This window comes from Enterobacter bugandensis (assembly GCF_900324475.1).
Lineage (GTDB): Bacteria > Pseudomonadota > Gammaproteobacteria > Enterobacterales > Enterobacteriaceae > Enterobacter > Enterobacter bugandensis.
Genome location: NZ_LT992502.1, coordinates 56,388 through 111,858 on the forward strand (window position 1 = coordinate 56,388; position 55,471 = coordinate 111,858).

Genomic DNA, 55,471 nt, shown 5'->3' on the forward strand with positions numbered 1-55,471 from the left:
CCCCGCCGTTACCTTCGTTACCCAGACGACCAATCGCGGACGCGCCGTTGTAGGAGCCGTCCACCGCCACGTATTTCTGATCGGCGGCCTGGAAGTGCGCGCCGTAGCGGGCGTAGCCGGTAAATTTAATGCCGAACGGGATCGCCATATCCGGGGATTGCGCCGCGCTTTGCGGCTCGGTTACCACGTCCGCTTTTTTCGCAACCGCCGCATCCATTTTGGCCTGACGCTCGGCCAGAGCTTTATCTACAGCTTTCGCCACAATGGCGTCGATTTGCTCCTGGGTAAATTCTTGTGCGAGTACGGAAATTGGGCAAAGCGCGGCGATAACCGCCATGGTTAATGGAAGTTTTTTAATCGTATTCATGGTTATCTCAATATAGTTTAATTTTATTCAGACAATAACCATCCCGCTCCGATCTGACAGAGTATGTCGCTATCATCAGAACAAGTGGATCTCTATTTAGGGTACAGAGGTATTACATTAACTTTATTTCGCCATAGACTATCTCTTATATAAATGAATTATTTCTTCAGACAGTTCACGCGCTAATAAGGAATTCATTAAATGATCCTGCGCGTGCACCATAATTAACGTCATCGGCTGGCGGCCTTCGCCTGCATCCTGCTCGATCAGTTTGGTCTGCATCTTGTGCGCCTGGCGCGCGTAGCCGTCGGCTTCGTGCAGCAGGCTTTTGGCCTCGTCAAAGTTGCCCTGACGCGCTGCGTGCAGCGCTTCAAAGCACAGACTGCGGGACTGTCCGGCGTTGACGATAATTTCCATTACGGCTTCTTCTAGTGCGATCATCATTATTACTCTTTTTCAAAACTATTATTTAAGGCGGTGGCGGCAAACCACTCTCCGCTTTTCTTAATGGTGCGCTGCTGCGTTTTTAAATCGAGCTGGATAAATCCGTAGCGGTTTTTATAGGCATTACACCACGACCAGTTATCAATAAACGTCCACATATGGTAGCCAAGACAATTGCACCCTTCGCTAATACCTTTGTGCAGCCACGTTAAATGCTCAGAAATAAACTCGATGCGGTATTGATCGTTAATCTGGCCATTTTCAATAAAGCGCTGTTCATTTTCGACGCCCATGCCGTTTTCAGAAATAAAGCAGCGAGGGTTGCCGTAATTGTCGCGCAGGTTAACCAGAATATCGTAAATACCCGGCTCGTAGATTTCCCAGCCGCGGTACGGATTCATCTTGCGGCCCGGCATTTCGTAGTTATCAAAGAACCACTCCGGCATAAACGGCGCCTGCGGGTTCACCGCGCTGTCGCGACACTTCACGCGGCGCGGCTGATAGTAGTTCACGCCGAGCAGGTCGATTTTTCCTTCCGCAATCAGCGCGCTGTCTTCCGGCTTGCAGGCGGGCAACTGATCGTAGGATTTCAGCAACGCCACCAGGTCGGCCGGATACTCCCCGCGCAGTACCGGGTCAAGGAAGCTGCGGTTAAACATCAGGTCCGCGATGTGCGCCGCCTTCACGTCCGCCGGGTTCTGCGAGCGCGGGTAGGACGGCGTCAGGTTCAGCACGATGCCGATCTCACCCGCGTAATGTCCGGCGCGGTAAGCCTGAACGGCCTTCGCGTGGGCCAATACGGTGTGATGCGCCACGGTGGCGGCCCGGCGGAAATCCACCACGTTGGGATAGTGGAAGTCGTACAGATAACCGCCCTCCACCGGGACGATGGGCTCGTTGAAGGTAAACCAGTGCAGCACGCGGTCGCCAAACAGTTCGAAGCAGATCTGCGCATAACGGGCGTAAGCGTCCACCACGTCACGGTTTTCCCAGCCGCCGATCTCCTGCATCGCCATCGGCATGTCGAAGTGGAACAGGGTGATAAACGGCGTGATGCCCTGTTCATTCAGCTCATCAATGACCTGATTGTAAAAATCGACCGCTTCCGGGTTCACTTCACCGATACCGTCGGGGATCAGGCGCGCCCAGCTAATCGAGGTACGAAAGCTGTTGTGGTTCAGCTGCTTTAACAGCTGAATGTCCGTTTTCCAGTTTTGATAAAACGTGGAGGTCTGCTGCGGCCCCACGCCGTTGTGAAAACGGTTCGGCTCGCGGGCAAACCAGTAATCCCATGTGGTTTCCCCCTCTCTTGCCCCTTCGGTCTGGAGAGCGGAGCTTGCGCTGCCCCACCAGAAGTTATCGGGAAATGCGTATTTCATGTCCTTTCCTCTTTGACTTAATTGCTTGCGGCTTCAGCGGTACCGACGGTTGCCTGGGCTTTCTGCTCTTCGTTTTTCATCAGCGTACGCTCATAGGCGCGCAGGAACGGCAGGTACATCAGCGCGGACATCACCATACAGACCAGGCACATTATCACCGGACTTAGCGCCCAGTTTGCCGCCCATGAGGCACCAATCGGGGCGGGGGTGGTCCACGGGGTTAATGACACCACCTGAGCCAGCCAGCCGAGCTTCGTTGCGCCGTACGCCAGGCAGGCATTGACCAGCGGAACAAACACGAACGGGATAAACAGCATCGGGTTCATGATGATCGGCGCGCCGAACAGAATCGGCTCATTGATGTTAAAGAAGCTCGGCACAATGCCCATTTTGCCGATGGTGCGCAGGTGCGTGGCGCGGCTGCGCAGCAGCAGGAACGCCAGCGGCAGCGTGGAGCCTACGCCACCAATCAACAGGTAGTGATCCCAGAAGCCCTGCAGGTAAACGTGCGGCAGCGCCGCGCCTGCGGCGAGCGCCGCCTGGTTTGCGGAGAGGTTCGCCATCCAGAACGGGTTCATGATGCCGGTGACAATCAGCGAGCCGTGAATACCGGCAAACCAGAAGATCTGGCACAGCAGCACGGAGAGCAGTATCGCGGGCAGGGAGTCGGATGCGGATACCAGCGGCTCCAGCAGGTGCATGATCGCCTGCGGGATGATCATTCCGGTCTGCGCTTCAATGAACAGGTTCAGCGGGTGCAGCGTACCGATCACCACCATCACCGGGATCAGGATCTCAAACGAACGCGCCACGCCGGTGGGCACTTCCTTCGGCAGGCGGATGGTCACGTTGTTCTGCTTCAGCCACGCATAGACGCGGGTGGCGTAAATCGCAGTGATAAGCGCGGTAAAGATGCCCTGACCGGAGAGATACTGGGTCGAGATTTTACCGTCGGCATACGGCGCGGCGACCAGCAGGAAGGCCATAAAGGCCAGCAGGCCGGACATCACCGGGTCGAGGTTAAACTGACGCCCCAGGCTCGCTCCAATCCCCACCGAAATGAAGAAGGTCATCACGCCCATGCTGAGGTTAAACGGCAGCATCAGCTGCTCGCGGTAGGTCTGGGATAAATCCAGCCAGCCGCGGGCGAAGCTGTTGGTGGTATCCGCCGAGAACGGCGGGAAGATGAACACCAGCATAAACGAGCCGATGATCATAAACGGCAGCGCGGCGGTAAAGCCGTCGCGGATGGCAATCACATACTTTTGCTGACCCAGCTTTGCGGCCAGCGGGGTAATTGACTGCTCAATCACCGCGACCATGGATTGATATAACGAACTCATGTGAACACCTTTTAGTGTGCCGCTTCGATGAGCGACAGAGCATAGTCCAGTACTTTATCGCCACGTTGCATGCCGTAGTCCATCATGTCGATGGGCTGCACCGGAATGCCTTTCGTAGCCGCCTTGTCTGAGAGTGTCTGTAACATGTATTTCACTTGCGGTCCGAGAAGTACCACCTGGTATTGCGGAAACTGCGTATCAAATTCGGAAACACCGTACGCATCAATCTTCACCGGCAAACCACGTTCTTTCGCGACATCGACCATTTTGCTGACCAGCAGGCTGGTGGACATCCCGGCAGAGCAACACAGCATAATCTTGAACATCGACAACCATCCTCTAAATGTAAATAGTTATTGCGAGGATGATTGGACATGATACGGAAACCGGTTTCCATTTATAAAAAGCAGAACTGTGATAACCATCAAGATCCAATACTTATGAGGCTAATTAACCGGATGTGTGTCACATAATTTGGCTGTTTTGACATCATTTTGAGTGGAAACGGAAAATCGGTTTCCATGAAAAACGGAAACGGATATACTCCGTTCTGGCTATAATGTGAGCCGTAGCGGTTATGGAATTTGCAGGCGCGAGGTAAGCCTGCCAGGGGAAAGAGATGTCGACAATCAATGATGTATCACGTCTGGCCGGGGTGTCTAAAGCCACGGTATCGCGAGTGTTGAGTGGGTCACGTGGCGTTAAGGAAGCCAGCCGTCAGGCCGTGCTGAAGGCGGTGGATGAGCTGAACTACCGGCCTAACGTGATTGCCCAGTCGCTGCTGAGCCAGTCGACGGGCTGCATTGGGGTGATTTGCGCGCAGGAAAACATTAACCAGACCACCGGTTATCTTTACGCGCTGGAAAAACAGCTCAGCCAGCATCAAAAACACCTGCTGCTGCGCTTCGCCCATAGCAAAGCGGAAGTGATGAATGCTCTTGAAGAACTCTCCTGCGGCCTGTGTGACGACATTCTGGTGATTGGCGCCCGTTTCCCGCTGGACGTGGATATGGAAAACGTCATTCTGGTGGACTGCATGGAGGCTGATAACTCCAACAGCATTCAGTTCGATCACGCCTTTGCCGCCGAAACCGCCTGTAACTATCTGACCAGCCAGGGGCGTCGCCAGATTGCGCTGATCCACCCGCACGGCAGCGGGTTTGCCGACCAGGTGCTGCTCGGCTATAAGCACGCGCTGGAGAAAAACTTCCTGCCTTTTAATCGCAACCTCGTCTTTATGGACGCGACCTCCTCGTCCGTTGCGCTTCAGGAATTACTCAACAACGCGTCCACGCTGAACTTCAACGCGTTACTGGTGGCGGACGAGCAGGAAGCCCAGCGGGTGATCCCGCAGCTGCAGGCGTTTAATAAATCCGTACCGGACGACATTATGGTCTTTAGCCTGGCCGGATCGCTGCACCTGCCGGGTATTCCGGTGATCCCGGCGATTGAATATTCAATGGATGCCATGGCGGCGCGTATCGTAAGCTGGCTGACGGAGAAAACGCAGATGCTCGGGTCCTATGTTCTGCGCGGGGATCTCATCATTCCGGACGTGCGGAAGCGTTAAAACATTTTCCAGGCCGGGTAAGCGCAGCGCCACCCGGCGAGAACTCAATAATCTTCCAGACAATCCACCTGACCAACCGCAGCCCAGTAGGCGTCCAGGTTGTCGCGCTTCACGGCGGTGATGGCGTTTTTGATCAGCAGCTGATTGGCCTCGGACGACAAAATCATCTCCTGCCAGGCCTTATCGCTCTGCTTTTTCTGTGGCGTACAAGTTTTCTTAATATCTTTCAGGACCTGTTGCTTAATCTGCGCCTCTTTCGCCGGATCGTCCTTTTCCTGAGCATGGACAAACGCGGCGAAGAGCAGACAAACCAGCAGGCAGACCAGGTGCGCAGCTTTCATCAACAACCCCCTTTAGACGTCACAGGCTTCCCATGAAATATATCGTTACATTCAGTGTAGCGATTCCAGTCGAAAGTATGATTTTCTCTTTTCTGCGCATGAGAATCGCCCACCGATAAGGTTACTGGATCCCCCCGCCCAGCGACTGCCACAGCGTGATGCGGTTCTCCAGGTCGGTTTGCTGCAGCGCAATCAGCGATTCCTGCGCCGACCACAGCGACCGCTGCGCGGTCAGTACCGTCAGATAACCCCCCGCGCCCGCCTTATAGCTGCGCGTTGCCACATCCAGCGTTTTTTGCTCGGCCGCCACGTATTCTCGCTGGGCATCAAGCTGCTCGCTGAGCGTTTCACGGCGCGCCAGCGCGTCGGCCACGTCTTTAAACGCGCTCTGGATGGCTTTTTCGTAGGTCGCAATTAACCCTTTTTTCTCGGCTTCTGCATAACGCAGCTGCGCCAGATTGTTGCCACCGCTGAACAGCGGCAGGGTGATGGACGGCGCGAATGACCAGACCTTCATCCCGTGGCTGAACAGGGAGGAGAGCGAGTTGCTGCCGACGCCCGCGCTGGCGGTCAGTGAAATGGTCGGGAAGAAGTTGGCGCGCGCCGCGCCGATATTGGCGTTGGCGCTCAGCAGGTTATGTTCCGCTTCCTGAATGTCCGGGCGGCGCAGCAGCGCGCTGGAGCTGACGCCCGCAGGGATCAGCGTGATGGCGTTGTTGCTCAGGCTCTCCAGCGTACCGGGCAGCAGGTTCTCCGGCACCGTATCGCCCGCCAGCAGATTGAGGGCGTTTTTGTCCTGCATTACCTGCGTCTGGTAGCTCGCCACGCTGGCGCGCGCCTGCTGGTAAACCGCCATCGCTTCACTGACGTCCGTAGCCGCCGCGACGCCCACTTCCTGCTGGCGTTTCACAATCTTCAGCGAGTTTGCCGCGCTCTCCATTGTGGATTTCGCCAGCGCCAGGTTGCTGTTATCCGCCGCCAGCGTCACCCAGGCCGTGGTCAGCTCGCTAACCATCGTCAGGCGCGTGTTCTGCGCGGTGAACTCGCTGGCAAGCCAGGTTTCACGCGCGGCGCGGGAGAGGCTCTGGTTGCGACCAAACAGATCCAGCTCGAAGCTGGAGACCGCGCCGTTGGCTTCGTCGCTTGTCGCAACACCGCTTGCCAGCGTGCGGCTGCGGGTGTGGCTCAGCTCGGCGTCCACCGTCGGAAACAGGGACGAGCGCGTTTCACCGTACTGTGCGCGGGCGGCGTCGATATCCGCGATCGCTTTTTGCACGTCGCGGTTGCTGTTCAGCGCCATCGTCACCACGCTTTTCAGCCTCGCGTCGTTCATCACCTGCTGCCACTGGCTCACCACGGCGGTGGCTTCGCCGTGCGCGCCGGGCAAGGTCGCCGGGACGGGAGCGTCCGGGCGTTGATAGGTAGGGTCTAACGACACACACCCTGTGCTCAGCAGGGCTAACGCTAAAACAGTGACACGAAACATTATGACCTCCGGTTCGCGTGTTTACCGGAGAACAGACGTTTCACCAGTACAAAGAATAAAGGGACGAAGAAGATCGCCAGCAGCGTCGCGGCCAGCGTTCCGCCGATAATGCCGGTACCAATTGCCACGCGGCTGTTGGCACCGGCACCAGTTGCAACGGCCAGCGGCGTCACCCCTGCGATAAACGCCAGCGACGTCATGATGATGGGACGCAGACGCGTCTGGGCGGCACGCAGGGCGGCGCGCGTCAGGGAGTAACCTTCTGCGACTTTGGCTTCGGCAAACTCGACAATCAGGATGGCGTTCTTCGACGACAGGCCGATAGTGGTGAGCAGCGCCACCTGGAAGTAGACGTCATTACTCAGGCCGCGCAGGGAGGCGGCAAGCGCCGCACCCAGCACCCCAAGCGGGATCACCAGGATGACCGAAATCGGCACCGACCAGCTTTCATACAGCGCCGCCAGACACAGGAACACTACCAGGATCGAGAGGGCATAAAGGCTCATCGCCTGACCGCTCGCCAGTTTTTCCTGTAAGGACAAACCGCTCCACGCCCAGGTGCTGCCGGATGGCAGGCTGTTTGCCAGCTGCTCCATTTTGCTCATCGCCGTGCCTGAGCTCGCGCCGCTGGCGTTTTCGCCCTGTATCTCATACGCCGCCGAGCCGTTGTAGCGCACCAGGCTTTCCGGGCCATACTCCCAGCGAGTGGTGGCGAAGGCGGAGAACGGGGTCATGGTGCTGTCGCTGCCGCGCACATACCATTTGTTGAGATCGGACGGCACGGCGCGATAGTCGCTGTCGCCCTGGATGTAGACCTTTTTCACACGGCCGCGATCGATAAAGTCGTTCACGTAGGTCCCGCCCCAAGCGCTGGAGAGGGTGTTGGTGACGTCGCTCAGGGACAGCCCCAGTGACACGGCTTTGTTGTTATCGATATCGACCTGAAGCTGCGGCATCTGCGGCAGATCGTTGGCGCGCACGGCGTGCAGCGAGCTGTCCTGGTTGGCTTCGCCAATCAGCTGGTTACGCAGTTTCAGCAGCGCATCGCGGTCGGTGCCGCCGCTGGCCATCAGCTCAAAGGTAAAACCGTTGCTCTGGCCCAGGCCGTCCACCGCAGGCGGCGTCATCGCAAAGATGGTCGCATCGCGGATGGTGCTCAGTTCCTGCGTGGCACGCAGGGCGATGGCCTGAGCCGTGTTTGCATCGCCTTTACGCTCTGACCAGTTCTTCAGGGAGACAAACGCCATCCCGGCGTTCTGGCCGCTGCCGCTGAAGCTGAAGCCTTCAATGGTGAAGATCACGTTGGTGTTGGCTTTCTCTTTGGTGAGGAACCACTCGCGCACCTGGCGGCTGACTTCGGCGGTACGTACCGTCGTCGCGCCGGCTGGCAGGGTGTACTGCACCATGATTTCGCCCTGGTCTTCCGTCGGCAGGAAGCTGCCCGGCAGCTTAAGCATGGCGAAGCCCATCGCGCCGCAGAGCAGGACGTAGATGACCAGCATGCCGCCGGAACGGCGCAGAGCGCGCAGCACCTTGTTCTGATAACCGCGCTCGGTCCTGCTGTAGAAGCGGTTAAACGCGCCGAAGAAGCCCTTTTTGTGCGGCGTCGTGTGGCTCAGAATCGAGCCGCAGAGCGCGGGCGTCAGGGTCAGCGCCACCACCACGGAGAGGAACATCGCCGAAATAATGGTGACCGAAAACTGACGGTAAATCACCCCGGTGGAACCGCCGAAGAAGGCCATCGGCAGGAATACCGCAGAGAGCACCAGCGCAATGGCGACCAGCGCGCCGGAGATTTCGCCCATCGATTTCTCGGTGGCTTCCCGGGCGGGCAGCCCCTCGTCGCGCATAATACGCTCGACGTTTTCCACCACCACGATGGCGTCATCCACCAAAAGCCCAATCGCCAGCACCATCGCAAACAGCGTCAGGGTATTGATGGAGTAGCCGAACAGCGCCAGCACGCCGAAGGTACCCAGCAGAACGACAGGTACCGCCAACGCGGGGATCAGCGTCGCGCGGATGTTTTGCAGGAACAGGTACATCACCACCACTACGAGGACAATGGCTTCGAACAGGGTCTGAATCACGTCCTCAACGGAGATCTTGATGAACTCGGTGCTGTCCTTCGGGTAGGCCACGTCGTAGCCTTCCGGCATCGACTTTTTGAACTCGGCAATCTTGTCTTTCACCGCCGTCGCAGTGTTGAGCGCGTTCGCACCCGGTGAAAGCATGACTGCCATACCCGCCGCCGGGTGGCCGTTGAGCTTCGCGGTGGCGGTATAATCTTCGCTGCCCATCTCCACGCGGGCGACATCGCTGATGCGCACCACCGCGCCGTTGGACTGGCTCTTCACAATGATGTTTTTAAACTGATCCACCGTCTGCAGGCGCGACTGGGCGCGGACGGTGGCGGTCAGCTGCTGGGCGTTCGACGAGGGTAGCGCGCCGATTTTACCGGCGGAGACCTGCACGTTCTGCGCTTCAATCGCGCTCTGCACGTCGGACGGCATCAGCGAGTAGGATGCCAGCTTCGCCGGGTCGAGCCAGATGCGCATCGCGTATTCCGCCCCGAACACCTGCAGGCTCCCGACGCCTTCCACGCGCGCCAGCGGATCCTGCATATTACTCACCAGCCAGTCGGCAATATCCGAGCTGCTGGCGGTGTCGGTTTTATCGTACACGCCCATGATCAGCAGGAAGTTGCTCTGGGATTTTTCGACGGTGATCCCGGACTGCTGCACCTCGGTGGGCAGGCGCGATTCCGCCTGCTGGACTTTGTTCTGCACCTGCACCTGAGCGGTGTCCGGGTCAGTGCCCTGCTCGAAGGTGACGGTAATGCTCACCGATCCGTCCGAGCTGCTGGTGGAGGTGAAGTAGAGCAGGTTATCCAGCCCGGTCAGCTGCTGCTCGATCACCTGCGTTACGCTGTTTTCCAGCGTCTGCGCGGAGGCACCGGTATAGGTGGCGGAGATTTTGATCGACGGCGGCGCGACGTCCGGGTACTGCGCGACCGGCAGCGTGCGGATGGCCAGCATTCCGGCGAGCATGATAAGAATAGCGATAACCCAGGCAAAGACCGGGCGACGCACGAAGAAACGGGAAAACATCAGGCGTTTCCTCCGTTGGCTTTCATCTCTTCGGCCTTCACTTCCTGCCCGGCGGTGACTTTGTCAGTACCTTCCACAATCAGCCTGTCGCCCGCCTTCAGCCCGCTCAGCACCAGCCATTTGTCGCCGTAGGTGTCACCCGTTTCCAGCTGACGCTGCTCGACCTTGTTGCTGGCATTGACCACCAGAGCGGTGGCGGTGCCTTTGGCGTCACGGGTGATGCCCTGCTGCGGCGCGAGGATCGCGTCGCTCATGACGCCTTCATCCACCCTGGCGCGGACAAACATGCCTGGCAGGAGCTGATGCTGCGGGTTCGGGAAGACGGCGCGCAGCGTGACCGAGCCGGTTGATTCATCCACCGCCACTTCGGTTAACGCCAGGCGGCCTTTCTCGCTGTAGGTGCTGCCGTCTTCGAGGATTAACGACACGCTTAGCGTATCGCTATTGGTGGCAAGGGTTTGCTTGCGTAAACGCAGCAGATCGGCGCTGGAACGGGTTAAGTCGACGTACATGCTGTCCAGCCCGCGAATGGTGGCGAGCGCGGTATCCTGCTGGGCGGTGACCAGCGCGCCGGGGGTGACGGAGGAGATGCCGATGCGTCCGGCAATCGGCGCGGTGACGGTGGTCCAGTTGAGGTTAATGCGCGCGCTCTCCTGCGCGGCCTTCTTTGATTCAATGCTGGCCTTGTCCTGCGCGCAGGTGGACTTCGCGTCTTCTGCGTCCTGACGCGACACGCCGTCGTCTTTCACCAGTTGCGCATAGCGCTGGGCTTTCTGGCAGTCGGCCTGCACCAGCGCCTGGGCCTGTTTCAGCGCCGCGGCGGCTTCATCAAACGCCGCGCGGTAGCTGGAAGGGTCAATGATACAGCGCCTGTCCGGCCTTCACGGTATCGCCTTCGCTGAACAACCTCTTCTGAATAATGCCGCCCACCTGCGGGCGCACTTCGGCGCTCATGGCGGCGGTGGTACGGCCCGTGAGCTCGCTGACGACGGAGACCGGCTGGCTCATGAGGGTGACAATCCCCACATCCGGAAGAGGATGCTGGGGAGCAGATGTTTGCGCATTATCGCACCCGGTCAGGAGGAGTAATGCCGCGATGGAGGTTGTTATGGTTTTCATAATCTTTTTCCAGGGTGAACGATGCCTGCCCTGTTAAAGGCTCAACAGGGAGGGGGGCTATTTAAAGGCACAGCGATACCGCATCTCCGGCATGGCCGGAAATGTTAATTTGGGAAATTACTTATTCCCGCTAATTATTCACATGCGATTACTTCGCAGAGAAAAGCATATTTAAAATATTCTGATAGATAGGCTCTAATTGTTCCGACGGTACTTTTAAAGGCGCGAGTCGACGGTAAATCGTGCCTTCGATCATCACCGCGGTAATTTCCACGCAGCAGCGAATATGTTCATCGCTCAGATGGGGAAATTGTTTTTTCAGGTGCGCACAGGCGTTGGTAAACATCCGGGCATCGGCTGCGATCAGCATGGCCGCCACCTGCGGGTTACGGGTTGCCTCGGCAGACATTTCGAGCATCAACGCATCGTCGTCTTCGTTGAGCGTCTGACGCCAGGCGAGCGCCTGCGGCATCCCTTCCACCACCGTTTTGTCCTGCATCCCTTCGATGCGTGAGTCGATAATGCGGCGGATCATCTCTTCAATAATTGCGTCTTTGTTACTGAAATAACGGTAAATTTGCCCGACGCTAAGCTTCGCCTCACTGGCAATTTGTGACATGCTGGCGGCGTGAAATCCGCTGGCGCGAAAGCAGCGACGCGCGGCGGTGATGATTTCGTCCTGACGTTGTTTTTGTCGTTCTTCCAGCTTTGTGCTCATCGTCGTCTACCGTGTAAAAGTGAGAATGATCGTTCTCAGTATACGTTTTGGGTGCGTATTGGAAAGGCTTTTTTTATTTAGTTATTGAGTGAATGTTTCTGTATTAAAAAAATGGAGGAAATTAGGAGTTTTTATGAAGGTTAAGCTGTGAGATATTCAAATTGCGCGGAAAATAAGGAGAGGAATATGCACCTGAGCATTACTTATAATGTAACACCCGCAGAAAAAGAAGAGCTATTTGTGGGGTTAAGAGCCTATAACGGACAGTTTATCGATCTGACAAACTTTAGCGGCGACATTGGCGTTTATGTACGAGACGATAAAGGCGTCATGCTCGGCGGGCTCATTGGGGTGCGTAAAGGTAACTGGCTGAATATCGATTTTCTCTGGGTCAGCGACACCGTGCGGGGTACCGGCGTGGGCAGCCAGCTTATCAAAACGGCGGAAGATGAAGCCAGACGCAAAGGCTGCAAGCATGCGCTGGTGGATACCGTCAGCTTCCAGGCGCGTCCGTTCTATGAAAAACAGGGGTACCAGCTGCAGATGTCTTTGCAGGATTATCCGTACCCGGGCATGCAGCGACATTACCTGGCGAAAGTCCTTTAAGCTCTGAATCCGTAGGCCGGGTAAGCGCAGCATCACCCGGCCATACCCGCATATAACTTATCCTTCTTATTGATTCTTTTTCGTTTTTTATTTCACCGCCTCGTTGTCGATATAGTCACTACAACATTCAGCAAAAGGAACTTTCTCGTGAAACGTCGATTGGGTGCTCTGGTTCTCGCTGGCCTGCTGCTGGCAGGGTGCGATCAAAGTGGCAGCGATGCCAAACACATAAAAGTGGGCGTCATCAACGGCGCTGAACAGGACGTGGCGGAAGTCGCCAAAAAGGTGGCAAAAGAAAAATATGGCCTGGACGTGGAGCTGGTGGGCTTCAGCGGCTCGCTGTTGCCTAACGATGCCACTAACCAGGGAGAGCTGGATGCCAACGTCTTCCAGCATCGCCCGTTCCTTGCAGAAGATAACAAGGCGCATGGCTACAAGCTGGTGGCCGTGGCCAATACTTTTGTTTTCCCGATGGCCGGCTATTCCCGCAAGATCAAATCCGTCTCTGACCTGAAGGACGGGGCGACTATCGCCATTCCAAACGATCCGACCAACCTTGGCCGCGCGCTGCTGCTGCTGCAAAAAGAGAAGCTCATCACCCTGAAGCCGGACACCGGGCTGCTGCCGACGGCGCTGGATATTACCGCCAACCCTAAGCAGCTGAAAATCATGGAACTGGAAGGGGCACAGCTGCCGCGCGTGCTGGATGACCCGAAAGTGGATGTCGCCATCATCAGCACTACCTATATTCAGCAAACCGGGCTATCGCCGGTGCATGACAGCGTCTTTATTGAAGACAAAAACTCGCCGTACGTGAACATCGTGGTGACGCGCGAAGACAACAAAGACGCGGAGAACGTGAAGGCGTTTATCCAGTCCTATCAGTCACCGGAAGTGGCGAAAGCGGCAGAGACGATCTTCAACGGCGGGGCGGTGCCAGGCTGGTAAAGGTGCCGGCAGAAAACGCGGTGATGAAAATGGCCCGATTCCATCGGTAATCGCCCTTTAGCCCACAGCACCAATTGTGACGGCTGGCTATCCTCCTTATCACACCAACCGGAGGATAGCCCATGAACATTACCCAAATTCGCAATGCCACCCTGCTGATTACCTACGCCGGAAAACGCCTTTTAATCGACCCGATGCTGGCCCCGAAAGGCGCTTATCCGGGCTTTCCCGGTACGGCGCATGCCGAACGCCGTAACCCGACGGTCGAACTTCCCGTCGACGTCAATACGCTGCTGGACGCTGACGCGGTGATCGTCACCCATACCCATGACGATCACTGGGATCGCACCGCGGCAGAGCTGATCGCCAAAGACAAACCGATCTACGTGCAAAACGATCGTGATGCCGCTCTGCTGCGCAGCCAGGGATTTACCAACCTGACGATCATGACCGACGAGACCACCTTCGGGGAGGTTCGGATTGCGAAAACGTACGGCGGCCAGCACGGGACCGACCGCGCTTACGCCGTGCCAGAACTGGCGGAGCGGCTGGGCGAGGCCTGTGGCGTGGTGCTGCGTCATCCTGATGAGAAGACGCTCTATCTTGCCGGGGATACCATCTGGCGCGAAGAGGTGGCAGCCGATCTGCAAAAACACCAGCCGGATGTGGTGGTACTGAACGCCGGTTATGCCCACGTCATCGGCTTTGGGCCCATTATTATGGGACAGGAAGATGTGCTTAACGTCCATTTCCTGCTGCCGCAGGCTAAAATCGTCGCGAGCCACATGGAGGCGATTAACCACTGCCTGTTGACCCGCAGCGCGCTGCGTGAGTACGTCGAAGCCAACCAGGTGAGCGATGTGGTGAGCATTCCCCAGGATGGCGAAACCGTTATATTCTGAGTGCGTTAACGGGAAAGGAGAGACAGATGTCGCTAATCAACGTCGCGATTGTCGCGGTAGACGGGTTCAGCCCGTTCCACTACTCCGTTCCCTGCATTCTGTTTGGTGATTCGGTCTCCGGCGAAAAGCGCTTTAACGTGACGATCTGCGCCGAAACGCCGGGGTTGCTTACCTCAAAAGACGGGTTTGCCCTCAACGCCACGCAGGATTACACCGCCATCGGGCAGGCAGACATTGTTGTCGTTCCCTACTGGCAGCACGTCCTTGAACGGCCGCCTCAGGCGCTGCTCGACAGCCTGGTGTTGGCGAGAGACAACGGCGCGGAAATTGTCGGCCTGTGTCTGGGGTCGTTTGTGCTGGCCTGGGCGGGGATCCTCGACGGTAAACGGGCCGCCACCCACTGGGAGTTTGAACATCATTTCCAGTCGCTCTTTCCGAACGTCCAGCTGGATATCAATGCCCTCTACGTGGATGACGGCAATATCATCACCTCTGCCGGTACCGCGGCTGCGCTGGACTGCTGCCTGTACATCATTCGCCAGCGTTTTGGCAGCGTCGTCGCCAACCAGATTGCCCGTCGGATGATTGTCCCGCCCCATCGCGAGGGCGGGCAGGCGCAGTTCATCGCCCAGCCGGTTCCGAAAGATACCCGTGACGCACGTATTAACTGCCTGATCGACTACCTGCAGCAGCACATCACCGAACCGCATAGTCTGGACTCGCTGGTGCTGCGGGAGCTGCGGGGGCCGCGTCAGGGGAGCTGGCTGCGCATGCTATAGCCAGCGTGCTCTATCCGGAAGTGAAAGACCTGTCGAAACTGAGCGAAGATCAAATGCAGACGGTCATTACGCTGGCTTCAGTATCGGCGGGGATGGCGGGTGGATTGGCGGGAGGGAGTACGGCTTCGGCAGCTGCTGGGGCGCAAGGTGGGAAGAACGCGGCAGAGAATAATGCTACCTCAAACTGGGGTGGATTAGTGCCTCCAGCAACACAACAGGATGCTTCACTGGCTTTCGATCTCGGCGGTAAAGGTGTATCTCCCGACAAAATTAACAAGGCTATTAAAGACTCTCATATTGGTCCATCAGTAGGGGATACGGCAAAAATCCATGGTGATGTAAAAGGTCAGGTGGCTGTTGGTTATGTCGGCGGGGGCTATCTGGAGGGGGCCTTTCAGAAGATAAATTCGCAATTAATGGCGGGATAACAAAGGTGTTTGGCTGGCGCGCGGATGCGTCGGCTGGATTAACTTTCGGGCCTTATCCAATTAAGGATTTCAATCCGGCTTATGATTATTCCGGTTCCATATCCGCTGGTATTTTTTCAATTGAAGGATCTGTAGGTAAAGATGGCGTTGGTGGTGCTTTCAGAATTGGCGGAGGTATTGGTGCTAGTATCCGACAAAGTGAAAATCATAACAACCTGCCGGAGATCGACGGCGCTGGCAGTACCGAACTCGTATCCTGGCCCTTCAAAAAGGATTAATTAAATGATTTATCTGCTCTTAGGAATTGCGCTGTTCGCATTTTTCGTTGGAACGGTCGTGTTTTTTCGTTTTAGTAAAGTGACAGGAAGAAGCGTCCAGTCACCGTTTACCCCGATGTTTTTCTTTGACGCGCTATTTTTTGGTCTGGGTAGTAAGCGAGACATGAACATCGCGGCATGTTCATTTATCGTCTTTCTAGTCAGTATCTGGGGATTAACTTATTTAAAATTAAGCACTCATTTTTGGGGCAGTCGCGAAAGTTATTTTGGTTTTGCGATCGCCGGGATTTTATTTCTGATTATGCATTGTCGCTATTGTGCAAAAAATGTCGTTATCAGAAATGATGGCCTGGCTCCCATGAGAGAGTTGATTAATCTCCGGCGGTCCGGCCTCATCAGCCCTTTTTTATGGTTAAGCCGGGCCGGATATCTGGGGTTCTTTATTGGCATGATTCGCTGAAGCGAGATGCGGAAAAACAGTCTCCGTACTCCTGGAGACTACCCCAGCCTCTCCACCCTCGTCTCCCCCTCCGCCATCGATAGCTGATACAGCGAAAACGATCTGTGCTTCTCAATCAACGTCGCCAGCTCCGGCGAGTGGCTGGTGAGCCAGATCTGCGAGTAGCGACTGGCCTCGGCGATTAAGCTCGCCAGGGCGGGCAGCATCTGTGGGTGCAGGCTGTTTTCCGGTTCGTTCAATGCGATAAATGCTGGCGGGCGCGGGCTTAACAGCGCCACCGCCAGGCACAGAAAGCGCAGGGTGCCGTCGGAGAACTCCGCCGGTTCCAGCGGCCTGCTCAGCCCCTCGCGCTGCATCATCATGCGAAAACGTCCACCGCTGTTGTCGCTGTAAAACACGCAGCCGGGGAAGGCCTGGTCAAGGATGCGCATCAGCAGCAGCTCGTCGCCAATCTCCACGATAGTCTGAAACGCCGCAGCCAGGTTGGCACCGTCGCTGGCCAGCACCGGGGAGCGGAAACCGACCTGCGGAGCGCGCATCGCCGAGCCGATTGATACAGAAAACTCATGATAAAAGCGCCAGTTACGCAGGGACTCGCGCATCTGCGACACTTCCGGGTAAAGGTGCGGTTCGCCAAGCTGCCCGAATACCGATTCGTTCTCGTACAGCGTGCCGCTGTGGGTCACCTTCTCGTGATGCACGTTGTTCAGAAACACGGCCTGATTCCTGCGCTTCATCAGCTGTGACGACGGTCGACGGTGCTGGCCGCTCAGCCAGATGGACTCCTCTTTGATCACCGGGTCGAGCTGAAACTGTGAGGGATACGGCAGCTTCTCCACAAACCCGACCTGCAGCTCGTATTCGTAGGTCTCAGTTTCTACCGCCAGATTCATCCGCCGCAGCTGGTCGCTGCGGGTTTTGCCTGCCCAGAACACCTTCAGAATGCCGCCCTCGTTCGCCAGCGCCTGGGAAAACTGCCCTTGCGCGGCGCTGTGCATCAGGTATATCGCCTTGTAAATATTGGATTTACCGGTACCGTTCGGCCCGAAGACTATATTGAGCTGCTCCAGCTCCAGCGACATCTCGCGGATGGAGCGGTAGTTTTGAATGTGCAGGGTGTTAATCATTTTTGTTCCCACGCAAAATTTCCCTGAAATGCGTGACCAGTGGACGCTGGTTGGCCTTATGCCACGCCGCCCACAGTTGAGTTGAGTAAGGCATCCACGTTAGTTCGCGCAGTATCACCCCTTCCGGTGCGTTATGACGCAGGCTGTGCTGGATGAGCGCCAGTCCAAGCCCGGCGGCCACAAGCCCCAGTGCCGTTAGCGGTTCACCCGCCTCCAGACGAATGGTCGGGTTAAATCCAGCCTTCACGCAGGCGGCAACAAACTCGTCGCGGGAGTGAGCATCATCGTTGTGAATGACGGCAATCCACTCCTGATCCGCCAGTTGCGCGGGCAAAAGGACTTCTTCCTGAGCCAGAGGGTGATGTTGCGGCAATGCCAGCAGCATTTTGTCATCCAGCACCTGAATATATTCCAGGTCTTGCTCGCTTTCCGCAGGTGGCGTGTCGACCAGTGAAAAGTCGAGGCTGCGCTGACGCAACCCTTCGATCTGCGTGGCGGGTGGTTGGCTGTAAAGGGCTATATGAACGTCCGGGCGGGACTGGCGCAGTGTGCGTAAGGCGGTAGAGAGCACACCGGAGTGCATCGCGTTTTCAATATAGCCGATACACAACCCCCCATCCTCACCGCGGCCTAAGCGCTTTCCGAGGGACTCCAGACGGTTCGCGTGGGTCAGCAGGGAGCGGGTCTCAGCGAGGAAAGTTTGCCCGTCGGCGGTTAAACGTATGCGCTGCTGGTTGCGTTCAAAAAGCATCAAACCGAGGCGTTCTTCAAGCTGGGCAATCTGGCGGCTCAGCGGAGACTGAGAGATATGCAAACGCTCGGCGGCACGGCCAACGTGCTCCTCTTCTGCCACCACCACGAAATATTTCAGCTGTCGTAAATCAATCATGTCAGACCTCAAAGGACTCAAGTTAGACGAATTATGTCCTATCAAGTCATAACCTCGCAAGGTATTGTGATCAGCGTCACAGGGCGACAGCGAAATCGCCCGACCTGAACCCAAAAACTGAGGACATCTTATGAGTATCAAAAATCTGTTACCTGCAAACATCGGCCTGGGCGGCGCACCGCTGGGCAACATGTTCCGCAACATTCCTGAGGATGAAGCATTGGCCACCGTACACGACGCCTGGAAACTGGGCGTGCGTTACTTCGACACCGCACCGCTTTATGGCTCTGGCCTTTCCGAACTGCGCATGGGTGAAGCGCTGTCTCAGTATCCTCGCGACGAGTATGTGCTGAGCACCAAAGTAGGCCGCATCATGCTCGACGAGATGGAAGATCCCGCGACCCGTGATTTTGGTGAGAAAGGCGGTCTGTTTGAACACGGTCTGAAAAACAAAATTCTCAATGATTACTCCGCTGATGCCACGCTGCGCTCTATTGAGGATAGCCTGAAACGACTGAAAACTGACCGTCTGGATATCGTCTGGATCCACGATCCAGCGCAGGATTTCTACGGTGACAGCTGGCTGGAACAGTTTAATGTGGCGCGTACCGGTGCGTTCCGTGCCCTGACTCGCCTGCGAGAAGAGGGCGTCATTAAAGCATGGGGTCTGGGCGTAAACCGCGTCGAGCCGTGCGAGCTGACGCTGGCGCTGGATGAGCCTAAGCCCGATGCCTTCCTTCTGGCGGGCCGTTACTCTCTGCTCGACCATAAACGCGCCTTACAGCGTCTGATGCCAGAGGCGCTGGAGCACAATGTCGATATCGTGATCGGCGGTCCCTACAGCTCAGGCGTGCTGGCCGGAGGGGAGCACTTCGAATATCAAAAAGCCTCTCCGGCTATTCATGAGCAGGTGGCACGTATTCAGGCTGTTGCCGCGCAGTTCAACGTGGATGTAAAAGCTGCGGCACTGCAGTTTGCGCTGGCGAATCCGGCCGTCGCCGCCGTGATCCCTGGCTCCAGCCGCCCTGGCCGTATGGCTGAGGATTTGGCTGCGCTAAAAACCACCATTCCAGTGGCATTCTGGGAAGAGATGCGCCGTCAGGGTCTGGTTGCTGAGAATGCACCGCTGCCCGTTCGTTAATCACCGCGGGGTCGTCAGGCCCCCAATACTTACATGAGAAATATGATGAAACTGGATCTTACCGACAAAATTGCGGTGGTGAGCGGCTCTACGTCCGGCATCGGGCTCGGCATTGCCGACGGGCTGGCACAAGCGGGAGCCACCGTCGTGGTGGTTGGCCGTCAGGAAACCAGCGTGGCCACAGCGATTGCCAGCATTAAAGCAAAAAATCCAGCCGCGCTGCTGCGTGGTGTGGTGGCTGACCTTAGCACCGAACAGGGTGTTGCCGCACTGATCGCCGCCGTGCCTGTCGCCGATGTGCTGGTAAATAACCTTGGCATATTTAACGACAAAGACTTCTTCACCGTGCCGGACGACGAGTGGAAGCATTTCTACAACGTCAACGTTCTGTCCGGCGTCCGCCTGGCGCGGCACTATGCGACAGCCATGGCAGAGCAGGGATGGGGACGCATTATTTTCGTGTCGTCCGAATCTGGCGTGGCCATTCCCGGTGACATGATCAACTACGGCGTCACCAAAGCCGCTAACCTGGCGGTTTCGCATGGACTGGCAAAACGGCTGGCGGGCACAGGCGTCACCGTGAATGCGATTCTGCCCGGTCCGACATTTACTGATGGCCTGAAAACGATGCTGGCCGAGGCTGCCGAAAAATCAGGCCGTAACGCACGTGAACAGGCCGATGAGTTTGTCCGCAGCGCGCGCCCCAGCTCGATTATTCAGCGCGCCGCGGATGTGGAAGAGGTGGCAAACCTCGCCGTTTATCTGGCATCACCGCTCTCTTCCGCGACCACGGGTGCTGCCCTGCGTGTGGATGGCGGTGTTGTCGACACCCTCGCAATGTAATCCTACATTACTGATATTAAGAGAGAATAATCATGGCTAATACAACAGTATCTATTGAAATTCCGGCATCTGCCGAAACGGTGTGGCAACTGATGGGGGGCTTTGATGCCCTGCCAGACTGGCTACCGTTCATCCCAGAAAGCGTCTCCTCTGAAGGCGGGCGCGTACGTTCGCTGACCACGGCTGATGGTGGCACCGTGATTGAACGTCTGGAAGCGTTTGATAACCGCCAGCGCAGCTACAGCTACTCGATTATGAAAGCGCCCTTCCCGGTGGTGGATTATCTTTCCACCATTACGGTACATGAAACGGCCGACAGCAACGTCTCACGTGTAGAGTGGTACGGTGAATTCACGCCGGTAAATGTTTCTGACGCAGAGGCCCAGGCCCTGTTCAGCGGGATTTACCAGGATGGGCTGGAAGCGTTGAAAAAGAATTTTGTCGCATAATCCTCAGAGCGCCGTTTTACGGCGCTTTTTTTTGCCGATCGTATGGGTTAAGCGCAAAAAAGAGACGACAGTGAGGATGTCGTCTAAACGGGGTACTGCTTTGGGCCTCTATGGGTCAATGGGGCCTTCGCATTTTTTTCATCACTTGACTGCCAGACGCAGACCCAAATCATCAGGATAGGGATCAAAGTAGTTTTGCGTCATCAGATACCGGTCGGGGTATTCGGCCAGGTAGTGCTTCAGCAGCGTGATCGGGGCGAGGATAGGCAACTGTCCGTTGCGATAGTGCAGGATCACATCGCGCAGCTCGCCGCGCTGGCGGGTGTTGAGTTGGTTACGGAAATAGCCCTGAATATGCATCAGCACGTTGGTGTGATTCTTCCGCGAGGCGGGTTTTTTCAGGATGGTCATCAGCTTTTCCCGGTACGCCACGAAGAAGGCGTCCAGGTCTTCCCACTCGTGCAGCGAGGCAACGAACGGGCCAATCTCACGGTAGCCCGCCTGGTGGTGCGCCAGCAGCTGAAGCTTGTAGCGGCTGTGGAAGTCCAGCAGCGCGCGGCGCGTGAGGCCATTTTTACGTAGCGTGTTGAGTTCGTGCAGCGCAAAAACGCGCTCGACGAAGTTTTCCCGCAGCACCGGGTCGTGCAGGCGTCCGTCTTCTTCAACGGGCAGCCACGGCAAGGTTTCAAGGAGGGCGGCGGTGAACAGCCCGACCCCCTCCTTGCGGCCCCGGTTGCCGTTTTCATCATACAGCCGCACGCGTTCCATGCCGCAGCTTGGAGATTTTGCACAGACAACAAAGCCTGCGAGATCGCCGATTTTCGGCAAATAATCTGCCGCAAATTCAGCCATTTTCTGCGTAACGTCTTCGTGAGGCGCGTGGCTGAAGCGCATCTGCGTTTCTCCGTCTGTCGTGACGATCAGACGCAGCGCCGGGCGAGGCGTCGGCAGGCCGATGGCCATCTCCGGGCAGACGGGCCTGAAATTCACCCACTGGGCCAGCTCATCCATGATGAAGCCCATGCGCTTATGTCCGCCGTCAAAGCGAACGGCGGATCCGGTCAAACATCCGCTAATACCGAGCACAGGTTTCGTTGTCATGGTGTAGTCCTCCCGTTCATATAACTAAAACTTACACAACATGACTAATTTGTCCAAGTATTCGCGGAACTATTTTTTATAATCCTTTAAAATCAATGCCTCTTAACTGCCCTTGTAGGTCGAGTAGCCGTACTGGCTAAGCAGAAGTGGGATGTGCAGCTTCTCGTTGGTGCGGGTCACGGTAAACAGCACCGGGATCTCCGGGAAGAAGGTGTCCAGCTTTTTGCCGTGGAAGTACTCTGCGGTTTTGAAGGTTACTTTGTACACGCCAGGCTGCATGTCCTGATCCTGCGGATAGAGCGATTTGATACGGCCATCGTGGTCGGTTTTGCCGCTGGCAATCGGGGTCCATTTGTCCTGCTGCTGCTTCTCCAGCGTAACGGTAACGTCTGATGGCGGCATTCCGGTTTGCTGGTCAAGAATGTGGACGCTTAGCGTGCCGGCAGGGGCGCTAAAGGCTGCAGGGGCAAAGGCCATCGAGGCCAGGATCAGCAGAGGGGCAGTTTTTTTCATGGTGTTTTCCTGTTGAGTTATTCGTCACAGGAAAACGTTAGCATCTGCGGCGCGGGAAAATATTCAACTTTTCGTGAAGATTCCCGCAGGAGAAAATTATCAGAGGATAATCACTTCAAGCGATACCTGCTGCTGCCACTGCTCCACCTGCTTTTTCCGCCCGGCGGTGAGCTTGCCGCTGGTGACCAGCAGCCATTTCCGCTCCGGGAAAATCTCCGGTGCCAGCGCGTCTGGCGGAACTGGCAGAATGTCGATGCGGTGGCCCTGCCCGGTGCGCGTTAGGGCTTCGAGCCAGATCTCGCACGGGTCATTCAGGTGCCAGCCGCTGAGCAGAATATTGTCGCCCGGCGCTTTTTTATCGCCTTCGAGGCAAAACGAGGTGTAGGCGATGATGATGCCGTCGAGGATTGCGCGCAGGGTCATGGCGGCGGCGACGTTAGCCGAGACCTGGCTGCGCAGCGGACGCAGTACGTTCGCGACCAGTTCCGGCCTTGGGTACTCGCGCCCGGCGTCGTAAATCATCTGGCGCAGGGACTCGACTTTGCCGTCCTGCAGGCGTTGCAGCATGCTCTGCTGCAGCGTTTGCCAGTTGTTGGTCCGCCCCGGCGTCGGGCGTTCCAGCAGCGGTTTGACCTGGCCGATCGGGACGCCTTTTTTTACCCAGTCGAGGATTTTGAGCGCCTGCTGTACGTCCTCATCGCTGTACTGGCGGTGGCCGCCTTCCGTGCGCTGTGGCTTGAGTAAACCGTAGCGACGCTGCCACGCCCGCAGGGTGGTGGCGGTGATGCCGCTGAGTCTGGCGAATTCGCCGATGGAGTAAGCCATGTCCGTGTCCAGGGTGGAGGAATACTCTCAATATACTACGAATTTTCCCGAACGGGATGAAGCGCCGAAACGGTGCACTACACTTAACTTCCAACCGTGCAAATGAAAGGAATTCTCATGAAGCTATGGCCTGTTGTGACCGGTGTTGCGATTGCCCTGACGCTGGTCGCCTGTAAATCCCCCACGCCGCCGAAAGGCGTGCAGCCTATTACCCACTTTGACGCCAGCCGCTATCTCGGCAAATGGTACGAAGTCGCCCGTCTGGAAAACCGCTTTGAACGCGGTCTGGAACAGGTGACGGCGACCTACGGCGAGCGCAGCGACGGCGGCATCAGCGTGCTTAACCGGGGTTTTGATCCGGTGAAGAACAAGTGGAGCGAGAGCGAGGGCAAAGCCTACTTTACCGGCGAGCCGACCACCGCCGCGCTGAAGGTATCGTTCTTCGGCCCGTTCTACGGCGGGTATAACGTGATCAGGCTGGACGATAAGTACCAGTACGCGCTGGTGAGCGGCCCGAACCGCGACTATCTGTGGATCCTGTCACGCACGCCGACCATCCCGGATGCGGTAAAGCAGGATTACCTGAACACCGCGCGCAGTCTGGGCTTCCGGGTTGATCAGCTGGTATGGGTGAAGCAGTAAAAATCGTGCTTTCTTCCAGGGGGCATTACTGGCTAGCCTGGATAGACTTCCGTTAAAAGCCCAACGGAGAAAGACGGCATGAACCGGCGAGCGGAGCTGCCATCCCGGTGGGGAGCGTTACAGCAGCTACAGGATATTCACCTTGCGGCAGGCGTGCCGATGGAAAACGTCACCGTGGTGGTACCGAGGGATGGGGGGGATGGTGAAAATATCGCGAAGAGTGGATTGAAATAGTTCGGTTTTCTAATCATGATCCCCCCATGAAAATAGAAACCGCACTCCCAAGACACTTTGAACGTCTGGTCGCGATCTGGGAATCTTCCGTTCGCGCCACCCATCACTTTTTACAAGAAAGCGATATTGCGGCGCTGCGCCCGTTATTGCTTAACGCCTATCTGCCTAACCTCAAGGTCGTGATAGCTCGCGATGACGCAGGCGTTATTCACGGCTTTTTGGGCGTGGATGAAAACCGCATTGAAATGCTTTTTGTGGATGACGCGAGCCGAGGGAAGGGCGTCGGGAAATTGCTGCTAAAACACGCCATCGCCGAGTTTGGCGTAAACGAAGTGGACGTGAATGAGCAGAACCCGCAGGGCGTCGCGTTTTATCGCCATATGGGGTTTGAGCAGGTCGGACGCTCGGAGCTGGACGGGCAGGGGAATCCGTTTCCGTTGCTGCATATGCGGTTGAATCGGGATTAGCGCTTAGCCTGCTTATCCCATTTTAATAAGCCGACGATATCTTTCTCAACTTCGGCTTCTTTCTTGCTGATTTTGCCTGCTCCTTTTAAAACGCCCCGATCGTTAAATTGAAGGAACTGATCGAGTTTGGTTCGCCAGTCTCGTAAAAATACCTACTCCATCGCTGGCAGTTGTTCGGTAAAACCGAACAACTGAATTTTCGACCAGCTCACTCTCATCAAAAATATTCTTGATATGCCCACTGATCATGGCTTTGACTTTGCCGTATAACTCACAGATTGTGGCCTGTGAGAGACACAACGTATCGCTTTCGAAGCGGCATTCAATGCGAACTTTTCCATCCTTGCTGGCAAACATGACAAACTCACCGACTGGTGAATTTATTAATTCCTCATATGTCACGCTGCCTCCGCGTCACAAGATAGATGCCTGGAAGCTCGTAGTACGCCAGAAACAGCCGCTAAGCCAGGTGGTTTGTATTTGATCTTGCGAGACGCTTTCCATGATGCGGAGTTTGGATCGCCGCAAGTGCGTTCTCTATCTCAATAAGCTTTGCTTTCGTCCGTTTATAATCGTCCTGCAACCTCTGCTTCTGCTCGTTATACGCCACCAAAACGATGCATCCTTTCATGACTTTTATCGTGACCTGCTGCCCGGTATCAAAACCCGCCGCGCGCAGCCACTTGCCGGAAAGGATGATTTTCGGCGTGGATTTTTCGAAAACATTCGGACGGTATCCCATAATTAGCGAAAGCTCGGTTCCGGATTGGTCAGTGTCTGGGGAGAATGAGAATCTAATCAACCCTTAATAGCTCCTGAGGTTAGACGCTCCGGTTGTGTTCCCTCACATCGAGGCGTTGTTAGAAGAGGAGGTTAAAGTTGCCTCCTATATGTGTCGGAGTGGATAGGTGGCCTCATTTTAATCATGTCGCGCGAAAAAAAACGAAAGACGGGGGCAGTCTCCGCATTTAAAGATGCATATTGATCCGGCATTGAAGGAGCAGTTGGATGCAGTGGCGGCTGCGGAAGGGGTGAGTCTCGCCAGTTGGTTGAAAGAACAGGCGAGAGAGGAGTTACGAGCTAAATGTATTTCACCGAAAGCATGAACATATCAGTGTGATTCTTTATTGAAATCAGTTGTATTTTCAGAAACGACCTCATCATCCTGATTGGCCCTATTCAAGGGTGCATTAGTTATGAACATCGGTAAGGCTGTATCGCCAGAGAAAACTCTTTCTAAACCCTTTAAAATATTTGCTTGTGTTGTTTCTAAATCGCCATGAGCAATTGGCCTATAACAGTCTCTTTGCAATTGTACTTTATCAAAATCGTAATTCATTGCTTGAGAAAGAGCGTACAGTAAGTCTGTAAAGAGATCATCGGATTTAGATATCCAAATGTTAATGTCAAGGTAGTCTTGTATTTTATTTAGATGACTGTTATAACTTTTCCAAGCATGAGTAACAGTTTGTTCTTTCTTGGTTTGATATCTGACTTTAATTATTGGTATTTTTCTACCATAAAACTCTATATCGATCATATTCAAAGCTTGAACATGTTCTCTATGTAATCTTTGAGCTCTAGTAGACATTAGTGTTCTGAAAATAGAAAAGCGGCTTTGTTTTCTTTCTCTAAATTGCTCTAATGTTTTTTGTATTTGAACAGCAAGAACAGGACCTACTATAACTGCTGCTGTCATAATTATATCTTTTGATTCCATGCCAAATAATATGTTCATATAACGCTTCCCGATTGATAGTTATAGAAATATTATATGCTTTAAGAATGGATAGTTTAAAACGTAGTTATAATAATTTTGGCGGAAGATCACAGGAGTCGAACCTGCCCGGGAACGCTGGCGCCCCCAACTGGATTTGAAGTCCAGCCACCTCACCGGAGATGACGATCTTCCGCGCCTGCATTGCTACATGGAGGCGGGGCGCATTATAGCTACTTTCAGGCATTTACCACATACCCCACACCACTTTTTTCACCTCTCTTTTGACCTGTACACCCCTGTTTCAGCTAATTCCTAAGAAAATCCTCAGGTTAGCCTTTTGTGCTCTCCAACATTTATCGCGATCACAAAAAACAAGAAACGTAATCTGCTAACCAGAAAACGCAATACCCGCCGTTGAAACAATGGTTTAAAACCAATGCAACCGGTCTCAGCGCCCCCTACAGCGTGAAGGATAAAAAAGATGAGCGAAGTATTGTCAGTAAAAGAGAAGATTGGCTACGGCATGGGTGACGCCGCCAGCCACATCATTTTTGATAACGTCATGCTTTATATGATGTTTTTCTACACCGATATTTTCGGCATTCCCGCCGGGTTTGTCGGCACCATGTTCCTGCTGGCCCGTGCGTTGGATGCAATCTCCGACCCGTGTATGGGGCTGATCGCCGACCGCACCCGCAGCCGCTGGGGCAAGTTCCGTCCGTGGATTTTGTTCGGCGCCATCCCGTTCGGCATCGTCTGCGTGCTGGCCTACACCACACCGGACCTCAGCCTCAACGGCAAAATGATTTACGCGGCAATTACCTACACGCTGCTGACCCTGCTCTATACCGTGGTCAACATCCCGTACTGCGCGCTGGGCGGGGTAATCACCAGCGACCCGACGCAGCGTATCTCCCTTCAGTCCTGGCGCTTCGTGCTGGCGACGGCGGGTGGCATGCTCTCCACGGTGCTGATGATGCCGCTGGTGAAGCTGATTGGCGGCGACGATAAGGCGTTCGGCTTCCAGGGCGGGATCGCTGTGCTGTCGGTGGTCGCGTTCCTGATGCTGGCGTTCTGCTTTTTCACCACCAAAGAGCGCATCCAGGTGCCGCCGAGCACCACCTCCATGCGGGAAGACCTGCGCGATATCTGGCAAAACGACCAGTGGCGCATTGTCGGCGTGCTCACCATCCTCAACATCCTCGCCGTCTGCGTGCGCGGCGGCGCGATGATGTACTACTGCACCTGGATCATGGGATCGCCGGAGGTGTTCGTCGCGTTCCTCACCACCTACTGCGTCGGCAATCTGATCGGCTCCGCGCTGGCGAAACCGCTCACCGACTGGAAGTGCAAGGTCAGCATCTTCTGGTGGACCAACGCCGCGCTGGCGGTGGTCAGCGTGGCGATGTTCTTCGTACCGATGCATGCCACCGTGCTGATGTTCGCCTTCATCTTCGTTATCGGCGTGCTGCACCAGCTGGTGACGCCAATCCAGTGGGTAATGATGTCCGATACCGTCGACTACGGCGAATGGACCAACGGCAAACGCCTGACCGGCATCAGCTTTGCGGGCACGCTGTTCGTGCTGAAGCTCGGCCTGGCGCTGGGCGGGGCGATGATCGGCTGGATGCTGGCAGGCGGCGGCTACGACGCGGCGGCCAAAACCCAGAACAGCGCGACCATCAGTATCATTATCGGCCTGTTTACGCTGGCGCCGGCGATCTGCTACGTGCTGAGCGCCATTATCGCCAAACGCTACTACACGCTGAAAACCCCCTTCCTGACCAAAATTCTGGGTGAGCTGGCGCAGGGCGCGCGCCGCAATCAGCAGGATTTTGAAAACCTGCCGGTCAGTAAAGAATTGCAGAACTAAGAGGATGAAAGCATGAAAATCAGTGATGGAAACTGGCTTATTCAACCGGGCCTGAACGTGACCTGTCCGGTTCAGGTGTTCGACGTGGAGCAGCAGGGCAATGACCTGGTGGTGTATGTTGCGCCGCGCGACGTGCGTGAGCGCACCTGGCAGCTCGACACGTTGATGTTCACGGTGCGCCTGTTTTCCCCGCAGGAAGGGATTGTCGGGGTGCGCATCGAGCACTTCCAGGGCGCGCTGAACAACGGCCCGCACTATCCGCTGAACGTTCTGAAGGACGTGAAGGTCGAGATTGAAAACAACGCCGAATTTGCCGAGCTGAAAAGCGGCAGCGTCAGCGTGCGCGTCACCAAAGGCGAGTTCTGGGCGCTGGATTTCCTGCGCAACGGCCAGCGCATTACCGGCAGCCAGCTGAAAAACAACGGCTACGTGCAGGACAGTAACACCGACCGTAATTACGTGTTCGAGCGTCTGGATCTGGGCGTGGGGGAAACAGTCTACGGCCTGGGCGAGCGCTTTACCGCGCTGGTGCGCAACGGCCAGACGGTCGAAACCTGGAACCGCGACGGCGGCACCAGCACCGAGCAGTCCTACAAAAATATCCCGTTCTACCTGACCAACCGCGGCTACGGCGTGCTGGTGAATCACCCGGAAAACGTCTCGTTTGAAGTCGGCTCCGAGAAGGTCTCTAAAGTGCAGTTCAGCGTCGAAGGGGAATATCTCGAGTATTTCGTGATCGACGGCCCGACGCCAAAAGAGGTGCTGAACCGCTATACGCAGTTCACCGGGCGTCCGGCGCTGCCGCCTGCGTGGTCGTTCGGCCTGTGGCTGACCACGTCGTTCACCACCAACTACGATGAAGCGACGGTGAACAGCTTTATCGACGGCATGGCCGAGCGCGACCTGCCGCTGCACGTGTTCCACTTCGACTGCTTCTGGATGAAGGCCTTCCAGTGGTGCGACTTCGAGTGGGACCCGGTGACCTTCCCGGATCCGGAAGGGATGATCCGCCGCCTGAAAGAGAAAGGGCTGAAGGTCTGCGTGTGGATCAACCCGTATATCGGCCAGAAATCCCCGATTTTCCGCGAGCTGAAAGAGAAGGGCTATCTGCTCAAGCGTCCGGACGGCTCCCTGTGGCAGTGGGACAAATGGCAGCCGGGGCTGGCGATTTACGACTTCACCAATCCGGACGCGTGCCGGTGGTATGCCGACAAGCTGAAAGGCCTGGTGGATATCGGCGTCGACTGCTTCAAGACCGACTTCGGCGAGCGTATCCCGACCGACGTGCAGTGGTTCGACGGGTCCGATCCGCAGAAGATGCACAACCACTACGCCTACATTTATAACGAACTGGTGTGGAACGTGCTGAAAGAGACCGTCGGCGAAGAGGAGGCGGTGCTGTTTGCCCGCTCGGCGTCCGTTGGGGCGCAGCAGTTCCCGGTACACTGGGGCGGCGACTGCTACGCCAACTACGAATCGATGGCGGAAAGCCTTCGCGGTGGGCTGTCGATTGGCCTGTCCGGCTTCGGGTTCTGGAGCCACGATATCGGCGGGTTCGAAAACACCGCTCCGGCGCACGTCTATAAACGCTGGTGCGCGTTCGGGCTGTTCTCCAGCCACAGCCGCCTGCACGGCAGCAAATCCTACCGCGTGCCGTGGGCGTACGATAACGAGTCCTGCGACGTGGTGCGTCACTTCACGCAGCTGAAGTGCAGGCTGATGCCGTACCTGTACCGTCAGGCGGCGCTGGCCCGCGAGTTCGGCACGCCGATGCTGCGCGCGATGATGCTGGAGTTCCCGGACGATCCGGCGTGTGATTACCTCGACCGTCAGTACATGCTGGGGGATTCCATGATGGTGGCGCCGGTGTTCTCCGAGGCGGGGGACGTGCAGTTCTACCTGCCGGAAGGCCGCTGGACCCACCTGTGGCACAACGACGAAGTCCATGGCAGCCGCTGGCATAAGCAGCAGCACGATTTTATGAGTCTGCCGGTCTACGTGCGCGACAACACGCTGCTGGCGCTGGGTAACAATAACCAGAAGCCGGACTACGCGTGGAACGAGGGGACGGCCTTCCAGCTGTTTAACCTGGAGGATGGCGCAGCGGCGGTGAGCGAAGTGCCTGCGGCGGACGGTTCCGTGGCATTTACGCTGAAGGCATCGCGTCGGGGCGACATTGTGACCTTTACCGGCGCGGGTGACGCGAAAAACTGGTCGGTGTGCTTGCGCAACGTGCAGAAGGTGAGTGGCGTGAAAGGCGGCTCGTACGCGGGCAGCGAGTGGGGTGTGGTGGTGAAAGCGGAGGGGGATGAGGTGGTGGTTCAGCTCTGAGGTGGAAAATGCCCGGTGGCGCTTCGCTTACCGGGCCTAAGGTAATTATGCGCTCTGATGCCCTCACCCTGACCCTCTCCCTGTGGGAGAGGGAACAAACATCAAAAACTTTATTGCACAGGCGTTGAAACCACGCCGCCCGTCATCGTCTGCTCAACCTGCTGCTTATCCATATTCACCGCGCTCAGCTTCCCATTCACCGTCGGCTTCAGTGGGGCATTCGCCTGCACGCTGCCGCTGGCGGTCATCTGAATATTGCCGTCGCCCGTAATCGGTAACGCAGGCCAGCCCCACTGCTGCAGCACGTTGAGCGGTACGCCGCGCCCGTTCAGGCTCACCTTGGTCTGCCGCTGCGGGAGCTGTGAAACCGTCGCCGTGGCTTCCAGAATACCTTTCTCGGTAAAGGCGCTCAGGTCACTAATGTTCACCGTGGCGGCGTTGGCATTCAGCGCCAGCGACGGACGGCGCACGTCGACGCGGTTAAAGGTCGCCGCCGCGCCGTTTAATGTTGCGCTGCCGCCCCAGACGCCCCACTGGCGATCTTTCGCCAGCTGCAGGTTTGCGCCGTAGCCGTCCAGGGAGGTGATCTGCCACGGGAAGGAGGGATCGATGTCGATCACCAGGTTGCGGCTCAGGCCAAATTTTTGCAGCGTGACGCTGTTCAGCCATTCCGGCAGCGGCTCCATCCACAGCGTTTTCCAGTTTTCAGGAAGGGTGTACTCCAGCCCGGCGATGGCAACATCGTCCAGAACCAGCGCTTTACCGTCGCGCAGCCAGTTGCCGGACGTGCGCACCATTCCGCCTTCCCAGCGCGAGGTGAACTGACGCAGCGCTATGCCCTGCGGGGAAAACTCCGCATTCAGGATCGGGTCAAACAGATGCAGCGAGCCGAAGATAAACTCGCTGGCGTTCATGGACAGGCGACCTTCCTGGCTCTGCCAGTCGCCTTTGCTGAGAGTCAGGTTGCGCAGGCTTAAGTCGAGATCGGTCACCGCCCAGTCCGGACCCTGCAGGCGGGCATCGGTGACCTCCAGACGGCCAATTTGCAGGGAGGGAATGGTAGCCAGCGGCGCGAAGAACGCTTTCAGCGTTTTGTCGCTCTGCAGGCGGATCTCGTTCAGGCGCATGGTGTCGATTATCCAGCTTCCGTCAGCGTTACGCAGGGCGGAGCCGGTGAGCGAGCCACGGGCCATATCGGCACCAATGGTGTTCAGCACCACCTCCTTGCCGTTCAACTGGCCGTCAATTAGCACGTTGGTGGCCGGTACGCCGTTCAGGGTCAGCGAGCCGGCGCTCATCTGAATCTTCGCGTTTTTACCCAGCACGTTCCCGGCTTCTGGCTGCCATGGGCTGACGCCGCCCGTGACCTTCTGTGCGCTCAGATCCCATTCAGTATTCGGGCTGTTAAAGGCCATGTTGTTCAGCTGCAGACGATCGGCCTGGAAGGGCAGCGGCGCTGTTTGAGGCGAGAGATTCAGCGTGCCGTCGAACAGGGTGATAGTGCCCATGTGCAGCGGAGCGGTGATCTGACGGCTGCTCAGGCCAATATCGACTTTTTTGGCAACTAATGTGGCGGGTTTACCGTCCCGCCCAAAGGTGACATTTTCCAGAATGAGGTGGGAAGGCGATGAAAAGCGGTGATTCATCTTGTCGAAACTGAGTTCGTAGTCGGTATTCACCGTAATCCAGCTGCTGACCTGCGCCGCGCCCCAGCGGGTCTGGAGCAAAATATAGAACGCCAGCAGCACAATAAGCAGGGCTACCAGAAGATAGACGAGTAGCTTTCCAATAAATTTCATGGTCTTCCATCCCGCGAAACGAACATAAGGGAGTTATGCACGATTTATGCGCAATGCTCAAGGCGGGAATGGTGTAATTAGATGTCACGGCAGGCATTGACTGCCTGCCGTGAGGGAGATCAGTTCTTCTCAGGCGGGAAAACGAGGTTCAGCACGATAGCGGTGATACCGCCCGCGGCAATGCCGGAAGAGAGCAGGTTTTTAACCCAGTCCGGCGCAAACTGCAGGATCAGCGGCTGCTGGGAAACACCCAGACCAACGGCCAGCGACAGCGCGATAATCATGATCGCGCGACGGTTCAGCGGCTCGCGCGAGACGATACGCACGCCGGAGGCCGCGATAGTCCCAAACATCACCAGCGTTGCGCCGCCCAGCACCGGCTCAGGAATGTGCTGCACAAAGCCGCTCACCGCCGGGAACAGGCCGAGGACGATCAGCATCAGCGCCACCACGAAACCAACGTAGCGGCTGGCCACGCCGGTCAGCTGGATCACACCGTTGTTCTGGCCGAAGCAGGAGTTCGGGAAGGTGTTGAATACCGCAGAGACAAACGAGTTCAGGCCGTTCGCCAGCACGCCGCCTTTCAGACGCTTCATGTACAGCGGGCCGGACACCGGCTGCTCGGAGACATCGGAGGTGGCGGTGATATCACCGATGGTCTCCAGAGAAGTAATCATAAAGACCAGCATCAGCGGCAGGAGCAGACCCCAGTCTATGCCCAGGCCGTAATAAAGCGGCGTTGGGACGGTGATCAGCGCGCTGTTGGTCGGCGTGGTGTTCTCCGGCAGCATCCCCAGCGCCCACGCCAGCAGATAGCCCGCCGCCATGGCGATCACCAGCGAGGCCACGCGCAGGTAAGGGTTACGCTGACGGTTAAGCAGAATGATGATCGCCAGCACCACACCCGCCAGCAGCAGGTTTTTCGGCGCGCCGAAGGTGTGGTCGCTCATTGCCGCGTAGCCGCCGCCGATGGAGGTGAGGCCCACCTGAATCAGCGACAGGCCGATAATCATCACCACCACGCCGGAAACCAGCGGGGTGATCACACGGCGAGCCAGGTGCAGAACGCGGGAGATGACCATCTCCGTGCAGCTTGCCAGCATCAGCGTGCCGAACAGCGCCGCCATCATGGTCGGAACATCCGCACCGCCGGTTTTCAGCGCCGTACCGCCCATGATCAGCGGCGCCACGAAGTTAAAGCTGGTGCCCTGAATCGACAGTAGCCCAGACCCCACCGGGCCCCAGGCTTTAATTTGAATAATGGAGGCCACGCCGGAGGCGAACAGAGACATACTGATAATGTGCTGCGTGTCCTGCGCCGGTAAACCGAGCGCCTGGCAAATCAGCAGCGCCGGGGTGATCACCGCAACAAACATCGCCAGAAGATGCTGGCAGGCGGCAAAAAGCGTCTGCGGCAGCGGCGGTCGGTCTTCAAGGCGGTAAATCAGTTCGCTATTTTGCTTCTGCGCAATCGGTTGCGCATCTGGCGATTCTATGGTGTTAACGGACATCGGCGGCAATCCCACGGTGGAAAAGCGGGCATTTTATCTGACCACCTGGTAAAAGCAAACGATTGCCAGCAAAAAAAAGGAAGAAAATCTGCCGCTGTGAGCAGGTTTTTTACAACCTATCGGAAAAAAAAATTACACTTTTTGCGCCGGGGGCTCATGACGAGCGCAAACCGGCCCAGGATAACGCCGCGTGTGTATGGAATACGCGCATAACAGGAGCCTTTTATGATTCATCTCGATACGTTGTCGACCCTTGTTGCCGCAACGCTGGTTCTTCTGCTTGGTCGCAAGCTGGTCCACAGCGTTTCCTTTCTGAAAAAATACACTATTCCTGAACCTGTCGCCGGCGGTCTGCTGGTGGCGCTGGCCTTGCTGATACTGAAAAAAAGCATGGGCTGGGAAATTGATTTTGATATGTCCCTGAAAGACCCGCTGATGCTGGCTTTCTTTGCCACCATCGGCCTGAACGCCAACCTGGCGAGCCTGCGCTCGGGCGGTAAGGTGCTCGGCGTGTTTCTGATTGTGGTGGTGGGGCTGCTGCTGATGCAAAATGCGATTGGCATCGGTATGGCAACGCTGCTGGGGCTGGATCCGCTGATGGGGCTGCTGGCGGGGTCGATTACCCTTTCGGGCGGTCACGGCACCGGCGCGGCGTGGAGCAAGCTGTTCATCGAACGCTACGGTTTTGAAAACGCGACGGAAGTGGCGATGGCCTGCGCGACCTTTGGCCTGGTACTGGGTGGCCTGATTGGCGGCCCGGTAGCGCGTTATCTGGTGAAGCACTCCACCACGCCGAATGGCAGACCGGACGATGAAATGGTGCCGACCGCGTTTGAAAAACCGGACGTTGGACGCAGCATCACCTCGCTGGTGATGATTGAAACCATCGCGATGATTGCCATCTGCCTGACCGTGGGCAAAGTGGTTGCGCAATGGCTGGCGGGTACCGCGTTTGAACTGCCGACGTTTGTCTGCGTGCTGTTTATCGGGGTGATCCTGAGCAACGGTCTGGCGCTGATGGGCTTCTACCGCGTGTTTGAACGGGCGGTATCGGTGCTCGGCAACGTCTGCCTGTCGCTGTTCCTGGCGATGGCGCTGATGAGCCTGAAGCTGTGGGAGCTGGCCTCGCTGGCGCTGCCGATGGTGGCGATTCTGGCGGTGCAGGCGCTGTTTATGGCGCTGTATGCCATGTTCGTGACCTGGCGCATGATGGGGAAAAACTATGATGCGGCGGTGCTGGCGGCCGGTCACTGCGGGTTTGGTCTGGGGGCTACCCCTACGGCTATCGCCAACATGCAGGCGATCACTGAACGGTTCGGGCCATCGCATATGGCGTTTCTGGTGGTCCCGATGGTCGGCGCATTCTTCATTGATATCGTCAACGCGCTGGTGATCAAGCTGTACCTGATGCTGCCGATATTTGCCTGAGATCAGGCGTTGGAATACCGTTCGGTTTCCGGCATCCAGCGTTCAATTAACGCTGCCGCCTGTTCGGGGTAGCGTTCATGAATATGGCGCGCAAGGCGCTGAACTTCGGGGATCATGGCCTGATCGCGCAGTAAATCCGCCACTTTGAATTCAGCATTTCCCGTCTGGCGCGTGCCCAGTAGTTCGCCCGGGCCGCGTATCTCCAGATCTTTTTGCGCAATCACGAAGCCGTCGTTGCTGTCGCGCAGCACCTGCAGTCGCATCTGGGCGGTTTTTGAAAGCGGTGCTTTGTAAAGCAGCACGCAGTGAGACGCTACCGCGCCGCGGCCAACGCGCCCGCGCAGCTGGTGGAGCTGGGCAAGCCCCAGACGTTCCGGGTTTTCGATAATCATCAGGCTGGAGTTGGGTACGTCAACGCCCACTTCGATGACCGTCGTCGCGACCAGCAAATGTAGTTCCCCCTGTTTGAAGGATTGCATCACCGCCTGCTTCTCGGCAGGCTTCATGCGGCCGTGAACCAGGCCAACGTTCAGCTCGGGCAGTGCCAGCTTGAGCTCTTCCCACGTCGCTTCGGCGGCCTGGGCTTCCAGCAGTTCCGACTCTTCAATCAGGGTACAGACCCAGTAGGCCTGGCGCCCTTCATGGGTGCAGGCGTTGCGCACGCGGTCAATGATGTCGCTGCGGCGCGTATCCGGTATGGCGACCGTCGTCACCGGCGTTCGGCCCGGCGGCAGTTCGTCGATGGTAGAGGTATCCAGATCCGCGTAAGCGGTCATCGCCAGGGTACGCGGGATCGGCGTGGCGGTCATGATCAGCTGATGCGGGTGGAAGCCCTGCTGCAGCCCTTTTTCCCACAGCGCCAGACGCTGATGCACGCCGAAGCGGTGCTGCTCGTCGATAATCACCAGCGCGAGGCCGTTAAACTGCACCTGCTCCTGGAAGATAGCGTGTGTGCCGACAATCATCTGCACCTGGCCGCTGGCGATGGCTTCCTGCTGCGCAAGACGCGCTTTGCCTTTTTGCTTTCCGGCGAGCCAGCCCACCTCAATCCCGAGCGGTGCGAACCAAGCGCGGAAATTGTTAGCGTGTTGTTCAGCCAGCAGTTCGGTTGGTGCCATCAGCGCGACCTGTTTGCCGTGGGCAATCGCGCGCAGGGCGGCCAGGGCGGCAACCAGCGTTTTACCTGAACCTACGTCGCCCTGCACCAGGCGCATCATCGGCACGTCGAGCGCCATATCGCGCTCAATCTCGGCGGTGACGCGCGCCTGCGCGCCGGTGGGCTTAAAGGGCAGCGAGGCCAGCAGCTTATCTTTGAGCACATCATTCGGGCTTAACGGCTGAGCGTGGAAACGCTGCGCGCCGGCGCGCAACGCCAGCATGCTCAGGTTATGCGCCAGTAATTCCTCAAGGATAAGACGCCGTTGAGCGGGGTGTTTACCGCTTTCTAAATCGCTGAGCTGCAGCGTTGGCGGCGGGCGGTGCAGGGTGCGCAGCGCCTCGGGCAGGCTCATCATCCCCTGAGCCAGTTCTGGCGGCAGCAGTTCGGTAATGGCGCAGGTATCCAGCAGTTCCAGCGCCTGATCGGTGAGCTTACGCAGCGTCGCCTGCTTAACGCCTTCGGTCGTCGGGTAAACCGGGGTGAGCGTCTCCTGCAGTTCCGGCGTGCTGAGATCGCCCTGTACGCGGTACTCCGGGTGGATCATCTCTGCGCCGTATTTCCCGCGTTTAGCTTCGCCATAGGCCAGCACCCTACGGCCGGTCGCCAGGCTGTTCTTCATCGCCGCGCTGAAGTTGAAGAAACGCATGGTGAGGATGCCGGTGCCGTCGCTGATCTGACAGGTCATCATCCGGCGTCCGCCGAAAGTGATATTGCAGTTCAGGACTTCGCCTTCAACGGTGGCGTAAATGGCGGGAAGCAGATCGCCAATCTTGTAGAGCTGAGTGCGGTCTTCATAACGCAGGGGGAGGTGAAGCAGGAGATCCTGCACGGTGTGCAGGCCAATTTTTGCCAGCTTATTGCTTTGCGCCGCGCCCACGCCCGTCAGGCTGTTGAGCGGGATAGCATCCAGCAGGCGGCCTTTCATCGGTTACCCGGCGTACTGCATGGTGGCCCACCACTCGGCATCGGCTTCAATTTCGCCCTGCGCGTTGACGTGGGGGTAAGGCAATTTTTTCTGCTTCGCAACGCGTGCCAGCACCGGATAGCCACCTTCAAACAGCAGGCGCTGCTGTTCTTCTTCCGGCAGCATGCTGTTGCTGCGCTCGTACATCCCGGCGTTCTGACGCTGGCGCTGCGCTTCATACAGAATGAGCGCGGACGCCACGGAGACGTTAAGGGACTGGACCATGCCGATCATCGGAATGATGATGTCCCGATCCGCCAGATCCAGCGCTTCCTGGGAGATCCCGGTTTTCTCCTGACCCATCAAAATGCAGGTCGGGCGGGTATAGTCGATTTCGCGGAAATCCACGGCCTTATCGGACAGGTTTGTCGCCAGGATCTGCATCCCGCGTCCTTTCAGATGCGATACGGCATCGCCAATCGTCTGGTGAGTTTTGACGGATACCCAGCTGTTACTGCCTGCCGCAGCAGAAACCATGGTTCGCATCCGGTGACCCGGCCAGACGGCGTGCACTTCATGCACGCCGACGGCATCTGCGGTACGGACGATGGCAGAGACGTTATGAGGTTTATGCACCTGCTCCATGCAGACCGTCAGGTCAGGCTGGCGTCTGGCAAGCATTTCGCAGATACGGGCATAACGTTGTGAATTCATAAACCTAGTTTCGGTTTCGGGTGACTTTAATCACGTCCGGCATGACGCGGATCTTGCGCATAATGTTCGCCAGATGCACGCGGTCGCGAGCGGTCAGACGAATAAAGGCGCTATAGACGCGGCCGTCTTTTTCTTCCGTATTCAGGCTCTGAATGTTGGACGAGGCCGTGTTGATGGCTGCCGTCAGGTTCGCCAGGGCACCCTGGTGGTTGAACATATCCACCTTAATTTCGGTGATAAATTCCTGCGCCGTCTCTTTATCCCACTCGACCGCCATAAACTTCTCGGCTTCTTTCTGGTAGCCGCGAATGTTACGACAGGATTCATGGTGGATAACCAGCCCTTTGCCCGGACTGACGTGCGCAATAATCGGGTCGCCAGGGATTGGACGGCAACATTTTGCGAAGGTGATCAGCACCCCGTCCGCGCCTTTGATCGGCAGATGAGCATGGCCGGATGCGCCTGGAGCAGATGGCGTCGCTTCGCCCTGCTGCAGGTTTTTCGCCACCACGACGCTCATCGCGTTACCCAGACCAATTTCCGCCAGCAGATCGTCCAGAGACGTGAGCTTCATACGGTCGAGTTCACGCTGAATATGCTCCGGTGGGATCTCAGCCAGCTTGCGGCTGCCGCCCAACGCGTGGTTGAGCAGACGACGCCCCAGGCTGACGGAGTCATCGCGCTTGAGGTTTTTCAACAGCTGACGAATTTTGGCACGCGCTTTGGAACTCACGACAAAGTTCAGCCAGGCCGCGTTCGGACGTGCGCCCGGCGCGGTAATAATTTCTACCGTCTGTCCGCTGGAGAGCGGCTGAGACAGCGGGTAAGGCTGTCTGTCGACGCGCGCGCCCACGCAGGCGTGCCCGATATCGGTATGCACGGCGTAGGCGAAGTCGACCGGCGTTGCGCCCGCAGGCAGTTCGACAATGCGGCCTTCTGGGGTGAAAACGTAAATCTCATCCGGGAAGAGATCGGATTTAACGCTCTCGATAAATTCGAACGAGCTACCCGCACTCTGCTGAAGCTCCAGCAGGCTCTGCATCCAGCGCTGGGCGCGGATTTGCGCGGTGGTGCTGCTTTCGCCACCGTGCTCTTTGTAAGCCCAGTGCGCGGCTACACCCATCTCTGCCATCTGGTCCATGTCTTCGGTGCGGATCTGCACTTCAACAGGCACGCCGTGCGGACCGATCATCGAGGTATGCAAAGATTGATAGCCGTTCGCTTTCGGAATAGCGATGTAATCTTTCATGCGCCCCGGGCGCGGTTTATAGAGGCTGTGCATCTGCCCCAGCACGCGGTAGCAGGTGTCAGAGTCGTGGACGATTACGCGGAACGCGTAGATATCCATGATCGAGTGAAAACGCTGCTCTTTGAGCACCATTTTGCAGTAGATGGAGTAAAGATGTTTTTCGCGACCGCTGACGCGGCACGGGATTCCCGCTTCCTGCAAACGCCCTTCGATTTCAGAGAGGATCTTTTGAATCATCTCTTTACGGTTACCGCGTGCGGCTTTCACCACCTCTTTAATCACGCGATAGCGGTTCGGGTACAACGCTTCAAAGCCCAGCTCTTCCAGCTCGGTTTTGATGTGGTGGATACCTAAACGGTGCGCCAGCGGACTGTAAATTTCGAGGGTTTCACGGGCAATGCGGCGACGTTTATCCGGGCGAAGTGAGCCCAGCGTGCGCATGTTGTGGGTACGGTCAGCGAGTTTGATGAGAATGACGCGGATATCCTGCACCATCGCCATAATCATCTTGCGGAAGTTTTCGGCTTGCGCCTCTTTCTTGTCGCGGAATTTCAGCTTATCAAGCTTAGAGACCCCTTCCACCAGCTCGGCAACGCTTTTGCCAAACAGCTGTTCCATATCCTGGTAGGTGGCAGGGGTATCTTCGATCACGTCGTGCAGTAGGGCGGCCATCAGCGTTTCGTAGTCGAGTTTCATCTCGGCCAGAATACAGGCTACCGCAACCGGGTGCGTGATGTAGGGTTCACCGCTTGAACGTGTCTGGCCCTCGTGAGCGTCACGTGCAACGAGATACGCCTGCTGAAGACGCTTAATCTGGTCTTCAGGCAGGTAGATTTGAATCAGTTGATTCAGGCTTTCAAACAGATACAAGGGCGACCCGCAGGTTTAATTAACGACGACCTTCAGCAATGGCGGTTACGGCCTGCAGTTCTGCGGCTTCCTGCTCTTGCTGCTCCTGGCGCTCACGCACGTCGAGGATCTGGTTGTTGATCAGACCTTCTTCGATTTCGCGAAGTGCAATAACGGTGGTTTTATCGTTTTCTTCCGGTACCAGCGGATCTTTACCGCCCACCTGCATCTGACGAGCGCGACGCGCGGCGACCAGCACCAGGTCAAAACGGTTACCAATTTTCTCTACAGCGTCCTGAACAGTTACGCGTGCCATACTTAAAATGCTCCACAGGTGAAGAAATGACTGGGCATGATACTGAAAGTGGGTTCAGTCTGCCAACAGTTTGGTGATTAATGCGTCATGTCGCTGCTTCTGGCGGCTCATACGCAGTCGTTCTGCGCGAAGAATGGTTTTGAGATCGCTCAGCGCGGCATCAAAATCATCATTCACAATAAGGTAGTCATATTCCGCGTAATGGCTCATTTCTGCAACTGCCTGTTCCATACGCTTTGCGATGACTTCTTCACTGTCCTGACCGCGGCCACGCAGGCGGCGATCCAGCTCATCCTTCGACGGCGGTAAAATAAAGATACTGCGCGAGTCAGGCATTTTCTTGCGAATTTGCTGTGCGCCCTGCCAGTCGATGTCGAGGAACACATTCACGCCCGTCGCCAGAACCTGCTCAATGGTTTCACGCGAGGTGCCGTAGTAGTTACCGAACACTTCTGCGTGTTCAAGAAACGCATCTCTGCCGATCATCGCTCTGAACTCGTCGTGATCCACAAAGAAATAGTGTTCACCGTGCACTTCACCCGGACGCGGCGCTCGCGTGGTGTGAGAAACAGAAACCTGTGTGTCGTACAACGGTTGGGTTTTTAACAGTGCCTGAATAAGGCTGGATTTACCCGCGCCGCTAGGGGCAGAAACAATATAAAGCGTGCCTTGAGCCATGAGAGTCTTTTGTATGTGTTAACGAAGAAGTCCTACATACGGGCTTATTATACACGTCGCCGCTGTGTGACGTAGCCTTTGTCACACTTTTTCCCCTGGATTATTGAATTTTGCGTACCGTTTTCAGGTTTTACCTGCGGTTTGCAGCAATAAAAATTAACGCTGGATAGCGCCTCGCAACGTGAAAGGTTGCTATTAGCGTCGTTTCTCACGTCAGGTTATACCTCCTGCATTGCAAAGGAGGGATAGCGATGTGGCGGTGGATAAGCGGGTTAATGCTGTTGTGGTGTGGTTACGGGGCGGCGGTGTGCCCGGTGTGGTCACAGGCAAAAGCCGAAAAAGAGATTGCGTCATTAAGTGCACAAATCAAACGCTGGGATGAGGCTTACTGGAAGCTGGGGGTGAGCGAGGTCAGTGACGAAGTGTATGACCAGCTCAACGGCCGTTTAACCCAGTGGCAGCGCTGTTTCGGCAACGATTTTGCTGAGAGCGCCCTTCCTGCGCTGGAGGGAAACGTAAAACATCCTGTTGCCCATACGGGGGTACGTAAAGCAGCCAGCAAAGAAGCGCTGGGTCACTGGATGCACCGCCGGAAAAATCTTTGGATGCAGCCAAAAGTCGATGGCGTGGCGGTGACGCTGGTGTATCGCAACGGAAAGCTAGCGCGGGCCATCAGCCGTGGTAATGGGCTAAAAGGCGAGGACTGGACGGCCCGCGTGCGTTTGATCCCGTCCGTGCCCAAGGAGGTATCCGGCGCGCTTGCAAACAGCGTCTTACAGGGGGAGCTTTTCTGGCTACGCGAAAACCACGTCCAGCGGCAGATGGGCGGAATGAATGCTCGCGCAAAAGTGGCGGGCGCGATGATGCGACAAAAGGACAACGCGCTTCTGAGCCAGACAGGAATATTTATCTGGGCCTGGCCGGATGGACCGAAGGGAATGGAAAACAGGCTTTCTGAGCTGTCCAGCGCAGGCTTTTCCCTGACGGCGCGCTATACGTTGCCCGTACAAGCGGTTGATGCTGTTGAAAAACAGCGTTTGGCCTGGCAAAACACGGCATTGCCCTTTGCCACGGATGGCATAGTGGTTCGGTCTGCGGAGCCACCTACAGGGGAGAGTTGGCTGCCCGGCGAAGGCAACTGGATTATCGCGTGGAAATATTCGCCTGCGGCACAGGTCGCAGAGGTCAGGAATATTCTTTTTTCCGTGGGGCGCACGGGCAAAATTTCTGTCGTGGCGGCACTTGAGCCTGTGCAGTTGGACGATAAACGGGTGCAGCGAGTGAGTCTCGGTTCGGTTGGGCGCTGGCAGAGGCTGGATATTGCCCCGGGCGATCAGATCCAGGTCAGCCTGGCAGGGCAGGGTATCCCCCGGTTTGATAAGGTGGTCTGGCGAGGGGCGGACAGACAAAAACCTGAGCCTCCGGCCTCGCGTTATCACTCCCTGAGTTGCTTTTATGCCTCGCCGGAGTGTATGGATCAGTTCTTTGCCCGGCTGACGTGGCTCAGTTCAAAGCAGGTATTCAACATTGAAGGATTAGGTGAGTCAGGCTGGCGCATACTCTGGCAGGCGCATCATTTTGAACATCTCTTTTCGTGGCTGCTATTAACGCAGGAGCAGCTGCAGTCGACACCGGGATTCTCTGCCGCACGCGGGCTGGCGCTCTGGCATCGCTTTAATCAGGTGCATGAGCAGCCTTTTATCCGCTGGATTATGGCGCTGGGTGTTCCGCTGCCACAGGCCTCGCTGAAGGCGTTGGAAGATGTGTCGTGGCAGAAGATGAGCGAACGCAGTGAAAAGGCCTGGCAGGCCTTGCCGGGTACGGGAGCGGAGAAGGCGCGGCAAATCGTTGCCTGGCTGCACGCGCCAGAGATCGATGTGCTGGTCAGGTGGCTTGCTCAGCAGCACATCAATGGGTTCTGAGATCAGTGGGCGCTGTGCTTATAGTGAAACACGGGCAATCCGAGCTTCAGACGCAGCGCCAGCATGCGGGCCGTAAAGCCAAACAGCAGCGTGGAGATGACCACCACGTCGTGGTTTGAAACGTAATGCTGCAGGGCAATGTAGAGCACCGCTGCGGCGAAGGAGATGCCGGCATACAGCTCTTTTTGGAAGACCAGAGGAATGCGTTTGCAGAACATATCGCGCAGCACGCCGCCGAAAACGCCCGTCACCACGGCTGCAATGGTGGCGATAACCGGGCCTTCCCCCATATCGAGCGCGATTTGTGCACCGATGATCGAAAAGACGATCAGCCCCAGCGCGTCAAGCACCAGGAACAGGCGGCGAAGGTGCGGCATAACGGGTGCCACGATGGTGGTTAATACGGCAGCCGTTGCGACGATAATCACATACTCAGGATGTTTCACCCAGCCGAGCGGGTAATGGCCAAGCAGGATATCGCGCACGGAACCGCCGCCCAGCGCGGTTGCAGTGGCAATAATGATCACGCCGAAGGTGTCCATCCGGCGACGCCCGGCGGCGAGAGCGCCAGTCATGGCTTCGGCGGTGATACCAATAAGATAAAGAATGTGAAGCAGCATATACCCTCCGGTGTGAACGCGGAAAGGTTAGCGATTTGTGCGCAAGATCACGATTGAGATTTTCTAAGGCGATTGAGTTTCACCTATAAAATTTAATCAATACATGTTGAATACCTTTGATTCTTGGCTGCTGAATTTGAAAAGAGACGGGAATTCGGATTAGAAATAATAATGGATGGCGTCAGCCGACGCCATCCAAAAAGCGATTACTCAATATTCTGGATCTGCTCGCGCATCTGCTCAATCAGAACCTTGAGTTCAATCGCTGAGTTGGTCACTTCAGCGTTGATAGACTTAGACGCCAAAGTGTTCGACTCGCGGTTGAACTCCTGCATCATAAAGTCCAGGCGGCGGCCTACAGCTTCCTTCTTCTTCAGGATGTTATAGGTCTCTTTCACGTGCGCTTCCAGACGATCCAGCTCTTCGGCCACGTCAATGCGCTGCGCCATCAGCACCAGCTCTTGTTCCAGACGGGTGTTTTCCAGCTGAACTTCCGCTTCTTCCAGCTTGGCGACCAGGCGCTCGCGCTGCCATTGCAGCACTTCCGGCATGTGGGTGCGGACTTTGGCTACTTCAGCGCTGACGCCTTCAAGGCGCTGCTCAATCATCGCTTTCAGCGCCTGACCTTCGGTTTCGCGGGCAACGATAAAGTCATCCAGCGTGCCGTCGAGGGCTGCCAGAATTTCTGCGGCAATCGCGTCCAGATCCTGCTCGCCGGCGGCCATGACGCCAGGCCAGCGCAGAATATCAACGGGGTTGATTTCGCCTTCATCGCTCTGCATTTTGACCCAGTTCGCCGCATTCACGAGCTGTTTCGCCAGTTTTTCGTTGAGGATCAGCTCGCCCTGTGCGCTGGCATCTGGCTCAAAGCGCAGGTTGCATTCCACTTTCCCACGGGTCAGACGCGTACGGATACGCTCGCGCACTACAGGTTCAAGGCTGCGGAACTGTTCCGGCATACGGAAATATGTTTCCAGATAGCGCTGGTTTACCGAACGCATTTCCCAGGTAGCGCTACCCCAGCTACCCTTGATTTCACGCCGGGCGTAGGCGGTCATACTGCGGATCATAGACATTCCCGTTTTTAAAGGAGAGATGGGGGGATTATAGCTTTCGGGGGCTTCTCAGGATAGGAATAAGCGTCCTTTATCCGTATAATGCGCAGCCACATTCGTTTCAAGCCGGAGAATCCATCATGCGTCCATCAGGTCGTAGCGCCAATCAGGTGCGTCCCGTCACCCTGACCCGTAACTATACAAAACACGCTGAAGGCTCCGTGCTGGTTGAGTTTGGTGACACCAAAGTGCTTTGCACCGCGTCCATCGAAGAAGGTGTTCCGCGCTTTCTGAAAGGTCAGGGCCAGGGCTGGATCACCGCCGAGTACGGCATGCTGCCGCGCGCGACCCATACCCGTAACGCCCGTGAAGCGGCAAAGGGTAAGCAGGGTGGACGTACCATGGAAATCCAGCGCCTGATCGCACGTGCGCTGCGCGCCGCCGTTGATCTGAAAATCCTCGGTGAATTCACTATTACCCTGGACTGCGACGTGATTCAGGCAGATGGCGGCACGCGTACCGCGTCCATTACCGGTGCCTGTGTGGCGCTGGCCGATGCCCTGAACAAGCTGGTTGCAGCTGGTAAGCTGAAAACCAACCCTATGAAAGGGATGGTCGCGGCGGTTTCCGTGGGGATCGTTAATGGTGAAGCGCTTTGCGATCTGGAATATGTTGAAGATTCTGCCGCCGAGACCGACATGAACGTGGTGATGACCGAAGATGGTCGCATCATTGAGGTGCAGGGGACGGCGGAAGGTGAGCCGTTCACCCATGAAGAACTTCTCTCCCTGCTGGCGTTGGCCCGAGGGGGAATCGAATCCATTGTAACGACGCAAAAAGCGGCGTTAGAAAATTGATTTTAAAGGCGACCAATGAGTCGCCTTTTTTTTGCCTGTAAGACAGAAAAAACCAAAGGAGCGAATCCATGAAATCGTATCAGCGCCAGTTTATTGAGTTTGCGATTAATAAACAGGTACTTAAGTTTGGCGAATTTACGCTGAAATCCGGGCGTAAGAGCCCGTATTTCTTCAACGCCGGGCTGTTTAATACCGGGCGCGATCTGGCACTGTTAGGCCGCTTCTATGCCGAAGCGCTGGTGGATTCCGGGATTGATTTCGACCTGCTGTTTGGCCCTGCGTACAAGGGCATTCCGATTGCAACCACCACGGCGGTGGCGCTGGCGGAGCACCATGACCGTGATGTGCCGTACTGCTTTAACCGCAAAGAGGCCAAAACCCACGGTGAAGGCGGTAATCTTGTGGGCAGCGCGCTGCAGGGCCGCGTGATGCTGGTCGACGACGTGATTACCGCAGGCACCGCGATCCGTGAATCTATGGAGATTATCCAGGCCAACGGTGCGACGCTGGCTGGCGTGCTGATTTCTCTTGATCGTCAGGAGCGCGGTCGCGGCGATATCTCTGCTATCCAGGAAGTAGAGCGTGATTACAGCTGCAAAGTGACCTCTATCATCACCCTGAAAGACCTGATTGCGTATCTGGAAGAGAAGCCAGAGATGGCGGATCACCTGGCGGCGGTGCGGGCGTATCGCGAAGAGTTTGGCGTGTAATTAAATTGCCCGGCGGCGCTACGCTTACCGGGCCTGCGGTGCTACTGCAGCTGCGCTGCCACTAACGGCCAGCGGGCGTCAAAATCGTCCGTTGGTCGGTATTTGAATTCGCTGCGCACAAAGCGGGAGAGCATGCCTTCACAAAACGCCAGTATCTGGCTTGCCAGCAATGTCTCATCCGTATTGTATCCTTCGCCTTCACGCATTTTCTTCTCGCGCAGCACCTGGCGCAGCTGCGCTTCAATACGCTCAAAAAGCTGATTGATGCGGCCCTGCAGCCTGTCCTGCTCAAACATTAGCGCGTGGCCGGTCAGGATACGGGTTAAACCCGGATTGCGCTCCCCAAAGCCCAGAATTAACAGCACAATCAGACGAAGACGCGCGGTGGTATCTTTTTCATCTTTCAGAATCAGGTTAATGCGCGTGATCAGACTGTCTTCAATAAACTCGATCAGGCTGTCGAACATTTTTGTTTTGCTGGGGAAATGACGATACAGCGCCGCCTCAGACACGCCCACAGAGGCGGCCAGTTTGGCGGTGGTGATGCGTTGACTGCCATCGCTGGATTCAAGCATCAGAGCCAGAGATTGAAGTATTTCTTCGCGACGATTCCTTTTCGCGGTTTGTTTTTCTGCCATGTTACAAAATACCCCTGAAAATAAGCACTTGCCAGGCTGGCATCCACACAGCGACCGCAAACTGACGTTTGCGGTTTGTTATTGCGTTATGGCGCTGCGAGATACGTGTGTCGGGCAGTTATTTGCGCCCGGAATGGCCGAAGCCGCCTTCGCCACGGTCGGTGGCATCAAAGTCTGCCACCAGGTTAAATTCTGCCTGTACCACCGGTACAAAAACCATCTGCGCGATACGCTCGCCCGGTTCAATGGTGAAGCTGTCCTGACCACGATTCCAGACGGACACCATCAGCTGACCCTGGTAGTCGGAGTCGATCAGGCCGACCAGGTTACCCAGCACTACGCCGTGCTTATGGCCCAGACCCGAGCGCGGCAGGATCACTGCCGCCAGAGACGGGTCTGCAATGTGGATCGCCAGGCCAGTCGGGATCAGGGTAGTGGCACCGGGAGCCAGTTCTACGGCGTCATCGAGACAGGCGCGCAGGTCAAGTCCGGCAGAGCCGGAGGTGGCATAGGTTGGTAGCGGGAATTGCTCGCCAACACGCGGGTCCAGAATCTTAACGTCGATTTTTTTCATCATAACGGGTAACGATCTCGTCCAGTAATTGTTGGCCCAGGAGTTCCTTGCGCTCAAGCGGTAAGATTTTATCTCCATCCTGCCAGAAAAGGTGCAGTGCGTTGCTGTCGCTATTAAATCCTTGCGTGGCCAGCGATACGTCGTTCGCGCAAATTAAATCGAGGTTTTTGCGGGTACGTTTTTGCCGGGCATATTCTTCCACATTATTCGTTTCTGCGGCAAATCCAACAACGTAAGGACGATGGCTTTTTAATGCGGCGACACCGGCAACAATGTCCGGGTTTTTCACCATTTTCAGTGTTAATTCATCGCCTTGCTTTTTGATTTTAGACTCGGCGATGGTCTCGGCGCGATAGTCTGCAACGGCCGCACAGCCGATAAAAATCTGCTGGCGTTGCGCATGAGCCTGCACGGCGGCTTCCATCTCCAGCGCGGTGGTAACATTAATACGCTGTACAAAAGGTGGCGTAGGTAACGAGACCGGGCCGCTGACCAGCGTGACGTTAGCACCGCGTTTTGCCGCTGCGGCAGCAATTGCAAAGCCCATTTTGCCGGAGCTGTGGTTGGTGATGTAACGCACCGGGTCCAGCGGTTCGCGCGTCGGGCCCGCGGTAATCATGATGTTGAGATGTTGCAGGTCGTTGACAGGTGAAAAATGGGCGGCGGCCATATCCACAATCGTCAACGGGTCGAGCATACGCCCCGGGCCAACGTCGCCGCAGGCCTGGCTGCCGCTGTCCGGGCCCCAGACAAGCAGGCCGCGCGAAGCCAGCGTCTCCAGATTATGCTGGGTGGCGGCATTGCGGTACATCTGCTGGTTCATGGCGGGCACAACGGCGACGGGCGCAGGCGTCGCGAGGCAAATGGTCGAAACCAGATCGTTCGCCATACCGGCCGCCACGCGGGCAATTAAATCTGCCGTGGCAGGGGCAAGAATCACCAGATCGGCCCATTTCCCAAGCTCAATATGCCCCATCGCGGCTTCGGCGGCCGGATCGAGCAGGCTGTCAGATACCGGGTATCCTGAAACCGCCTGCAGGCTCAGAGGGGTGATAAAGGCTTTACCGCCTTCGGTTATCGCGACCCGCACGTCCGCCCCGCGCTCGCGCAGACGACGCACCAGCTCAGGCGCTTTATAGGCAGCAATGCCGCCGCTCACGCCAAGAACGATTTTTTTACCGGCCAGGCTCATCATGATTCTTTCCTGTTGGGTTTCACCAGAGAGCGGGCATTTTACCACAATCCCAAATAGGGGGGTGATGAAGTCCTTTATGCACTTTGCGAGGCGCTACGCAAGAACGAAACCTCAGCGTCGAGCCCCGGATTTGCCTGTGGCAGCATAATGGCAAACAGAAGGAGGCCGGGCATGGAAGAGACTGAACTGCTGCTACCGCGCGAAAAAATGCTGCGTCATGGCGTCGCGTTATTAAAAGACGAGGAGCTGCTGGCGCTCTTTTTACGTACAGGTACGAAGGGAAAAACGGTATTTACGCTGGCGAAAAATCTGATAGACCATTTTGGTTCACTACATGGTTTGCTGACAGCCGAACTGGAGGCGTTTACGCACGTAGAAGGCATTGGCGTCGCGAAGTATGCCCAGTTACGGGGTATTGCTGAACTTGCCCGGCGATTTTATAACGTACAGATGGAGGAGCAAGATCCGATCCTTACCCCTGACATGACCCGCGAATTTTTGCAAAGCCAGCTATCCGGTCTGGAGCGCGAGATCTTTATGGTGATCTTTCTCGACAACAGGAACCGGGTACTGAAGCACAGCCGCCTGTTTTCGGGTACACTGAGCCACGTTGAGGTACATCCGCGTGAAATTGTGCGTGAAGCGATAAAAGTGAATGCAGCGGGGGTGATCCTCGCGCATAATCACCCCTCTGGCTGTGCAGAACCGAGCAGAGCTGACAAAGAAATCACCGAACGCATTATCAAATGCTGTCAATTCATGGACATTCGTGTTCTGGACCATCTGATAATTGGCCGCGGAGAGTACATTTCTTTTGCAGAACATGGCTGGATTTAGGCTATTTCTCGCGATCCATCGGGATCTTTGTCTGTTCGGGACTTGAGCACACCGCCGAGTCAGCGTATACTACGCCACCTTTGAGAATCTCGGGTTTGGCATTTGGGCCTGGCAATCGAGAGTTCACTTAGAACTACGCGATGACCGGGCTGTAAAGCCTGACGAGGCGCCGATACCCCATACGAAGCTCGAGCTAATTTGATTTTTGGAGAATAGACATGTCCCGAGTCTGCCAAGTTACTGGCAAGCGTCCGGTGACCGGTAACAACCGTTCCCACGCACTGAACGCGACTAAACGCCGTTTCCTGCCGAACCTGCACTCTCACCGTTTCTGGGTTGAGAGCGAGAAGCGTTTTGTCACCCTGCGTGTATCTGCTAAAGGTATGCGTGTAATCGATAAGAAAGGCATCGATACAGTTCTGTCTGAACTGCGTGCCCGTGGCGAAAAGTACTAAGTACTTAAAGAGGAAATAAATCATGGCTAAAGGTATTCGCGAGAAAATCAAGCTGGTTTCTTCTGCTGGTACAGGTCACTTCTACACCACCACGAAGAACAAACGTACTAAGCCGGAAAAACTGGAACTGAAAAAATTCGATCCAGTTGTACGCCAGCACGTACTGTACAAAGAAGCTAAAATCAAATAATTTTAGCCTCCTTGTATTGAAAAACCCCGCAACTGCGGGGTTTTTTGCATTCTGCATCTCAACGGAGGAACCATGCCTGAATTACCTGAGGTAGAGACCAGCCGTCGCGGCATTGAGCCCCATCTGGTCGGCGCGACTATTCTTCATGCCGTCGTTCGCAATGGACGACTGCGCTGGCCGGTGTCCGATGAGATCCACGCGTTAAGCGACAAACCCGTCCTTAGCGTGCAGCGCCGCGCGAAATACCTGCTGCTGGAGCTGCCTGACGGCTGGATCATTATCCATCTTGGAATGTCCGGGAGCCTGCGCATCTTGACCGAAGAATTGCCTGCGGAAAAACACGATCACGTCGACCTGGTAATGAGCAACGGCAAAGTGCTCCGCTACACCGATCCGCGGCGCTTTGGCGCGTGGCTGTGGACGAAGGAGCTGGAAGGACACAACGTGCTGGCGCATCTGGGCCCTGAGCCGCTTTCAGACGCGTTTAATGCGGACTACCTGAAAGAGAAGTGCGCGAAGAAAAAGACCCCGATCAAGCCCTGGCTGATGGATAACAAGCTGGTGGTCGGCGTGGGGAATATTTACGCCAGTGAATCGCTGTTTGCGGCCGGGATCCATCCCGATCGGCTGGCCTCGTCGCTGTCCGCGCAGGAGTGTGAGCTGCTGGTTCGGGTCATTAAAGCAGTGCTGCTGCGCTCGATTGAGCAAGGCGGGACCACCCTGAAGGATTTTCTGCAAAGCGACGGTAAACCAGGCTATTTTGCCCAGGAGCTGCAGGTGTATGGCCGTAAGGGCGAGCCATGCAGGGCATGCGGGACGCCGATTATTGCCACGAAGCACGCCCAACGCGCCACGTTCTACTGCCGTCAGTGTCAGAAATAGAACTACTTTAGCTTTTCCATCAGCGCCTGGTGGACGTTATCCGGCAGGAAATGGGTAACGTCCCCGTGATGGCGCGCCACCTCTTTCACCAGCGTGGACGAGATAAACGACCACTCTTTTGACGGCATCAGGAATACGCTTTCCAGCTCCGGCATCAGGTGGCGGTTCATGTGCGCCAGCTGCATCTCATACTCGAAGTCTGCCACCGCGCGCAGGCCACGAATCAGAATATTGGCCTGCTGGGCGCGGGCGAAGTTCGCCATCAGATCGCTGAACCCGACAACTTCAACATTCGGCAGGTGCGAAATGGCGTCGGTGGCAAGTTGCACGCGCTCGTTGAGATCAAACATCGGCTTTTTGCTGGGGCTGGCGGCAATCGCCAGGATCACCTTGTCGAACATGCACGCTGCACGGGTAATGATGTCAAGATGACCGTTAGTGATCGGATCGAAGGTACCCGGATAAATCGCTTTTGTGCTCATGGCTCACGTTTTCTCTGAGTAGCCGCGGCAGAGCGCCCACAGCTCGGTGTATTTGTTGAAAGTATACTGGGCATTCACTACCGCCAGTAACCAGCCCTGCTTACCATCCAGCACGCCGCCGCGCAGCAGCAGCGTTTTCAGAAACGCGCCCAGCGTGTGGGTGAAGATTCCTGTCAGCGAGGCCTTCTTGCCGCGCTGGTGGCGTTCCTGCGCCCATGCGGTGGCATAGTTGAGCTGCTTTTGCTGGAAGCTGGCGAAATCACGGCAGGTCAGATGCAGCAAATCACCCGTCAGGGGGATGACCTGGGCGCCGTCGCAGGCCAGTGACTCATGGACAAGATTGTCGTTGTACTGAAAGCGGCCGCGCTCGTAGAGGCGCATTACGCGATCCGGATACCAGCCGCTGTGGCGCATGAAGCGGCCAAGGAAGTAGTTACGACGCGCGATGCTGTATACGGCGCCGGGCTGGGGTGAGGAAAGCACCGCCTGAATGGCCTGCTGGAGTTCCGGGGTGACGCGCTCGTCGGTGTCGATCATCAGCACATAATCGCCCGTGGCCTGACCCTGCGCGCGCTGGCGCTGAATGCCGTAGCCCTGCCAGTCGGTATCGGTAAAGACTTTTGCACCCGCGGTCCGGGCGATGTCCACCGTGTTGTCCGTGCTTCCGGAGTCGAGGATAACAATTTCGTCAGCCCAGGCGACGGAGGCCAGGCAGTCCGGAAGCAGGTCGGCGGCGTTTTTGGCGATCATGACGACCGACAGACGCGTAGACATTAGTGGCTCCGCTGAGGCAGATAAGGTTGCAGAAGCTGCAGCAGACGGGTGAGTGCGCCCTGGTTCTGGTGCAGCACTTCGACGGCGTGGCGACCGTACCACAGGCGGTAATCTTCATCCGTCAGAAGGGTCGATACTTCTTTGACGACCGAGTCCGCATCGGTCACGGTAATTAAACCATCGGCCTGCTGCAATTTAGCGCAGATATCTTTGAAGTTAAACGTGTGTGGACCCATCAGCACAGGAATGGCGTGGGCTGCCGGCTCCAGCGGGTTATGGCCTCCGCGCTCCACCAGGCTGCCGCCAACAAAGGCGAGATCAGCAATGCCGTAGAGCAGCATCAGTTCGCCCATCGTATCGCCAATCACCACTTGGGTACTGCCGGAAGGGATCTCTCCGCTGCTGCGCAGGGTGAAACTGAAGCCGCCTTTCTGCACCATTTCGCGGGCATCTTTAAAACGTTCGGGGTGACGAGGCACCAGAATCAGCAGTAGGTCCGGGAAGGTTTCCAGCAGCTTACGGTGCGCCTGCAGGATAATCGCCTCTTCGCCCTCATGAGTACTGGTCGCTATCCAGACCTGGCGACGCGGAGCCCACTGGCGGCGCAGCGTGATGGCGCGGGCGGCCAGTTCAGGGGTAACGGAAATATCGAATTTCAGGCTGCCGGTCACGGCAAGCTGGTTGCGCTTCAGGCCCAGGGAGATAAAGCGCGCCGCGTCTTCTTCGTTCTGCGCGGCAATCAGCGTGATTTTGCTCAGCAGGCGGCGCATAAATTTGCCCAGCTTGCCGTAGCCTTTCGCCGAGCGCTCTGAAAGGCGCGCGTTGGCAATCACCAGCGGAATTTTACGGGCATGCAGAGCGGAAATCATGTTCGGCCACAGCTCGGTTTCCATCACGATCACCAGCTTCGGGCGAACGGTGTTCAGGAAACGATTCATAGCGCAGGGCAGATCGTAAGGGAGGTAGACGTGATGAACGTCTTTGCCAAACGCGGATAACGCGCGCTCTGAGCCGGTCGGCGTCATGGTGGTGACGGTAATTGGCAGAGACGGGTAGCGGTGGCGCAGAGCGCGAACCAGCGGGATCGCCGCCAGCGTTTCACCGACAGAAACGGAATGCAGCAAAATACCGTCCGGGGCGACTTTATTGCGGCAAAAGCCATAGCGTTCAGCCCAGCGTTTACGATACGCAGGCGCTTTACGGCTACGAAGCAACAGTCTCAGCCACACCAGTGGCTGAATGATATAGAGCAGGGCGGTATACAACAATTCCAAGCGATTATCCGTCTTTTTAGTTTCGGCGGGCAAATTCTAAGCATTTAAGCCAGGTAAAGCTATCTCTTATGCCAGATACCGTTTTAAACGGAAGTAGCGTCGGCCCAGGCGCCAGCGCAAACGCGGGCTTTTGGCACTTTTCCAGATAAGCTTCCAGATCCCGGTGTCGAAGAACTCTTTGATAATCATTGTTTTCTTTGTCTCATCCTTCATGTTGTCGAAGGTATGAATGATCCCCAGCCCCTCTTTGGCGATTTGCCAGTGGCAGGCGGGGATATTTTTCACTTTATCCGGGTAACGCTGGTTAATGGCATCAAGCATCTGCAGGATTTTCATGTAGTGGCGCGCGGAGCGGATCAGCGTGTCGTCATTATCCGGCGTATGCGATACCGAGGCAGAGTGAATGTAGTAGTCATAAAAGCGTTCACTGGTGTACTGAACGCGCTCTGCGGCAAGCAGCACCTCGGTAGTCCACGGGATATCCTGATGGCGCAGGCCGGGTTCGAAATGGAAACTGTGTTTACGAATAAAATCGTGGCGATAGATATTAAGCCAGGTCACGTGCAGGAACTTACGTGAATCCAGCGCCATCTTTAACCATGCCGGGCCCGTCATAACGCCCGTTGAGGCGAGTTTATCCTCGGGGAAGATAGGTCGAGACGGTTTCTTATCATTTTCCCAGACGTAGTTGCCGTTGCAGGTGGCGACATCCAAATCCTGCGTGACGGCCATATCCAGCAGACGCTGGTACATGCCAGGTTTGAAGACGTCATCAATATCTGGGAAAGAGAGATACTGACCGGTTGCAACGGCCAGGCCAGTATTTCGCGCAATGGAAACGCCCTGGTTTTGCTGTTCAATCACCTGCATCTGCGGCAGTTTTTCACGCCAGCTTTCGACGATCTGCATCGAGCGGTCAGTTGAGCCATCATTGACAATAATGACTTCCAAGCTGTCGATGCGTTGATTCACAAGGCAGGTAAAGAACTGATCCAGAAAAGCTTCGCCGTTATAAACGGCAACCACCACGCTTAACAATGGCGCTGAATTTTGCATAAGAAACCTGATTATTTTTGATTGTCGACCAAAGCAATGTACTGCTGGCAAATGGCATTGATACCGAACGACGCAATCGTTGCATCGCCAACGACCGGCGGGGCGGTATAAATATCTACCAGGGTTTTTGCCAGTGACGCGTCATTTAGCTCTGCCAGCCCGCGCGCTAAGGCGCCGGTGAGGATTTCTGCGGGGCCACCCGGACAATTGGTACTGACCGGTGGCGTCTGGCAGATAATGGATTCCACCAGCACATTACCAAAACCTTCGCAGTCAGAACTTAACACTAAGAGGCGTGCCCCTTTAATCCAGGGGTAGGGATTGGAGTCGAAGGGTCGGAAAACCGTCTTGTCTTCAATACCCAGGTCGCGGGCAAGCTGTTTGAGCTTTTGAATTTTGGCTTCGGAGCCATTGCCCATCATGACAAGCGTAGTGTCGAGCTGACTCTGTGCGAACGCGCGTAAAAGACGGTCGTGACGTTTGTGTTCATGGAAGCGGCCGACATGGATGATGTAATCCTTCCCTTGCATCTCGAAGGGGGCATCCGCCAGACGCTGAATTTCAGGGATATCAAAAGGATTGTGGATAACCGCTTTACGCCGGAGTTTCAGAGCCAGGGTCTCGGAAAGGTCTTTCAGCACGGCGCCTGAGACGGCGACAACGTTTCGGTTTTCGTAGGTATGACGAATTTTAAGATGCTTAAACCAGCGCGAAAGCCCGCTGCGATGGCGAAGATAGGAGAAAGAGAACATGCCATGCACGCAGAACCAGACTTTTTCACGCTCCAGCGCGCGGCAGTGCGCCACAATGCGGTCGGTTTTGTGCAGATGAGAGAACACAACGTCAAATTTTCCGCTGCGCTCAGCCCGCTCAATTGCCTGATCCAGCAGGCGGGCTCGGCGTGGGATCT

Annotated in this window: 54 protein-coding genes, 1 tRNA gene and 6 pseudogenes (2 of these 61 only partly in view); 24 read left to right on the forward strand and 37 right to left on the reverse strand. The window is 56.4% G+C overall.

Translation table 11 applies throughout. From position 1 onward, the window contains the following. The 5 genes from DG357_RS00275 to DG357_RS00295 form a co-directional block, all read right to left on the reverse strand. Positions 1–367 carry the 5' portion of a carbohydrate porin gene (locus tag DG357_RS00275; RefSeq protein WP_041911699.1) on the reverse strand. It extends 1,013 nt beyond the left edge of the window, so only the first 367 of its 1,380 coding nucleotides appear in the window; it begins with the start codon at positions 365–367; its stop codon lies off the left edge, out of view. Positions 368–505: 138 nt separating this feature from the next. Then, positions 506–808, reverse strand: coding sequence for a PTS lactose/cellobiose transporter subunit IIA (locus DG357_RS00280; RefSeq protein ID WP_074147985.1), 303 nt, complete (start codon positions 806–808; stop codon positions 506–508). A 5-nt stretch (positions 809–813) separates the two neighbouring features. Then, entirely contained in the window at positions 814–2,190 is a 1,377-nt protein-coding gene (locus DG357_RS00285; RefSeq protein ID WP_088204454.1) for a glycoside hydrolase family 1 protein, read from the reverse strand. 17 nt (positions 2,191–2,207) lie between these two features. Continuing rightward, a complete protein-coding gene (locus tag DG357_RS00290) occupies positions 2,208–3,533 on the reverse strand; it encodes a PTS sugar transporter subunit IIC (protein ID WP_088204455.1) in 1,326 nt (441 codons plus the stop codon). An 11-nt stretch (positions 3,534–3,544) separates the two neighbouring features. Further along, positions 3,545–3,859: a PTS sugar transporter subunit IIB gene (locus DG357_RS00295; protein ID WP_014830072.1), complete on the reverse strand. Its 315-nt coding sequence runs from the start codon at positions 3,857–3,859 to the stop codon at positions 3,545–3,547. Between the two features lie 293 nt (positions 3,860–4,152). Here DG357_RS00295 and DG357_RS00300 point away from each other — a divergent pair, with 293 nt between their 5' ends. Next, positions 4,153–5,103, forward strand: coding sequence for a LacI family DNA-binding transcriptional regulator (locus DG357_RS00300; protein ID WP_028014982.1), 951 nt, complete (start codon positions 4,153–4,155; stop codon positions 5,101–5,103). A gap of 44 nt (positions 5,104–5,147) precedes the next feature. On the opposite strand, the gene DG357_RS00305 is transcribed toward DG357_RS00300, so the two are convergent. The 5 genes and pseudogenes from DG357_RS00305 to DG357_RS00325 form a co-directional block, all read right to left on the reverse strand. Beyond that, positions 5,148–5,444 (reverse strand): YicS family protein, encoded by a 297-nt coding sequence (locus DG357_RS00305; protein WP_028014983.1) that lies wholly within the window; start codon positions 5,442–5,444, stop codon positions 5,148–5,150. Positions 5,445–5,565: 121 nt separating this feature from the next. After that, positions 5,566–6,930, reverse strand: a complete 1,365-nt coding sequence (locus DG357_RS00310) for an efflux transporter outer membrane subunit (protein WP_088204456.1) — start codon at positions 6,928–6,930, stop codon at positions 5,566–5,568. After that, positions 6,930–10,040, reverse strand: coding sequence for an efflux RND transporter permease subunit (locus DG357_RS00315; RefSeq protein WP_088204457.1), 3,111 nt, complete (start codon positions 10,038–10,040; stop codon positions 6,930–6,932). Before DG357_RS00315 ends, DG357_RS00310 begins: the two co-directional genes overlap by 1 nt. Continuing rightward, positions 10,040–11,159 (reverse strand): annotated as a pseudogene (locus DG357_RS00320) (efflux RND transporter periplasmic adaptor subunit). Before DG357_RS00320 ends, DG357_RS00315 begins: the two are co-directional and overlap by 1 nt. 148 nt (positions 11,160–11,307) lie before the next feature. Continuing rightward, positions 11,308–11,877, reverse strand: a complete 570-nt coding sequence (locus tag DG357_RS00325) for a TetR/AcrR family transcriptional regulator (protein WP_028014987.1) — start codon at positions 11,875–11,877, stop codon at positions 11,308–11,310. A gap of 186 nt (positions 11,878–12,063) precedes the next feature. Between DG357_RS00325 and DG357_RS00330 the strand changes: the two genes are divergently transcribed. The 7 genes and pseudogenes from DG357_RS00330 (at position 12,064) to DG357_RS00360 (ending at position 16,278) form a co-directional block, all read left to right on the forward strand. Continuing rightward, complete coding sequence (locus tag DG357_RS00330; protein WP_088204459.1) at positions 12,064–12,483, forward strand: GNAT family N-acetyltransferase; 420 nt, start codon at positions 12,064–12,066, stop codon at positions 12,481–12,483. 147 nt (positions 12,484–12,630) lie between these two features. Further along, the gene (gene nlpA / locus DG357_RS00335) at positions 12,631–13,431 is read left to right on the forward strand and encodes a lipoprotein NlpA (protein ID WP_028014989.1); all 801 of its coding nucleotides are present in this window, start codon (positions 12,631–12,633) and stop codon (positions 13,429–13,431) included. A 122-nt stretch (positions 13,432–13,553) separates the two neighbouring features. Next, a complete protein-coding gene (locus DG357_RS00340; protein ID WP_041911690.1) occupies positions 13,554–14,333 on the forward strand; it encodes an MBL fold metallo-hydrolase in 780 nt (259 codons plus the stop codon). A 26-nt stretch (positions 14,334–14,359) separates the two neighbouring features. Next, positions 14,360–15,058 (forward strand): annotated as a pseudogene (locus tag DG357_RS00345) (GlxA family transcriptional regulator); the annotation flags it as partial. Between the two features lie 2 nt (positions 15,059–15,060). After that, positions 15,061–15,294 (forward strand): annotated as a pseudogene (locus DG357_RS23310) (VENN motif pre-toxin domain-containing protein); the annotation flags it as partial. A gap of 15 nt (positions 15,295–15,309) precedes the next feature. Beyond that, positions 15,310–15,818, forward strand: a pseudogene (locus DG357_RS00355) (polymorphic toxin type 25 domain-containing protein). 4 nt (positions 15,819–15,822) lie between these two features. Beyond that, positions 15,823–16,278, forward strand: a complete 456-nt coding sequence (locus tag DG357_RS00360; RefSeq protein WP_048960249.1) for a hypothetical protein — start codon at positions 15,823–15,825, stop codon at positions 16,276–16,278. A 38-nt stretch (positions 16,279–16,316) separates the two neighbouring features. On the opposite strand, the gene DG357_RS00365 is transcribed toward DG357_RS00360, so the two are convergent. Both DG357_RS00365 and DG357_RS00370 read right to left on the reverse strand, forming a co-directional pair. Then, a complete protein-coding gene (locus DG357_RS00365; RefSeq protein ID WP_048960250.1) occupies positions 16,317–17,405 on the reverse strand; it encodes an AAA family ATPase in 1,089 nt (362 codons plus the stop codon). Then, positions 17,398–18,294, reverse strand: coding sequence for a LysR substrate-binding domain-containing protein (locus tag DG357_RS00370; protein ID WP_044597397.1), 897 nt, complete (start codon positions 18,292–18,294; stop codon positions 17,398–17,400). Before DG357_RS00370 ends, DG357_RS00365 begins: the two co-directional genes overlap by 8 nt. Before the next feature lie 130 nt (positions 18,295–18,424). On the opposite strand from DG357_RS00370, the gene DG357_RS00375 reads away from it, so the two are divergent. The 3 genes from DG357_RS00375 to DG357_RS00385 are packed head-to-tail and all read left to right on the forward strand — an operon-like array spanning position 18,425 to position 20,727. Further along, entirely contained in the window at positions 18,425–19,435 is a 1,011-nt protein-coding gene (locus DG357_RS00375) for an aldo/keto reductase (protein WP_048960251.1), read from the forward strand. A gap of 45 nt (positions 19,436–19,480) precedes the next feature. Beyond that, positions 19,481–20,278, forward strand: a complete 798-nt coding sequence (locus tag DG357_RS00380; RefSeq protein ID WP_088204460.1) for an SDR family NAD(P)-dependent oxidoreductase — start codon at positions 19,481–19,483, stop codon at positions 20,276–20,278. Positions 20,279–20,310: 32 nt separating this feature from the next. Then, complete coding sequence (locus tag DG357_RS00385) at positions 20,311–20,727, forward strand: SRPBCC family protein (protein ID WP_048960253.1); 417 nt, start codon at positions 20,311–20,313, stop codon at positions 20,725–20,727. A gap of 141 nt (positions 20,728–20,868) precedes the next feature. On the opposite strand, the gene DG357_RS00390 is transcribed toward DG357_RS00385, so the two are convergent. The 3 genes from DG357_RS00390 to DG357_RS00400 all read right to left on the reverse strand — a co-directional run bounded on the left by DG357_RS00390 (position 20,869) and on the right by DG357_RS00400 (position 23,166). Then, positions 20,869–21,828, reverse strand: a complete 960-nt coding sequence (locus tag DG357_RS00390) for a YbgA family protein (RefSeq protein WP_028014994.1) — start codon at positions 21,826–21,828, stop codon at positions 20,869–20,871. Between the two features lie 102 nt (positions 21,829–21,930). Continuing rightward, complete coding sequence (gene uraH / locus DG357_RS00395) at positions 21,931–22,341, reverse strand: hydroxyisourate hydrolase (RefSeq protein WP_069733374.1); 411 nt, start codon at positions 22,339–22,341, stop codon at positions 21,931–21,933. A 99-nt stretch (positions 22,342–22,440) separates the two neighbouring features. Then, the gene (locus DG357_RS00400) at positions 22,441–23,166 is read right to left on the reverse strand and encodes a MerR family transcriptional regulator (protein ID WP_028014996.1); all 726 of its coding nucleotides are present in this window, start codon (positions 23,164–23,166) and stop codon (positions 22,441–22,443) included. A gap of 117 nt (positions 23,167–23,283) precedes the next feature. Here DG357_RS00400 and DG357_RS00405 point away from each other — a divergent pair, with 117 nt between their 5' ends. The 3 genes from DG357_RS00405 (at position 23,284) to DG357_RS00410 (ending at position 24,509) form a co-directional block, all read left to right on the forward strand. After that, on the forward strand, positions 23,284–23,808 hold the full coding sequence (locus DG357_RS00405) for a lipocalin family protein (protein WP_049137128.1): 525 nt from the start codon (positions 23,284–23,286) through the stop codon (positions 23,806–23,808). A gap of 78 nt (positions 23,809–23,886) precedes the next feature. Further along, complete coding sequence (locus tag DG357_RS22880) at positions 23,887–24,042, forward strand: hypothetical protein (protein WP_159087770.1); 156 nt, start codon at positions 23,887–23,889, stop codon at positions 24,040–24,042. A 26-nt stretch (positions 24,043–24,068) separates the two neighbouring features. Further along, entirely contained in the window at positions 24,069–24,509 is a 441-nt protein-coding gene (locus tag DG357_RS00410; protein WP_088204461.1) for an acetyltransferase, read from the forward strand. On the opposite strand, the pseudogene DG357_RS23315 reads toward DG357_RS00410, so the two are convergent. From DG357_RS23315 to DG357_RS00430, 5 genes and pseudogenes are all read right to left on the reverse strand, one after another. Beyond that, positions 24,506–24,661 (reverse strand): annotated as a pseudogene (locus tag DG357_RS23315) (hydroxyacid dehydrogenase); the annotation flags it as partial. The gene DG357_RS00410 and the pseudogene DG357_RS23315 overlap by 4 nt on opposite strands. 4 nt (positions 24,662–24,665) lie before the next feature. Then, positions 24,666–24,866: pseudogene (locus DG357_RS22890) on the reverse strand (hydroxyacid dehydrogenase); the annotation flags it as partial. Positions 24,867–24,969: 103 nt separating this feature from the next. Beyond that, on the reverse strand, positions 24,970–25,251 hold the full coding sequence (locus tag DG357_RS00420; RefSeq protein ID WP_088204497.1) for a SymE family type I addiction module toxin: 282 nt from the start codon (positions 25,249–25,251) through the stop codon (positions 24,970–24,972). Between the two features lie 369 nt (positions 25,252–25,620). Then, positions 25,621–26,247, reverse strand: coding sequence for a DUF6680 family protein (locus tag DG357_RS00425; protein WP_088204463.1), 627 nt, complete (start codon positions 26,245–26,247; stop codon positions 25,621–25,623). 79 nt (positions 26,248–26,326) lie between these two features. Then, positions 26,327–26,421: transfer RNA gene (locus tag DG357_RS00430), tRNA-Sec, on the reverse strand. A gap of 289 nt (positions 26,422–26,710) precedes the next feature. On the opposite strand from DG357_RS00430, the gene DG357_RS00435 reads away from it, so the two are divergent. Together DG357_RS00435 and yicI are read left to right on the forward strand one after the other, a co-directional pair. After that, positions 26,711–28,102, forward strand: a complete 1,392-nt coding sequence (locus DG357_RS00435; protein ID WP_049137141.1) for a glycoside-pentoside-hexuronide family transporter — start codon at positions 26,711–26,713, stop codon at positions 28,100–28,102. 12 nt (positions 28,103–28,114) lie between these two features. Next, positions 28,115–30,433: an alpha-xylosidase gene (gene yicI / locus DG357_RS00440; RefSeq protein WP_088204464.1), complete on the forward strand. Its 2,319-nt coding sequence runs from the start codon at positions 28,115–28,117 to the stop codon at positions 30,431–30,433. 110 nt (positions 30,434–30,543) lie between these two features. Here the strand turns inward: yicI and DG357_RS00445 are convergent, their stop codons facing one another. Beyond that, the gene (locus DG357_RS00445) at positions 30,544–32,232 is read right to left on the reverse strand and encodes an AsmA family protein (protein ID WP_088204465.1); all 1,689 of its coding nucleotides are present in this window, start codon (positions 32,230–32,232) and stop codon (positions 30,544–30,546) included. A gap of 119 nt (positions 32,233–32,351) precedes the next feature. Beyond that, complete coding sequence (gene xanP / locus DG357_RS00450; protein WP_049001225.1) at positions 32,352–33,743, reverse strand: xanthine/proton symporter XanP; 1,392 nt, start codon at positions 33,741–33,743, stop codon at positions 32,352–32,354. A gap of 225 nt (positions 33,744–33,968) precedes the next feature. Between xanP and gltS the strand changes: the two genes are divergently transcribed. After that, a complete protein-coding gene (gene gltS / locus DG357_RS00455; protein WP_047366905.1) occupies positions 33,969–35,171 on the forward strand; it encodes a sodium/glutamate symporter in 1,203 nt (400 codons plus the stop codon). A gap of 2 nt (positions 35,172–35,173) precedes the next feature. On the opposite strand, the gene recG is transcribed toward gltS, so the two are convergent. Genes recG through gmk form a run of 5 tightly spaced genes read right to left on the reverse strand, consistent with a single transcriptional unit; the run spans position 35,174 to position 41,040 of the window. After that, positions 35,174–37,255 carry an ATP-dependent DNA helicase RecG gene (recG, locus tag DG357_RS00460; RefSeq protein ID WP_047366906.1) on the reverse strand — a complete coding sequence of 694 codons (2,082 nt, stop codon included), beginning with the start codon at positions 37,253–37,255 and terminating at the stop codon, positions 35,174–35,176. Positions 37,256–37,258: 3 nt separating this feature from the next. Further along, positions 37,259–37,948, reverse strand: a complete 690-nt coding sequence (trmH, locus tag DG357_RS00465) for a tRNA (guanosine(18)-2'-O)-methyltransferase TrmH (RefSeq protein WP_049137146.1) — start codon at positions 37,946–37,948, stop codon at positions 37,259–37,261. 4 nt (positions 37,949–37,952) lie between these two features. Beyond that, complete coding sequence (gene spoT / locus DG357_RS00470) at positions 37,953–40,067, reverse strand: bifunctional GTP diphosphokinase/guanosine-3',5'-bis pyrophosphate 3'-pyrophosphohydrolase (RefSeq protein WP_045630233.1); 2,115 nt, start codon at positions 40,065–40,067, stop codon at positions 37,953–37,955. A 19-nt stretch (positions 40,068–40,086) separates the two neighbouring features. Further along, positions 40,087–40,362, reverse strand: coding sequence for a DNA-directed RNA polymerase subunit omega (gene rpoZ / locus DG357_RS00475; protein WP_000135058.1), 276 nt, complete (start codon positions 40,360–40,362; stop codon positions 40,087–40,089). A gap of 54 nt (positions 40,363–40,416) precedes the next feature. Continuing rightward, positions 40,417–41,040 (reverse strand): guanylate kinase, encoded by a 624-nt coding sequence (gmk, locus tag DG357_RS00480; protein ID WP_010426438.1) that lies wholly within the window; start codon positions 41,038–41,040, stop codon positions 40,417–40,419. Positions 41,041–41,291: 251 nt separating this feature from the next. On the opposite strand from gmk, the gene ligB reads away from it, so the two are divergent. Next, positions 41,292–42,962 (forward strand): NAD-dependent DNA ligase LigB, encoded by a 1,671-nt coding sequence (gene ligB, locus DG357_RS00485; RefSeq protein ID WP_088204466.1) that lies wholly within the window; start codon positions 41,292–41,294, stop codon positions 42,960–42,962. Between the two features lie 2 nt (positions 42,963–42,964). Here the strand turns inward: ligB and DG357_RS00490 are convergent, their stop codons facing one another. Continuing rightward, complete coding sequence (locus tag DG357_RS00490; protein ID WP_023334014.1) at positions 42,965–43,582, reverse strand: trimeric intracellular cation channel family protein; 618 nt, start codon at positions 43,580–43,582, stop codon at positions 42,965–42,967. 206 nt (positions 43,583–43,788) lie between these two features. Next, complete coding sequence (locus tag DG357_RS00495) at positions 43,789–44,652, reverse strand: YicC/YloC family endoribonuclease (protein ID WP_008502687.1); 864 nt, start codon at positions 44,650–44,652, stop codon at positions 43,789–43,791. 125 nt (positions 44,653–44,777) lie between these two features. Here DG357_RS00495 and rph point away from each other — a divergent pair, with 125 nt between their 5' ends. Beyond that, on the forward strand, positions 44,778–45,494 hold the full coding sequence (rph, locus tag DG357_RS00500) for a ribonuclease PH (protein WP_010426431.1): 717 nt from the start codon (positions 44,778–44,780) through the stop codon (positions 45,492–45,494). 68 nt (positions 45,495–45,562) lie between these two features. Continuing rightward, positions 45,563–46,204, forward strand: a complete 642-nt coding sequence (pyrE, locus tag DG357_RS00505; protein WP_041911672.1) for an orotate phosphoribosyltransferase — start codon at positions 45,563–45,565, stop codon at positions 46,202–46,204. A gap of 41 nt (positions 46,205–46,245) precedes the next feature. On the opposite strand, the gene slmA is transcribed toward pyrE, so the two are convergent. From slmA to coaBC, 3 genes are all read right to left on the reverse strand, one after another. After that, on the reverse strand, positions 46,246–46,842 hold the full coding sequence (gene slmA, locus DG357_RS00510) for a nucleoid occlusion factor SlmA (protein ID WP_028015015.1): 597 nt from the start codon (positions 46,840–46,842) through the stop codon (positions 46,246–46,248). A 118-nt stretch (positions 46,843–46,960) separates the two neighbouring features. Next, positions 46,961–47,419, reverse strand: coding sequence for a dUTP diphosphatase (gene dut / locus DG357_RS00515; protein ID WP_015570042.1), 459 nt, complete (start codon positions 47,417–47,419; stop codon positions 46,961–46,963). Continuing rightward, positions 47,397–48,608: a bifunctional phosphopantothenoylcysteine decarboxylase/phosphopantothenate--cysteine ligase CoaBC gene (gene coaBC / locus DG357_RS00520; protein ID WP_028015016.1), complete on the reverse strand. Its 1,212-nt coding sequence runs from the start codon at positions 48,606–48,608 to the stop codon at positions 47,397–47,399. Before coaBC ends, dut begins: the two co-directional genes overlap by 23 nt. 174 nt (positions 48,609–48,782) lie before the next feature. On the opposite strand from coaBC, the gene radC reads away from it, so the two are divergent. The 4 genes from radC to mutM all read left to right on the forward strand — a co-directional run bounded on the left by radC (position 48,783) and on the right by mutM (position 50,975). Further along, a complete protein-coding gene (gene radC, locus DG357_RS00525; RefSeq protein WP_028015017.1) occupies positions 48,783–49,448 on the forward strand; it encodes a RadC family protein in 666 nt (221 codons plus the stop codon). Positions 49,449–49,666: 218 nt separating this feature from the next. Continuing rightward, entirely contained in the window at positions 49,667–49,903 is a 237-nt protein-coding gene (gene rpmB / locus DG357_RS00530; protein ID WP_002436699.1) for a 50S ribosomal protein L28, read from the forward strand. Between the two features lie 22 nt (positions 49,904–49,925). Next, on the forward strand, positions 49,926–50,093 hold the full coding sequence (gene rpmG / locus DG357_RS00535; RefSeq protein ID WP_003024094.1) for a 50S ribosomal protein L33: 168 nt from the start codon (positions 49,926–49,928) through the stop codon (positions 50,091–50,093). A 72-nt stretch (positions 50,094–50,165) separates the two neighbouring features. Continuing rightward, positions 50,166–50,975, forward strand: a complete 810-nt coding sequence (gene mutM / locus DG357_RS00540; protein ID WP_028015018.1) for a bifunctional DNA-formamidopyrimidine glycosylase/DNA-(apurinic or apyrimidinic site) lyase — start codon at positions 50,166–50,168, stop codon at positions 50,973–50,975. 2 nt (positions 50,976–50,977) lie between these two features. Here the strand turns inward: mutM and coaD are convergent, their stop codons facing one another. The 5 genes from coaD to DG357_RS00565 form a co-directional block, all read right to left on the reverse strand. Continuing rightward, on the reverse strand, positions 50,978–51,457 hold the full coding sequence (gene coaD, locus DG357_RS00545; protein WP_025758454.1) for a pantetheine-phosphate adenylyltransferase: 480 nt from the start codon (positions 51,455–51,457) through the stop codon (positions 50,978–50,980). A gap of 3 nt (positions 51,458–51,460) precedes the next feature. Continuing rightward, the gene (locus DG357_RS00550) at positions 51,461–52,231 is read right to left on the reverse strand and encodes a glycosyltransferase family 2 protein (RefSeq protein ID WP_049137152.1); all 771 of its coding nucleotides are present in this window, start codon (positions 52,229–52,231) and stop codon (positions 51,461–51,463) included. Further along, the gene (gene waaA / locus DG357_RS00555) at positions 52,231–53,505 is read right to left on the reverse strand and encodes a lipid IV(A) 3-deoxy-D-manno-octulosonic acid transferase (protein WP_028015020.1); all 1,275 of its coding nucleotides are present in this window, start codon (positions 53,503–53,505) and stop codon (positions 52,231–52,233) included. The genes DG357_RS00550 and waaA overlap by 1 nt, the downstream gene beginning before the upstream one ends. Positions 53,506–53,571: 66 nt before the next feature. Further along, the gene (locus DG357_RS00560; RefSeq protein ID WP_049137153.1) at positions 53,572–54,561 is read right to left on the reverse strand and encodes a glycosyltransferase; all 990 of its coding nucleotides are present in this window, start codon (positions 54,559–54,561) and stop codon (positions 53,572–53,574) included. Between the two features lie 11 nt (positions 54,562–54,572). Continuing rightward, positions 54,573–55,471, reverse strand: partial view of a glycosyltransferase gene (locus DG357_RS00565; RefSeq protein ID WP_041911667.1) — the 3' portion only. 202 nt of this gene lie beyond the right edge of the window; only the last 899 of its 1,101 coding nucleotides appear in the window; the start codon falls outside the window, past its right edge; it ends in the stop codon at positions 54,573–54,575.

What these genes read in the sequence shown, in the direction of transcription:
- DG357_RS00420 (WP_088204497.1), bottom strand. Translation starts at nt 25,251, where the DNA reads ATGGGATACCGTCCGAATGTTTTCGAAAAATCCACGCCGAAAATCATC.
- DG357_RS00425 (WP_088204463.1), bottom strand. Translation starts at nt 26,247, where the DNA reads ATGAACATATTATTTGGCATGGAATCAAAAGATATAATTATGACAGCA.
- DG357_RS00330 (WP_088204459.1), top strand. Translation starts at nt 12,064, where the DNA reads ATGCACCTGAGCATTACTTATAATGTAACACCCGCAGAAAAAGAAGAG.
- yicI (WP_088204464.1), top strand. Translation starts at nt 28,115, where the DNA reads ATGAAAATCAGTGATGGAAACTGGCTTATTCAACCGGGCCTGAACGTG.
- DG357_RS00495 (WP_008502687.1), bottom strand. Translation starts at nt 44,652, where the DNA reads ATGATCCGCAGTATGACCGCCTACGCCCGGCGTGAAATCAAGGGTAGC.
- rpoZ (WP_000135058.1), bottom strand. Translation starts at nt 40,362, where the DNA reads ATGGCACGCGTAACTGTTCAGGACGCTGTAGAGAAAATTGGTAACCGT.
- DG357_RS00490 (WP_023334014.1), bottom strand. Translation starts at nt 43,582, where the DNA reads ATGCTGCTTCACATTCTTTATCTTATTGGTATCACCGCCGAAGCCATG.
- DG357_RS00340 (WP_041911690.1), top strand. Translation starts at nt 13,554, where the DNA reads ATGAACATTACCCAAATTCGCAATGCCACCCTGCTGATTACCTACGCC.
- DG357_RS00390 (WP_028014994.1), bottom strand. Translation starts at nt 21,828, where the DNA reads ATGACAACGAAACCTGTGCTCGGTATTAGCGGATGTTTGACCGGATCC.
- DG357_RS00300 (WP_028014982.1), top strand. Translation starts at nt 4,153, where the DNA reads ATGTCGACAATCAATGATGTATCACGTCTGGCCGGGGTGTCTAAAGCC.
- dut (WP_015570042.1), bottom strand. Translation starts at nt 47,419, where the DNA reads ATGATGAAAAAAATCGACGTTAAGATTCTGGACCCGCGTGTTGGCGAG.
- DG357_RS00385 (WP_048960253.1), top strand. Translation starts at nt 20,311, where the DNA reads ATGGCTAATACAACAGTATCTATTGAAATTCCGGCATCTGCCGAAACG.
- DG357_RS00380 (WP_088204460.1), top strand. Translation starts at nt 19,481, where the DNA reads ATGAAACTGGATCTTACCGACAAAATTGCGGTGGTGAGCGGCTCTACG.
- radC (WP_028015017.1), top strand. Translation starts at nt 48,783, where the DNA reads ATGGAAGAGACTGAACTGCTGCTACCGCGCGAAAAAATGCTGCGTCAT.
- DG357_RS00445 (WP_088204465.1), bottom strand. Translation starts at nt 32,232, where the DNA reads ATGAAATTTATTGGAAAGCTACTCGTCTATCTTCTGGTAGCCCTGCTT.
- slmA (WP_028015015.1), bottom strand. Translation starts at nt 46,842, where the DNA reads ATGGCAGAAAAACAAACCGCGAAAAGGAATCGTCGCGAAGAAATACTT.
- DG357_RS00370 (WP_044597397.1), bottom strand. Translation starts at nt 18,294, where the DNA reads ATGATTGATTTACGACAGCTGAAATATTTCGTGGTGGTGGCAGAAGAG.
- DG357_RS00560 (WP_049137153.1), bottom strand. Translation starts at nt 54,561, where the DNA reads ATGCAAAATTCAGCGCCATTGTTAAGCGTGGTGGTTGCCGTTTATAAC.
- DG357_RS00435 (WP_049137141.1), top strand. Translation starts at nt 26,711, where the DNA reads ATGAGCGAAGTATTGTCAGTAAAAGAGAAGATTGGCTACGGCATGGGT.
- pyrE (WP_041911672.1), top strand. Translation starts at nt 45,563, where the DNA reads ATGAAATCGTATCAGCGCCAGTTTATTGAGTTTGCGATTAATAAACAG.
- DG357_RS22880 (WP_159087770.1), top strand. Translation starts at nt 23,887, where the DNA reads ATGAACCGGCGAGCGGAGCTGCCATCCCGGTGGGGAGCGTTACAGCAG.
- gltS (WP_047366905.1), top strand. Translation starts at nt 33,969, where the DNA reads ATGATTCATCTCGATACGTTGTCGACCCTTGTTGCCGCAACGCTGGTT.
- uraH (WP_069733374.1), bottom strand. Translation starts at nt 22,341, where the DNA reads ATGAAAAAAACTGCCCCTCTGCTGATCCTGGCCTCGATGGCCTTTGCC.
- DG357_RS00405 (WP_049137128.1), top strand. Translation starts at nt 23,284, where the DNA reads ATGAAGCTATGGCCTGTTGTGACCGGTGTTGCGATTGCCCTGACGCTG.
- rph (WP_010426431.1), top strand. Translation starts at nt 44,778, where the DNA reads ATGCGTCCATCAGGTCGTAGCGCCAATCAGGTGCGTCCCGTCACCCTG.
- xanP (WP_049001225.1), bottom strand. Translation starts at nt 33,743, where the DNA reads ATGTCCGTTAACACCATAGAATCGCCAGATGCGCAACCGATTGCGCAG.
- coaBC (WP_028015016.1), bottom strand. Translation starts at nt 48,608, where the DNA reads ATGAGCCTGGCCGGTAAAAAAATCGTTCTTGGCGTGAGCGGCGGCATT.
- DG357_RS00315 (WP_088204457.1), bottom strand. Translation starts at nt 10,040, where the DNA reads ATGTTTTCCCGTTTCTTCGTGCGTCGCCCGGTCTTTGCCTGGGTTATC.
- trmH (WP_049137146.1), bottom strand. Translation starts at nt 37,948, where the DNA reads ATGAATTCACAACGTTATGCCCGTATCTGCGAAATGCTTGCCAGACGC.
- DG357_RS00310 (WP_088204456.1), bottom strand. Translation starts at nt 6,930, where the DNA reads ATGTTTCGTGTCACTGTTTTAGCGTTAGCCCTGCTGAGCACAGGGTGT.
- rpmB (WP_002436699.1), top strand. Translation starts at nt 49,667, where the DNA reads ATGTCCCGAGTCTGCCAAGTTACTGGCAAGCGTCCGGTGACCGGTAAC.
- DG357_RS00375 (WP_048960251.1), top strand. Translation starts at nt 18,425, where the DNA reads ATGAGTATCAAAAATCTGTTACCTGCAAACATCGGCCTGGGCGGCGCA.
- DG357_RS00285 (WP_088204454.1), bottom strand. Translation starts at nt 2,190, where the DNA reads ATGAAATACGCATTTCCCGATAACTTCTGGTGGGGCAGCGCAAGCTCC.
- recG (WP_047366906.1), bottom strand. Translation starts at nt 37,255, where the DNA reads ATGAAAGGCCGCCTGCTGGATGCTATCCCGCTCAACAGCCTGACGGGC.
- coaD (WP_025758454.1), bottom strand. Translation starts at nt 51,457, where the DNA reads ATGAGCACAAAAGCGATTTATCCGGGTACCTTCGATCCGATCACTAAC.
- gmk (WP_010426438.1), bottom strand. Translation starts at nt 41,040, where the DNA reads ATGGCTCAAGGCACGCTTTATATTGTTTCTGCCCCTAGCGGCGCGGGT.
- DG357_RS00365 (WP_048960250.1), bottom strand. Translation starts at nt 17,405, where the DNA reads ATGATTAACACCCTGCACATTCAAAACTACCGCTCCATCCGCGAGATG.
- DG357_RS00400 (WP_028014996.1), bottom strand. Translation starts at nt 23,166, where the DNA reads ATGGCTTACTCCATCGGCGAATTCGCCAGACTCAGCGGCATCACCGCC.
- DG357_RS00550 (WP_049137152.1), bottom strand. Translation starts at nt 52,231, where the DNA reads ATGTCTACGCGTCTGTCGGTCGTCATGATCGCCAAAAACGCCGCCGAC.
- DG357_RS00410 (WP_088204461.1), top strand. Translation starts at nt 24,069, where the DNA reads ATGAAAATAGAAACCGCACTCCCAAGACACTTTGAACGTCTGGTCGCG.
- DG357_RS00305 (WP_028014983.1), bottom strand. Translation starts at nt 5,444, where the DNA reads ATGAAAGCTGCGCACCTGGTCTGCCTGCTGGTTTGTCTGCTCTTCGCC.
- DG357_RS00295 (WP_014830072.1), bottom strand. Translation starts at nt 3,859, where the DNA reads ATGTTCAAGATTATGCTGTGTTGCTCTGCCGGGATGTCCACCAGCCTG.
- DG357_RS00360 (WP_048960249.1), top strand. Translation starts at nt 15,823, where the DNA reads ATGATTTATCTGCTCTTAGGAATTGCGCTGTTCGCATTTTTCGTTGGA.
- DG357_RS00290 (WP_088204455.1), bottom strand. Translation starts at nt 3,533, where the DNA reads ATGAGTTCGTTATATCAATCCATGGTCGCGGTGATTGAGCAGTCAATT.
- DG357_RS00280 (WP_074147985.1), bottom strand. Translation starts at nt 808, where the DNA reads ATGATCGCACTAGAAGAAGCCGTAATGGAAATTATCGTCAACGCCGGA.
- rpmG (WP_003024094.1), top strand. Translation starts at nt 49,926, where the DNA reads ATGGCTAAAGGTATTCGCGAGAAAATCAAGCTGGTTTCTTCTGCTGGT.
- ligB (WP_088204466.1), top strand. Translation starts at nt 41,292, where the DNA reads ATGTGGCGGTGGATAAGCGGGTTAATGCTGTTGTGGTGTGGTTACGGG.
- DG357_RS00325 (WP_028014987.1), bottom strand. Translation starts at nt 11,877, where the DNA reads ATGAGCACAAAGCTGGAAGAACGACAAAAACAACGTCAGGACGAAATC.
- mutM (WP_028015018.1), top strand. Translation starts at nt 50,166, where the DNA reads ATGCCTGAATTACCTGAGGTAGAGACCAGCCGTCGCGGCATTGAGCCC.